Source organism: Ruegeria sp. N8 (assembly GCF_056531325.1).
The window spans coordinates 670,528-710,960 of the sequence record NZ_JBQFLQ010000002.1 but is presented as its reverse complement, the minus strand read 5'-3'; the positions used below and the strand labels follow the sequence as shown (position 1 = coordinate 710,960).

Below are 40,433 nucleotides of genomic sequence, written 5' to 3'. Positions count from 1 at the left end.
TGGGGGCATAAACGGGGGCATTTCTCAGAGGGTTTAGCCCCAAGTGCCTGTCGTCGTCCGATGTATGAATGATCTGGCTGGGGTGGTAGGATTCGAACCTACGATACACGGTACCAAAAACCGCTGCCTTACCACTTGGCTACACCCCAACGGTGAGGCGCTATCTACGATTGTTGTTTGGGGGGTTCAAGCCCTTTCCCGCAAAAATATGAACGCAGTCAAAAAAAATTTGCCAAGATATGTAACCGCTGGAAACATAGCTTTGAGTTGCTTTTCCGTGCCGGTCATTTCGCGGTTTGCCAAGAAAACGTCGGCGGCGCAGGTTGCTTGTTTCAAGTAGATGTCGTCGGTACGATTCTGCGGTAAGTTTCCCAGGGGGTATTGGCGCGCCGGGATCGCGAAGACTGGCACTCGGCCAGGCCAGTGAAATTGCAAAAGGATAGACCGGAAATGAAGTTTCTACGCACGCCGGACGAGCGGTTCCAATCTCTGGAAGGGTACGATTTCGAACCGCATTATTCGATGGTCGATGATACCGAACGCGGAGAACTTCGGGTCCACCATGTGGACGAAGGTCCAGCGGACGCCAACCCTGTTCTGATGATGCATGGCGAACCAAGCTGGTCTTTCCTCTATCGTCACATGATCAAGGGCTTTGTCGCGCGCGGATATCGGGCGGTTGCGCCGGATTTGGTCGGGTTTGGTCGGTCTGACAAACCGACCGAGCGCTCGGATTACACCTATGCGCGCCACGTGTCGTGGATGGGGGACTGGCTGCGCGGGGTGGATCTGACGAATATCACTCTGGTCTGTCAGGATTGGGGCGGGTTGATCGGATTGCGCCTTTGGGCCGAGATGCCGGACCGCTTTGCCCGTATCGTGGTTGCCAACACGGCCCTGCCTACCGGCGATCAGCCGATGGGAGAGGCATTCGAAAACTGGCGTAAATTCAGCCAGGAGGTTCCCGTGTTCCCGGCGGGGGGGATCTTGAAAGGCGGTACGCAAAAGCCGATGTCAGACGACACGATTGCCGCCTATGACGCGCCATTCCCGGACGAAAGCTATAAGGCCGGGGCGCGGCAGTTCCCGATGTTGGTGCCAGCATCGCAGGACGATCCTGAGGCTGAGCCAAACAGAAAAGCCTGGGCTCTTATCCGCACTTTGCAGACCCCGGTGTTGACGGCTTTTGGGGCGGATGACAAGGTCATGGCTGGGATAGATACGGTGTTTCAGCGGCTCTGTCCGGGGGCCAAGGGGCAGCCCCACACAATCCTGCCGGACGCCGGTCATTTTCTGCAGGAAGATGTCGGGGCGGAACTGGTCGATCTGACCTGCGATTTCATCGCCCGAACGTCCTGACGCTATTCCCGAACTTCTTCGGGGTCGACGCCCCAGAGGTTGGATTTCAGCGTCCAGCCACGGTGCCCTCCGGCCGAGACATGGCACCAGTCCAATGTGCAGCTGCCCAGGCGCGCAACTACGCCGGATTCGAATTGCGCGCTGATCTGAGCGCTGGAACTGGGGTTGGCATAGACCGGCAACATATCCGTTTCGATCAGAACGGTGCGCGCACCGGATAACAGGGCGTAGTGCACCCAGCCTCCAGCGCCGTCACGGTCCTGAACCCTGCGCCAGTTGCCATATTCGGCGGTGATTTGCAGCGGCATGCCGCGCCGCTTGAACACCCAGTCGATTCGATGAGTCAGGGAGGGCCCGCGCCGCACATTGCCCTCGGCCGCCTTCATCGAGACATAGCGTGGCAGCGGCAGATTCGTGACCGGACCGCGCTTGTCCTGCGCGCTGGCGGCCAGACCTCCGGTCGAGATCAGAAAAACGCTCAACACCGACGCTAAACGGCGCTTTAGGGGTAGAAAACCTCTCACGGACTGCCTGCTCTTGTGCCTGTTGATCTTGTTGCGAAAAAAGCTTGGTTCAATGCCATGGGGTTCTTGTGCCCCGCCTTTTCCTGCGCCACGATGACATGGCGCGCGCAGGTTTGCAAAGCAGTGGGAGTGCACAGGTGCCAAGAGAACGTCTGAGTGTTGTCGTAACGCGACGGTTGCCCGAGGCGGTGGAAACGCGGTTGAGCGAGTTGTTCGATGTAAAGCTGCGCGACGACGACGCCCCAATGACGCGGGATGAGCTGGTCGCAGCGGTCAAAACGGCGGATGTGCTGGTTCCCACCGTTACCGATACGATTGATGGCGGGGTGCTGGGGCAGGCGGGTGAAAACCTGCGGCTGATCGCGAACTATGGCGCTGGCGTCGATAATATTGATGTGGCCACCGCGCGTCAGCGGGGCATCCTTGTCTCCAACACGCCCGGTGTGCTGACCGATGACACGGCGGATATGACGATGGCGCTGATCCTCGCCGTGACCCGTCGTATCCCCGAAGGCCTGACAACCATGCAAAAGGGCGAGTGGGAAGGCTGGGCCCCGACCGCCTTGCTGGGTGGCCGGATCGGCGGACGTCGGCTGGGTATTCTTGGCATGGGCCGGATCGGTCAGGCCGTGGCGCGTCGCGCCAGCGCTTTTGGAATGCAGGTGCATTATCACAATCGCCGCAGGCTGCGCGCTGAGACGGAACAGGCGCTTGAGGCGACCTATTGGGAAAGCCTGGACCAGATGGTTGCGCGTATGGACGTGATTTCGATCAACTGTCCGTCCACGCCCTCGACTTTTCACCTGATGAACGCGCGGCGGCTGAAGTTGATGAAACCCTCGGCCGTGATCGTGAATACCTCGCGGGGCGAGGTGATAGACGAAAACGCGCTGACCCGGCAGATCCGCGCTGGTGAGATCGCAGGGGCAGGTCTGGACGTCTACGAACACGGCACCGACGTGAACCCGCGATTGCGACAGTTGCCCAACGTGGTTCTGTTGCCCCATATGGGGTCCGCCACGCTGGAGGGTCGGATCGAGATGGGCGAAAAAGTTATCATTAATATCAAAACATTCGAAGATGGGCACCGCCCACCGGATCAGGTGGTTCCTGCCATGCTTTAATCGGCACGGCCGACTGGCCGGGTATCAATTTTTCAGGAGGATACTATGAAACGACGTCTGATTTCCGGCTTGTTCCTGTCGGCTTTGGCCTTTGCGTCACCGGTTTTCGCGCAGGAGGCTGCCGACGCGGTTTCGCCCGAAGGCGGGTCCGTAGGCCAGGTTCAAGGCCTGACCGCCGAGGTCATTGCCGCGCTTGAGGCGAAGATGGAGGGCAAGCCGGTCACTGCGCAGAACTGGATGGTTGCAGCGGCCAACCCGTTGGCGGTTGAGGCCGGGGCCAAGGTGCTGCGGGCAGGGGGGTCGGCTGCGGATGCGATGGTCGCGGTTCAGGTGGTGCTAGGCCTGGTCGAGCCGCAATCCTCTGGTCTGGGCGGTGGCGCGTTTCTGGTCTGGTATGATGCCGCGACTGGCAAGATGACCACGCTGGACGGGCGCGAGACAGCCCCGCTTGAGGCCACTCACCGGCTGTTCCACGACGAAAATGGCGAACCCCTGAAATTCTTCGATGCTGTAGTCGGGGGACTGTCCGTTGGAACACCGGGAACGCCAGCCCTGTTAGAAGAGGCGCATCGCCGCTGGGGTCGAAGCCCGTGGCCCAGCCTGTTTGCGGATGGGATTGCGCTGGCCGAGGACGGATTTCTGGTTTCTCCACGACTGGCGGGGCTGGTCGAAAAGGACGCCGAACGGTTGTCGCGCTTCCCTGTGACGGCGGAATATTTCCTGCCTGATGGCAAGCCGTTAGAGCAGGGTCAGCGCCTGATGAACCCCGACTATGCGGAAACACTGCGCACTTTGGCCAGCGAAGGCGCGGCAGGGTTCTACGGTGGCGAGATCGCAGCAGGGATCGTCAGCACGGTGCGTGGGGCGGAAGGAAACCCCGGTGTGCTATCGGGCATTGACCTGGCCCTGTATCAGGTGATCGAGCGCGAGCCGGTCTGTGCCGCCTATCGTGCCTACGAGATCTGCGGCATGGGGCCGCCCTCTTCGGGCGCGCTGACAGTTGGGCAGATTTTGGGCATGCTGGATGGTTATGGTCTGGCGGCCATGGGACCGGAAGATGTTCAAAGCTGGCGGCTGATCGGCGATGCCTCGCGCTTGGCTTTTGCCGACCGGGGGCGGTACATGGCTGATCACGACTTTGTCCCGATGCCGACCAACGGGCTTGTTGACCCGTCTTATCTGTCCGAGCGTGGCGGTCTGTTGAATGAGAGCGAAGCCTTGATCGACGTGGCGCCGGGCAACCCGGCCTTCGATCATGCATCAAACTGGGCGGATGATGAATCTCTGGAATTGCCGTCGACCTCGCATATCTCGATTGTCGATCAATATGGCAACGTCCTGTCCATGACGACCACGATCGAGAACGGCTTTGGCTCTCGATTGATGTCCAACGGGTTTCTGCTGAACAACGAATTGACCGATTTCTCATTCAAGACGCATCGCGATGGCGTGCCAATTGCCAACCGGTTGGAACCCGGCAAGCGCCCGCGTTCGTCGATGAGCCCGACAATCGTGATGCAGGACGGCGCGCCTGTTCTGGCTATTGGCTCTCCGGGCGGCAGCCGGATCATTGGCTATGTGGCCAAGTCGATCATCGCGTGGGCGGATTGGGATATGGACGTGCAGCAGGCTCTGTCCCTGCCGCATCTGGTCAACCGGTTCGGGACTTATGATGTTGAGCTGGGAACAGCGGCCGAAGGGTATGCAGATCAGTTGACTGCGCTTGGGTATGAGGTCAATCCACGGGATCTGACCTCGGGCCTGCACGCGATTGAGATCGGGGATGTCCTGATCGGCGGCGCAGATCCACGTCGCGAAGGAATTGCGCTGGGCGAATAGCCCCGGCGATCAGGGGGGAGGAACAGTATGGTGCAGGCAGTCGCTTTGCCTCGGAACGAGGCTGGGATCGAAACGGTCATAGGCGTTCTAAAGCAGAAATTCGGCGACCGCCTGCAAACCGGCCAAGCCATTCGGGAACAGCATGGGCACACGACGACGTGGATTGAAAACCAGTCCCCGGATGCTGTGGTGTTTCCTCAGACCACTGCAGAAGTGTCCGAGATTGTCAAAACCTGCGCCACGCATAAAGTGCCGGTGATCGCTTTTGGCACCGGCACCTCGCTCGAGGGGCATGTCAATGCGCCAGCCGGAGGTATCTCGGTCGACCTGACCCAGATGAACAAGGTTCTGACCGTGAATGCCAGTGATCTGGACTGTGTCGTGCAGCCCGGCGTCACGCGTGAGGATCTGAACACGCATCTTCGCGATCAGGGGTTGTTCTTCCCCATCGACCCCGGCGCCAATGCCTCATTGGGGGGGATGGCGTCAACGCGGGCTTCAGGGACGAATGCAGTGCGCTATGGCACGATGAAGGACAATGTCCTCAGCCTCGAGGCGGTGATGCCGGACGGGCGGATCATTCGCACCGGGCAACGGGCCAAGAAATCCTCGGCCGGGTACGACCTAACGCGGTTGTTGATAGGGGCCGAGGGGACGCTAGGGGTCATCACGGAAATCACTTTGCGGCTGCAAGGCATCCCCGAGGCGATTTCTTCGGCGCGCTGTTCCTTTCCAACCGTGGATGCGGCTTGCCAGGCGGTGATGATGACCATCCAATACGGCGTTCCCGTGGCCCGGATCGAGTTGCTGGACGAAATGTCGGTAAAGGCGGCCAATGCCTATTCCAATCTGACATTGCCCGAAACGCCACTTCTTTTGCTCGAATTCCATGGCTCGGAAAACGGCGCGATCGAGCAGGCAGAAACCTTCGGTCAGATTGCCGAAGAATTCGGCGGTACCGATTTTGCGGCAACCTCGACCACTGAGGAACGCAGTAAGCTGTGGCAGGCGCGGCACGACATCTATTGGGCTTGTCTGCAGCTGCGTCCGGATGCACGCGGGATTTCAACCGATGTTTGCGTGCCCATTTCGCGTTTGGCCGAATGTGTCACCGCCACACAAAACAAGGCAGAGGAACTTGGGTTGATTGCGCCTATGGTCGGCCATGTCGGGGACGGGAATTTCCATACCTTGTTGCTGATCGATATGGAAAACGCCGACGAGGTGGCCAATGCCGATCAGTTTGTCGGCTGGTTGAATGAATTGGCCATTTCGATGGACGGCACCTGCACCGGCGAGCATGGAATAGGGCAGGGCAAACGCCCCTATCTGATCAAGGAGCTGGGAGACGCAACCCGCTATATGGCGGCGATCAAGGTGGCGCTCGACCCAGACAATATCATGAACCCCGGCAAGATCCTGTAGCGGCTTTCACTGTCATTTGAGCGATTGCTGACGCCAAAAGTCGGTTTTGCACTTTTTTGCGTCGGCTGGACTTGGCGCTTAGGCCTCGGGCTTGGGCATAAACCTTGCAAATTAGACTCAATCCGGAGAACGGGCGAATGAAAACCCAAGTCAAAGCACTGGTCGTTGGCGGTGGTGCCGTCGGGACCTCGATTGCATACCACCTTGCCAAGGCAGGCTGGGACGATGTGATGCTGATCGAACGTGACGAGCTGACCTCGGGCTCCACTTGGCACGCGGCTGGTCTGCTGCCACTGTTCAACATGTCCTACGCGACAACCCACATCCACAAATACTCGGTCGATTTCTACAAGACACTTGAGGAAGAGACTGGCTTAAATGCTGGCTTTGCCGTGGTTGGCAACCTGCGCATGGCGCAGACGCAAGAGCGTATGGACGAATACATGCTTTATGCATCGACCGCCGAGACCTGCGATGTGGCCTATGAGTGGCTCACACCCGAGCAGATCAAGGAACGCTGGCCGCTGATCGAAACCGGCGATCTGAAAGGTGCGATTTATCACACCGAAGATGGCTACATTAACCCGGCCGACGTGACACAAGCAATGGCCAAAGGTGCCCGTCAGCGCGGTGTTGATATTGTGCGCAAGATGCAGGCTGACGCGTTCCACTGGAACGGCACTCATTGGGAAGTCACCTGCACCAAGATGGTCGAAAAGGGCGGCAACCTTGTGCCGTCGGACGAGCAGGTTGTCATCACAGCCGAGCATGTCGTGACCGCCTCGGGCAACCACGCACAGCGCACCGCCAAAATGCTGGGTATCAAGATGCCCGCCATCCCGGTCGAGCACACCTTCATCGTCATGGACAAAGATCCCGAACTGGTCAAATGGCGCGAAGCAGGCAACCCCGAGCATCCCGTCGTCCGTGACGCCGACAACGAGTCTTATGCGCGCGAGGAACGTGGTGGCTGGATTCTGGGCATCTACGAACACGGCGCGCCCGCACAGTTCGAATATGGTGTGCCGGACAGCTTCCGCGCGGACCTGTTCCCGCTGGATATCGACCGGATTGCCGACCAGTACATGGCGATGGCCGAGCGTGTACCCTCTTGCGCCGAATCCGGCCTGAAAGACGATTTCAACGGCCCGATCTGCTATACGCCTGATGGCAACCCGCTGGTTGGCCCCGCTCCGGGCCTGCGCAACATGTGGCTGGCCGAGGGCTTCTCGTTCGGGATCACTGCTGCAGGCGGCACCGGCTATTATCTGGCGCAGATGATGGTTGACGGCGAAGCCGAGATCGACATGGCCTCGCTGGACCCCAAACGGTACTCGTCGAACTGGATGACCACCGAATTCGCGGCGCGCAAGAACGAAGAATGCTACGAGCACGTCTACATCCTGCACCACCCCGACGAAGAGCGCGAAGCCTGCCGTCCGCTGCGTACTGTTCCGGCCTATGACCGCCAGAAAGCGCGTGGCGCACAATTCGGCTGGGTGAACGGCTGGGAACGTCCGAACTATTTTGGCCCCGTCGATGCGCCGGATAACTTCGACAAGGAAAGCCGCAGCTTCCGTCGCGGTGGTTGGTGGAAACACGCTGTGGAAGAGGCCAAAGCGATCCGCGAAGGCGTTGGCCTGATCGACGCGTCGGCCTTCACCAAGCATGTCGTCAAAGGCCCCGGCGCGACCCAGTTTCTGGATTGGTTCACCTGTAACAAGCTGCCCAAGGTCGGTCGCATCAACCTGACCTACGCGCTGACCTCGCATGGGACCACCCGCACTGAATACACCATCGTCCGCAATGGCGAGAATCACTACTACATCGTCTCCGCAGGTGCCTGGACCGAGTATGACGCGGACTATCTGCGAAAAGCGGCCGAGGACAAGATGGAGGAGTTTGGGTATATCGAGATACAGGATGTGACCACTCAGTGGGGTGTCTTCGCCATCGCCGGACCCAAGTCGCGTGATGTCCTGAAAGCGGTCATCAAAGACGCCGATCCGGAAACCGCACTGTCCAACAAGCGCTTCCCATGGCTGTCGGCCCGTCAGATCGAACTGGGCATGTGCCCCGTGAACGCCATCCGTGTGGCCTATACCGGTGAGCTGGGTTGGGAACTGCACCACCCGATCGAAATGCAGAACTATTTGTTCGATCTGTTGGAAAAGGCTGGTGAGAAACACGGTATGAAGCTGGTTGGTGCCCGCGCGCAGAACTGGCTGCGTCAGGAGAAATCCTATCGCGCCTTCGGCACCGAACTGGGCCGCGACGCGACCCCCCTCGAGGCCGATCTGCCGCGCTTTGTCGACCTGTCGAAAGACTTCTACGGCAAAACCAAGCTGGAAGAGACCGGCGTGCGCGTAAAGTGCTGCACACTGCTGATCGACGGACCAGACGATGCTGACCCGTGGGGTCGCGAAGCGCTCTATACGCCGGAAGGCGCGCGCGTGGGTCGTTTGACCTCGGGCGGGTATTCGGTGGCCTTCGAGAAATCGATCGGCATGGGCTATGTGCCCCCCGAGCTGGCAGTTGAAGGCACCAAGCTACAAGTCAAAATTCAGGACAAGCTTTGGGATGCGGTTGTGACTTGTGACAGCCCCTATGATCCTAAGAACGAAACGATCCGTAAAGACGGTTGATTCTGAGCTTAGCTTTAGGCGGGGCTCCAAAATGGGCCGCCTAAGGCGGCCCATGCCTCCGGCGGAGGTATTTTCAAACAGAAGAAGCGGGGGCTGGTGACATGATCCAGCCCCCCTGCTTTTGGCTAGGGGGGCCTTCTCCTGTTACGGCCAACGGCGCCTCCGCCTGTACCGCAAAATCACTATTGCTCATCAGAGTTAACGACCCGTTACTTCTTCTGTTCAAAAATACCTCCGCCGGAGGCAAACCTGCTTAAGCAGGTTTTCGTGGCGCATCTCCGGGGAGAAATATTACGTGGTTTCCGAAGATGGATTGGATAGGGCCCATCCTTGGCAGAGAACTTATTCTCATCAAGTGCCCGAGTTTTCCGCAATGAAAGCGATATTGTTTGCGGGCATCTCTGATATTTTGAGAATCGTTAGACCTCGGGCCTGCAAATACGCGGCAATTTCGGAGTCATTCTTATAGCCGATCTCGGGGTCTTGTTGGACCAGGGCCTGGTGAAACCGTTGATCACCATCGCTGGTCAATTTGCCCGCGCGCATGAAAGGACCGTATAGGATAAATCGCCCTTTAGGCTCCAGCGCCTTTGAAACCTCAGTTAGAATCGTGCAGGTTTCAACCCAGCTGATAAGATGGGTCAGATTAATCAGGACGATAAGATCCTTGCCGCCAAATTCTCGATGCCATCCCTCCGCCGTGGCGTCCAGAGTGGCGGCGACTTTGATGTTCTCTTGCTCGACCGTGTATGTATTGATGCTGGCGCGGCGGTCGGGGTCGATCTCAGTCGGGTGCCAGGTCAGGCCGGGCAGGCGCTGGGCAAAGGCGCTCACATGCTGGCCTGTCCCGCTGGCAATTTCCAATGCGTTCCCGCTGTCAGGGGCCCATTGCGCCAGCAGATCGCAGAGCACATCTGCATTGCGGGTCGCAGCAGGCGCGACCATTCGGGCGCCCTCGACCTGAGTTGCAACGCTGGCGTTAGGAGGAAGGGTTCGTTTGCTCATTGTCGCAGCCTGTCGGGTTTAAGGGCGTTCACAATTTCCGCGTCTAGTTCGGGCGGTGCGCCGATTGCCAAGTCGGCAACTATTTTAGACGCGGCCGCCGCCGTTTGAAACCCGTAGCCACCCTGGCCAGCCGACCAGATAAAATTGGGTTCGATCGGGTCCGGTCCCAGAACCAGCGTCCCATCAGGCGCAAAACTGCGTAGCCCCGCCCAGTTTGTCTCGACCCGCGTGACGGCTTCGGTCACCATTTCTTCATAGCGCGCAAGCCCTTCCGCCAAGACCAAGTCGTCGGCATAAGCGTCTTGCGGTGGTACCAGGTCAGCCTCGGATGGCGAGACGATCAATTTCCCAGCATCGGGCTTTGCGTACCAGCTTTCCCCAGCACCCAGCAGCATTGGCCAATCTCGCAAATCATGACCGCCCGGCGCGGGAAGACGCGCCATCGATCGACGTAGTGGAGATATCCCGATCGGTTTGATCCCTGCTAATGCCGCGACCTGGTCCACCCACGGCCCGGCTGCGTTGACAATTGCGCGAGCTTCAAAGCTGCCGTTGGCCTCGACAATCCAGTTTCGATCCCGGCGCAGCGCGGTGACGCGGGATTTCGTCAGAATGTCTCCGCTATTGCGTCGGATCGCTTGTGCAAAGCTCTGCATCAGACGGTCGGTATCGATGTCGAACGCGGCGTCGCTGATCGCTGCAAAGCGAACGGCGTCAGCGTTGAGGATTGGGATTCGATTCACAGCTTCGGCAATTGATATGGGATGCATGTTCAAGGATGCGGTATCATTGGACATTTGCAGGGCTTGATCTGCTCGACCCACCAGCATCAGGCCACGCGGTGTCAGATAACCACCCTTGTCGGTCTTCAGAAAGCTGGCGCTGGCCCGGTTCAAGGCAACGACAGACTCTGGGCCGTAATTCTCTTCAAATAGTGCGGCTGAACGCCCCGACGCGTGATAGCCCAGGGCGTCTTCGGCCTCCAAAACCACAACCCGTCCATGGGCTGACAGGCGCGCGCCAGCGCTGAGCCCGGCGATACCGCCACCGATGACTAGGAAATCTATCATATCCCTCTCTTCGCAGAGTGCGGGGCGAAGTACACAAGGTTTGCTGTCGATCTACAAGCAGGGTTGAAATTGCACCTCAACCCATACAAAGAATGCCCCATTGATATAGGAGGATAGGGTGACTGGCGATAACTTACACCCGATGGCCACGGGACATATACCGTCCTACGTGACCCAGGCCGATGGCAGCGACTTTCTTTTAACGTTTATGTTCATTTTCACGGTTGGAGTGATCATTTTGATTGGGGTGGGATATTTCACCCTGCATTCGATCCCAGAAAAAATCGCACATGAATCCAACCACCCCCAGTTCCAACTGGTTGGTATTCTAGCGCTTCTTGCGCTGTTTACTCATAATGGTCTGTTTTGGATTGCTGCCATTCTGGTTGCCGGATTCCAGTTCCCTGACATTGGTGCCCCTTTGCGGGCCATCGCAGATGCGATCCGATCGTTGGGTCCGCAAGCGCAAGATCCAGCCACGCCTCCTCGGGCGGAACATCAGGAGCAATAAGGCATGCTTGAAACACTGATGTGTGCACTGATCACGGTGCTGCCTGATTTTCTGTTCCGTCGTTACGTGCAGGGCAAACGGATAGGCCATGAAATTACGCTGTTCACCATGTGGTACGAGCTGCGCTGGGGGCTGACGACCTGTGCCATTCTGGCACTGACGGTGATCACGACGCTGTTTTACTTTCACCCGGCCAGCCGGACGGCAGCGTCCTATTTCCGCACCGTGACGATCCTGCCGCAACTGGGAGGGCGCGTGTCCGAGGTCTATGTGACTAACAACCAGCAGGTGGTCGCAGGTCAGCCGATCTTCCGAATGGAGGATTTTACCCAAACGGCGATGGTCGAGGCTGCTCATGCGCAGATCGCGCAGGTTCAGGCCTCGTTGAAAGTGGCCGAGACAGACCTGGCCGAAGCAACCGCCGGGATTGCGGGTGCCAAAGCCTCATTGGATCAGGCGATTGAAGACCTTGAGCGCAACACCACGCTGCGCGACGAGGGATCCAGCGCCGTGCGTCTGGCCGAGATCGACCGGCTGGAAAACATCGTCGCCGAACGCGAAGCCAAGCTGGTGGCGGCCGAGGCGCAACGGGCTGCGGTTGTGCAACAGATCGAAGAGCTGATCCCGGCGCAGCTGGCCAGTGCAAATGCGCAACTGGACGCCGCCCTGACCGAGCTGGACAAGACAGTGGTTGCCGCGGGCGTGACGGGCCGGATCGAACAATTCGGCCTGCAAGTTGGCGATTTTGTCAGCCCTTTGCTGCGGCCTGCGGGAATTCTGGTGCCGTCGCATTCGGGTCATGACCGGTTTCAGGCGGCGTTCAACCAGATGGCGGCCCAGGTAATCAAGCCGGGCATGGTGGGCGAACTGGGCTGCATGACCAAGCCTTTTACGGTCATTCCTATGGTTGTGGTCGATGTGCAGGACGTGATCCCATCAGGGCAACTCCGCCCTTCGGATGAACTGCGCGATGTGCAGACCAATACAAATCCGGGGTCCATTCTGGTCTATATGGAGCCGTTGTATAAAGGGATGGCTGACGACATTCCTCCGGGCAGCAACTGTTTGGCGAATGTCTATACCAGCAATCATGAACGGCTGGAACATGAGGACCTCGGCTTCTGGCACGCCGCGTTTTTGCACGTGGTTGATACAATTGGGGTGGTTCATGCGGCGGGCTTGCGCCTGCGGTTGATCCTGATGCCGGTGAATACGTTGGTGCTGAGCGGGCACTGATTTCAACTTGGTCTGGCCTGGTACACGTTATCCGGCCAGACCGTTGCGGTGCAGCCCCGCAAAAACCTTGTCGTTACGTGCGTCGTCATAGGGCCGCCAGTCCCGCATCCGGTCGACATAGCCCTCGGACAGGCCTTCGCAGGCGGCCAGAGCCTCCTGTGCTTCATCCACGCGGTCCAAGGCGGCAAGGCAGATGGCGCGGCGATACAGCATGTTGGGATCGTTGGGGCGCACATTGACGGCGCGATCTGCCCAGTCCAACGCTTCGATATTTTCACCCGCAACCAAATACATCCGGGCAATTGCCCAGAAATAGAACCCCCGGTCCGGTTCCCGCGGAGACAAGGCCAAAGCCTTGCGGATTTCCTCGGCGGCCTGGGGGCCGATACTGGGATCGGCAAGTTCGGACCGGTTGAAATAGGCCAGTTTAGCGCGTGTAAAAAAGGGGTTCAGGCGGATCGCGTATTCCAATTCCTTCAGGCTTAACGCCTTCTCTCCCTGCCAGACATAGGCTGTCGACATCACATAGTGCGCAAATGGAGATTTATTGGCTAGCTCCAACCCCTTTTGCGCAGCGGCCACACCCTTGGCCAACACGTCCTTTGAACGCTCGGACGCACCAAACCCATATTCCTTTAGATAGGCCCATCCCATACCCGCCCAGGCATCACCATAGTCTTCATCCAGTGCCACGGCGGCCTGAAACTCAACCTGTGCCGCTTGCAAATCTTCCAGCCCAGGCTTTCTAAGTCCCGACATCCCCCGCAGGTACCTTTCCCACGCCCCCAGATGGTCGGGGCGTTTACGGCGAATGCGGTCGATCTCTCCCTCGACCAGCTCGGTGTCCAATGCGGTGACGACACGCAAGGTGATGTCGTCCTGAATCTCGAACACATCTTCGAACGGCCGGTCGTATTTCTCGGACCAGAGGGCAAGCCCGGTTGTTCCCTCGATATATTCCACCGTCACCCGCACCCGAGGGCCCGACCGACGCAATGTTCCGGTCACAAGATACTGTGCCCCCAAAACCCGTGCGGCGTCTTCGACGCTCAGTTCTGGGTTCAGGGACAGGCTGGACGCGCCCGAGACAACCGGCACCTGGCCCATCTGTTGCAGGCCTGAGATGATGTCTTCGGCCAGCCCTTCGGCGAAAAAGGCATGTTCAGGATCGGGGGAGTGGTTCTGGAAAGGCAAGACCGCAAGGGTCGGTGGACCTGTTCGGATTACGGGTTGGGACAGCGCGCGCGACGTCCCCTCGGCCTGCCAGCGAAACACGGTCAGAGGGCGCGAAATGTTCTTGAGCTGATGTTGGCCATCATGTGTCAGGTCTTTTGTTTTGCCCTGCGGCAGCGCATCGACAAATGCCTGCGAGGCGGCCAGCCCCCCGGCGTGGCAAAGGCCTTCCAATCGGGCGGCAATATTGACGCCGTCGCCCAGAATGTCCTGATCGTCAACGAACACATCCCCAAGATGCGCCCCAATGCGCAGCAGGATGCGCGCGTCTGGCGGCTGCTGCCGAGCCTGCGCTGCGGCCTCGGTCTGAATCCGCATCGCAGCGGTCAGCGCGGTGTCAGGCTCCGGGAATTCGGCCAGAAATCCGTCGCCCATCGTTTTGACCAATCGTCCCTGATTTTGTTCCAGCGCGGGCGAGATGATCGTGTTCCGCAGATGGCGTACAGCGCGCAGGGTTCCGACCTCATCGGTTTCGGTCAGATGGGCGTAGCCCAGCACATCCATGGCCAGAATGGCGGCACGTCGTTTGCCGTCCAGAAAATCCTCCATCGCGGTCCCTCGCAAGCCGTGCCTTGGGCAATCTTACGCGGTTTGCGCCATGAATGCATGACAAGAAAAAAGCCCGCCAAACGAGGCGGGCTTTGTCTAGTGCTATCTACGCGTGGCTTACTGCGGGATCTCGCCGTCCAGCCCTTCGACGTAGAAGTTCATGCCTGCCAGCGTACCGTCATCAGCGGTTTCGCCATCCGCCAGCCAGTCGCTGCCGTCCTGCTTCTTCAGCGGGCCAGTGAAGGGGTGGTATTCGCCTGCGGCCATCGCGGCTTTCAAGGCCAGCGCCTCTTCCTTGACGTCGGCAGGTACGGCGTCGGAAATCTCACCGATCTCAACCATGCCTTCTTTGATGCCGTCCCAAGTGCTTACGGTCTCCCACGAGCCATCCATGACGGCCTGCGTGCGGGCGATATAGTAAGGTGCCCAGTTGTCGATGATCGACGAAACACGCGGGAAGGGGGCGTATTCGCTCATGTCCGAGGCTTGGCCAAAAGTGACAACATTACCTGCCTCTTGCGCGGCCGCCTGCGGCGCGGTCGAGTCGGTGTGTTGCAGGATCACGTCGGCACCCTGTTCGATCAGAACGGTGGCGGCATCAGCCTCTTTCGCCGGGTCGAACCAAGTGTAGGCCCAGACGATCTTGAATTCGACATCCGGGTTCACCTTCTTGGCGTGGATATAGGCCGAGTTGATGCCACGGATCACTTCGGGGATTGGGTAGGACCCGATATAGCCGATGATGTTCGACTTGGTCATTTTGCCCGCGATGTGACCCTGCACCGCGCGGCCCTCATAGAACCGTGCCGAATATGCCGAGACGTTCGGGGCGGTCTTATAACCGGTCGCGTGTTCGAACTTCACGTTCGGGAATTTCTTGGCCACGTTGATGGTGGGGTCCATGTAGCCGAACGAGGTGGTAAAGATCAGATCTGCGCCTTCCAGCGCCATCTGGGTCATCACACGTTCAGCATCCGGGCCTTCGGGGACGGATTCAACGAACACGGTCTCGACCTTGTCGCCAAAGTGCTTTTCGACCGCCTGACGGCCCTTGTCATGCTCATATGTCCAGCCGCCATCGCCGACGGGGCCGACATAGACAAAGCCGACCTTGGTCTTGTCTTCGGCCATGGCCCCCGTGGCCAGACCCAGCGCCACGGCGGCGCTTGTCAGTAGAGTGGTGAATTTCATGTGTTACTCTCCAAGTTGGTTTTAGTTGGCCCCTAGTGCGAGGCATGGAAGGTTCGGCCCAATGCGGCAGGTGCGCTGCTCTTGTCGGCCGAAAGGATCACAAGCACAAGGATCGTGATGATGTAGGGCGACATTGCCAGATACTCGACCGGAATGGCAACGCCCGCTGCCTGCAAATTCAGCTGCAACACGGTGATACCGCCAAACAAATAGGCGCCCATCAAGGCGCGCCATGGCTTCCAACTGGCGAAGACCACCAGCGCAAGCGCAATCCAGCCGACACCGGCAGTCATGCCCTCGGTCCATTGCGGCACGCGGATCAGGCTGATGTAGGCTCCGCCCAGCCCGGCACAGGCCCCGCCGAACAGGATCGCCATAATGCGGATCTTGATGACTTTGTAGCCAAGCGCATGCGCCGCATCGTGGTTCTCGCCCACGGCGCGCAGAATTAGGCCGACGCGCGTGTATTTCAGCGTGGCCCAGACGGCGGCCGTGAGTGCGATGCCTACATAAAGGATCGGGTCATGCTGGAACAGGATCGGGCCGATCACCGGAATATCGCTGATCACCGGGATATGAATGTCGCCCATGCTGGGGGGCTTGATCCCCACATAGCTTTGTCCCAACAGGGCGCTGAAGCCCAGACCAAACAGCGTCAGAGCCAAGCCGCTGGCCACCTGATTGGCCAGTGCTACCTGAGTCAGCAGAACGAATAGCAGCGACAGCACCGCGCCGCCGATGGCGGATGCGATGAACCCCAGCCAAGGTGAGCCGGTCTCGACCGAGATCGCAAAGCCGCTGATCGCGCCGACGATCATCATGCCCTCGACGCCAAGGTTCAGAACACCTGCTTTTTCAACGACCAGTTCTCCGATCGCGGCCAGCAGCAGGGGGGTTGCGGCCACCATTAGCGAGGCGACCAGAAGGACGGGATTGATTTCACCAAGGTCCATATCACGCTACCTCGCTACGGGCCGCACGGATGCGGAAGTTTGTTAGAAGATCAAAGGCCAGCAGGAAGAACAAAAGCATCCCCTGAAACACCTGGATGGCAGCGGCAGGCAAGCCCAGTTGGGATTGCGCGATTTCACCACCGATATAGGTCAGTGCCATCAGGAAGCCGGCCAGCAGAATGCCCACCGGATGCAGGCGGCCAAGGAAGGCCACGATGATGGCGGTAAAGCCATAGCCCACGTTAAAGTCGATGCTGACCTGACCGGCAGGGCCGGACACCTCGAACATACCCGCCAACCCGGCCAACATGCCCGACAGACCCAGGCAGAACAGGATCAGCCGTGCCGGATTGACGCCTGCGAATTTAGCTGCACGCGGGGCCTCGCCCGTCAGGCGGATATGAAAGCCCAGCATGTGTCGGTTCAACAGAACATAGGCAAAGATCACTGCAATCAGCGCCGTCACCACGCCCCAATGCATCCCCGATCCGGCAATCAGCTCGGCATTATGGGCGCTGTCATAGGACTGCAGGTTGCGCGAGCCGGGAAAGCCGAATCCTTCGGGGTTCTTCAGCAATCCAAGCGAGACCGAGGCCAGCATCTGTTCGGCCACATAGACCAGCATCAGCGACACGAGGATTTCATTGGTGCCAAAACGTACCTTCAGAAAGGCCGGGATCATCGCCCACAGCCAGCCCCCGAACGCGCCCGCAATCACCATGATAGGAAAGATGTAGAACGCCTCCAGCGGGTAAAAGGCCAAACCCGCACCGGCGCCAAAGATGGCGCCCATGATGTACTGACCCTCGGCCCCAATGTTCCAGATCCCTGCCCGAAACCCCAGCGACAAACCGATGGCGATCAACACCAAAGGCGCGCCCTTCACCAGCAATTGCGGGCGGTAGTAGAATGCGAACTCTCCGAACAGAGGCTCCCAGAATATGGTGCCGATGGCCTCGACCGGGTTCTTGCCCAGCAGGGCGAACAGCAAACCGCCAAACACCATCGTTGCCACCACCGCGACCAGAGGGGTCGCATATGACCACGCTTTCGACGGCTGAGGCCGTTTCTCCAACACAATCATCTGCTCAAACCCCCAGGTCTTCTTCTCGTTCCAAATACGGCCGCCGGAGACGGTTCCACGGCTTACACATGCGCCACCTCCATGCCATGAGCACCGCCCATCATCAGGCCGATCTCATCGACCGTCAGACCGGTGGTTTTTCGCGGCGCACTCAGGCGGCCTTCGTTCAGCGCCGCAAAGCTGTCGGAGATCTCCATCAACTCGTCCAGATCCTGCGAAATGCAGATCACCGCTGTCCCCTTTGCCGCCAAATCCAGAATGGCCTGCCGGATGGAGGCTGCGGCGGCGGCATCCACGCCCCATGTGGGCTGGTTCACCACCAGCACATCGGGGTTTTGCAACACCTCACGCCCAATTACGAATTTCTGCAGGTTCCCACCCGACAAAGACCGCGCCGCGTTCTCGGGGCCAGGCGTGCGGACGTCAAAGGCGCTGATGATTTTCTCGGCAAAGCTTTTGGTCTCGGCCCATTTCAGGAAGCCATTATTTTCCAACCCTTCGCGGACGGATCCTGTCAGCAAGGCGTTTTCCGTCAGGCTCATATCAGGCGCTGCGGCGTGGCCCAGCCGCTCCTCGGGCGCGGTCAGCACACCGAGCTTGCGCCGCGCGGTGGGGCCCAGCTTGCCAATCGGCTGGCCGTTGAACTTGATCGCATCGGCGGCAGTCGGGATTTCGCCCGACAGCACCCCCAGCAATTCATCCTGCCCGTTGCCTGCGACGCCGCCGATGCCCAGAACCTCGCCCTTGCGGACGGTCATGTGAACATTGCGCAGCGCGGTACCGAATTCCGACGGAGACGGTACCGACAGCCCGCTGACATCCAGAGCAACTTCGCCAAAATCCCGCCCTGACCGTTCCGGTGTTTGTAGGGTCGAACCCACCATCATCTCGGCCATGTCCCGCGCCGAGGTCTCAGAGGGAACACACTCGCCCACGTTCTTGCCCAGACGCAGGATTGTCGCGTGGTCGCACAGCGTGCGGATCTCTTCCAGCTTATGCGAGATATACAGGATCGAGGTACCTTCGGCGCGTAATTTGTTCAGTGTTTCAAACAAGATATCGACCTCTTGTGGGGTCAAAACCGATGTTGGCTCGTCCATGATCAGCAGTTTGGGGTCCTGCAGCAGGCAACGGATGATCTCGACCCGCTGGCGTTCGCCTGCGGACAGGTCGCCCACCGTGCGATACGGGTCCAGCGGCAGGCCATAGGTTTCGGACACTTCGCGGATACGTGCGGCCAGATCGCCCATGGGCGGCGGGTTCTCCATTCCCAATGCGATATTCTCGGCCACGTTCAACGCGTCAAACAACGAGAAATGCTGGAACACCATCGCGATCCCATCGGCGCGGGCCGCGCGCGGTTCGGGCGGGGCGAACGGCTGGCCGCGCAGCAGCATCGTGCCGCTATCGGGTTTCACCAGCCCATAGATCATTTTTACCAGTGTGGACTTGCCTGCGCCGTTTTCGCCCAGCAGGGCGTGTACTTCGCCTTCGCCGATGTCGAAGGACACCTGATCATTGGCCACGACGCCAGGATAAGCCTTGGTCAGCCCTTGCAGACTTAATAGTGGAGTGGTCACGCGCTCAGGTCCTTCTTCAACTCGGATTGTCGGGCAGGGCGCAGAAGCTGCGCGGCGACGCCGACGGCGATCATCTGCGGGTGTTTGCCCAAGGCGGGGTCGCCGATTGGGCAAGTGATCCGACTGATCCGTTCGGGGGAATGCCCGAGGGCCGCCAGCCGCGACCGGAATCGCGCCCATTTCGTAGCGGAGCCAATCAAGCCAGCAACCCCAAAACCACGCGTCAACAGTCGATTGCACAGCTCAAGGTCCAGATTGTGCGAATATGTCAGCACAAGATGTTCAGCGTCCTGCGGGGCGTGGCGGACAAGCTCGGCAGGTTTGGCTGCTGGAACTGGTGTGACGCTCGCAGGAATATTGTCGGGAAATCGCTCAGGCCCCGTATCGACCCATGTGATCGCCAGATCGGGCAGTGGGGCCAAAACGTCGACCAGCGCCCGCCCGACATGACCCGCACCCCAAATCCAGAAGTTGCGGGTTGGTTGATGAACCGGCTCGACCATCCAGCCGTCCAGCAGTTGTGGCTCGGGCGCAATGCCCTGACCGCGCGCCTCGGCCAGCAGCCGTTTGACCGACAACGGCATGTCGCCGCCGGTCGGAGATCGCGCGATGACGGTATCGTCCAGCGCATTTACCGCTTTGTGATCATAGACTTCACTGAGCAGCGAAACCGCGCCGCCACAGCATTGACCCATGTCAGGACCCAGCGCGTGATGGGTCAGCCGCGCCGGCGCGGCCTGCGACCTTGCCGCCTGCGCAGCCTGATATTCCAACGTGCCGCCACCGATTGTGCCGCTTTGTCCGCCATCCCAGACCAGCATGGCGGCACCGACCTCACGCGGGGACGAGCCCTTGATCACGGTGATGACCACGCGGACCACGCGTCCGTGGGTATTGACCGCCTCCCTCAAAGCCTCAAGATCAAATCCCATTAGATGCCCCCTTTCATCCGCTGGACGCCGTGCCAGACCTCTTCGGCAGTGGCGGGCGCATCCAAAGCGGGGTAAGCGTCACCGCAGGCTGCCACCGCATTCGACAGGGCCAGCCAAGCCGAGATACCCAGCATGAAGGGCGGCTCTCCCACCGCTTTCGAGCGATAGATCGTGTCCTCGCGGTTCTCGCCATCCCAGAGCGCGACATTGAAGATATCGGGCCGGTCTGAGCAGGCTGGGATTTTGTAGGTCGAGGGCGCATGCGTGCGCAGGTTACCATTTCCGTCCCAGACCAGTTCCTCGGTCGTCAGCCAGCCCGCGCCCTGGACATAGCCACCTTCTACCTGCCCGATATCCAGCGCCGGGTTCAGAGAGGCCCCCGCATCATGCAGTATATCGGTACGCAGAATACGGTTTTCGCCGGTCAGCGTGTCCACCGCGACTTCAGTGACGGACGCGCCATAGGCGAAGTAGAAGAACGGCCGCCCCCGGCCTGCGATCCGGTCCCACTCGATCTTGGGCGTTTTATAGAAGCCAGTCGCCGACAGGCTTATGCGGCCCTGATAGGCCAGAGCAGCGGCTTCGGCGAAGGTATAGCGTTCCTTGCTCACACTCACGTGGCCGTCCGCGAAGGATACGGTTGTGGGATCAGCCTGGTGCCGTTCGGCCAGATAATCGGCCATGCGGTCACGGATCTTGTCGCAGGCGGCCTTTACAGCCATCCCGTTTAGATCGCTGCCCGAGGACGCAGCTGTGGCTGACGTGTTCGGCACTTTGGCCGTGTCAGTGGCGGTGATCTTGACCATCTCAAGGGGAATACCGAACCGCGACGCGGCCACCTGCGCGACTTTCTGGAACAGGCCCTGTCCCATCTCGGTGCCGCCATGGTTCAGGTGAACCGAGCCGTCCTGATACACATGCACCAGCGCTCCCGCCTGATTGAGGTGGGTCAGCGTGAAGGAAATCCCGAATTTGACCGGCGAGAAGGCGATACCCTTCTTTATCACGCCGTTCTTCGCGTTCCACTCGGCGATGGTGGCCTTACGGGCGGCATAGTCGCTGGATGTCAGAAGTGCTTCGGTCATGCCGTGCAGTTCGAAATCGCTGACCTCCATACCGTAAGGTGTGGTGTTGCCGTCGGCGGGTAGGGGGCGAACGGGGGCATTCCCGGTTTCCACAGCACCTCGGCTGGTCAGGTCTTCGTGTGGGTCGGGGTGGCCCAGCAGTTTCGCGTGCAGCGGTTGATCGGCCACCTTATGCGCAGGCTCATAATAGTTACGGCGACGCAGTTCGACCGGGTCCAGCCCAAGCACGTGCGCGGCGTGATCCATCACGCGTTCGATCCCGACCATGCCCTGAGGGCCGCCGAACCCGCGATAGGCTGTGGCGGATTGGGTGTTGGTTTTCAGTCGATGGCTTTCAATCCGGGCATTCGGCAGCAGATAGGCATTGTCGGAATGCAGCATCGCGCGGTCAGCGACGGGCAGCGACAGGTCCTGCGCCCAGCCACAGATGACGTAATGGTGGAAGGAGACACCCTGAACATGGCCGTTCTCATCAAACCCAGCCTTGTAGGCAATGCGGAAGGCGTGGCGCTTGCCGGTGATGATCATGTCATCATCGCGGTCATAACGCATCTTGCAGGCCTTGCCGGTGGCGCGGGCGGCGATGGCGCAGGCGACGGCCAGAGCGTTGCCCTGACTTTCCTTGCCGCCGAACCCTCCGCCCATGCGGCGAGTTTCAACCCGTACGGCGTGCATGGGCACACCCAAGGCATCGGCTACTTTATGCTGAATCTCGGTCGGGTGTTGGGTCGAGCTGTGGACCAGCATGTCCGCGCCTTCATTCGGCAAGGCCAGAGCGGCCTGGCCTTCCAAATAGAAATGTTCCTGCCCGCCGAGTTCAAAGGAACCTTCGATCACGTGGGGGGCCGACGCGATCGCCACGTCCGCATCGCCCTTGGCATAGATGCGGGGGCCGTCCTCGAACCGGCTGTCAGCGGCCAGAGCCTGTTCGATGGTCAGGATCGGGGTGTCTTCGGCATAGTCAATCTTGCCCAGCCGTGCAGCCTTGCGAGCGGCCAGATGGCTGGTCGCCACCACCAGAAACACGGGCTGGCCGATATAATGAACCGTGCCGTCCGACAGCAGCGGCTCATCATGGATCGAGGGCGAGACATCATTGGCAAAAGGCAGATCATCCGCCGTCATCACTTGCACCACACCCTTGGCGGCTTTTACTGCCGACAGGTCCATCGTGGTGATCGTGCCTTTGGCAATCGGGCTGAGGCCAAAGGCCAGATGCAGCGTGCCCTTGGGCGTTGGGATGTCATCCACATAGCGCGCGGCACCTGCGACATGCAGTGGGGCTGCGTCATGGGGGAGGGGTTTAGTCACGCTCATGCCGTCACCTTGAGTACGTCGGTCACTTCGCCCTGATCTTCAAGGAAATACCGCTCCAGCATCGCTTTGGCGGTTTCCAGACGATAGGTGGCCGAGGCGCGCATATCCGTGAGTGGTTGGTAATCGTCAGCAAAGGCGGGCAGCGCGGCCTGAATGGTCGCAGCGGTCCAGGGTTTGCCGATAAATGCGGCTTCGACATGGGTGGCCCGCTTCGGAGTGCCCGCCATGCCGCCAAACGCGATCCGCGCCTGGGTGACGGTGTCGTCTGTGACGGTGATGTTGAAACAGCCGCAGACGGCTGAAATGTCCTGATCGAACCGTTTGCTGAGTTTGTAGGTTTTCAGCCGGTCCGGTTGGCGGGGGAAGCTGACGGCTTCGACGAATTCTCCGGGCGCGCGGTCTTGTTTGCCGTAGTCGATGAAGAAATCTTCCAACGGGATCTGACGGCGAGTGTCGCCTTTGCGCAGATGCAGGGTTGCACCCAATGCGATCAGGGCGGGCGGGTTGTCTCCGATCGGTGAGCCATTGGCGATATTGCCGCCCACGGTTGCGGCGTGGCGGACCTGAACGCTGGCATAGCGCCGGATCATCTCGGTGTAAGAGGGATGGAGGTCTGTCAACGTGTCGCACATGCGGTTCATGTCGACCATGGCGCCTATGTGGACTTCGTCATTGGTGATGGCGATGTTTTTCAGGTCGTCGCAGCGGCTCAGGAAGATGACCGGATCCAGGTCGCGCAGTTGTTTTGTGACCCAGAGGCCCACATCGGTTGCGCCCGCGATGAGCGTGGCGTAGGGATTTTGTGCATAGATCGCGGCCAGTTCGTCGGATGAGGTGGGGAGCAAGGGGGGCTCCGCCCCCCGGCCTGCGGCCTCCCCCCGAGGTATTTTTGAACAAGAGAAGGATTGGTCGTCTTTAACCCATGCTGGGACTGGCTGGGATTCGGCGGCTTGGGCCGCGCGGATGATGGGGGCGTAGCCAGTGCAACGGCAGAGATTACCCGCAAGCTGGGTGTCGTGGTCGGTGACGCCATTGGTGTGGCCCGCGACCATCGACATGACAAAGCCGGGGGTGCAAAAGCCACATTGTGAACCGTGTAGGTCGATCATGGCCTGTTGCACGGGGTGAGCCTGCTGGTCGGGGCCGTTTGCGCCCTCGATGGTGCGGATGGCTTTGCCGTGTAGTTGTGGCAGGAATAGGATGCAGGCATTCAGTGCTTTGCTGGAACCTTCATCCGTGACCATGACGGTGCAGGCCCCGCAGTCACCTTCGTTGCAGCCTTCCTTAGTGCCGGTCAGGCCGCGATCCTCGCGCAGCCAGTCCAGCAGAGTTGCCGTCGGATTGACGTCCGCCAGCTCCACTGTCTCTCCGTTCAGAAGAAACGTGATGTTCATTCGAGAAACCCGTCGCCTTACCCGGTTGCGCCCTTCGGTGCCCTCCTTCGATGCGACGTAGAAAAAGGGGCGGGCAGAGTGCTTGCCGTCAGATGTTAGAAACAGCGCGCCTTATCTGGCAAGAAAAACTGATTATGTGATGCACCATTGGACCTGAACGATCTGCGATTTTCGCCGTTGTCTAGACATCAGTTGCCTGTAAATAAAGCGCTTTTTGCAGATCGGGTCCAATTGCGGCCGAAGCACCTTCTGAAAAATCCGAATAATAGGTGTTGATTTTTTAGGCATCTCAAAGCGGCGGTTCCTGCTTTTGCCGCGTCGCTGGCTGGGATAGCGTAGCGGGTATGAGCAGTATTCCTCGATTCATTCACCTACGTGTTCACACCGAATATTCTCTACTGGAAGGCGCTGTGCGGCTGAAGAAGCTGCCCGCTTTGTGCGAGAATATGGAGATGCCCGCTGTTGCGGTGACGGACACCAATTCTATGTTCTCGGCTTTGGAGTTTTCCGTGACTGCCAGCGGCGCTGGGGTGCAGCCGATCATGGGGTGTCAGGTTGATCTGACCTATGTGCAGCCGCAGCCAGGCGAGAAGCCCAAAGCTCCTGCGCCGCTGGTGCTGCTGGCGCAGTCCGAGGCGGGGTATGAGAACCTGATGAAGCTGAGTTCCTGCCTCTATGTGGACAAGGGCGGACAGTTGCCGCAGGTCACGTTGGACGAATTGGCCGAGCGCTCGGACGGGTTGATCTGTCTGACCGGCGGGCCGGATGGGCCCGTGGGGATGCTGTTGCAGCAAGGCCAGCGTCCGTCGGCGGAGGCTCTGGTGGATCGCCTGGCTGGGATGTTCCCGGACCGCCTGTATATCGAATTGCAGCGCCATCCGGGCGAAGGGGGCCAGCCCGAGGCAGAGCGTCTAACCGAACGTGGGCATGTCGAGATGGCCTATGCCAAGAATCTGCCTCTGGTCGCCACCAATGATGTCTATTTCCCGACCACCGACATGTATGAGGCGCATGATGCGCTGATCTGTATCGCCGAGGGCGCGTATGTCGACCAACAGGACGGTCGCCGCCGCCTGACCGCGCAGCATTATTTCAAGTCGCAGCAGGAAATGGTGACGCTGTTTGCCGACTTGCCTGAAGCGATTGAGAATACCGTCGAGATCGCGCGCCGGTGCGCTTTCATGGCGTATCGCCGAGATCCGATCCTGCCGAAATTTGCCGATGATGAGGTCGCCGAGCTGCGGCGTATCGCCAATGAGGGCTTGCAGAAACGTCTGACGGTGATCCCGCATGCGGTGACGCCCGAGGAATACCAGGAACGGCTGGATTTCGAACTCGGCATCATCGAGGGCATGGGCTTTCCCGGCTATTTCCTGATCGTTGCCGACTTTATCCAATGGGCCAAGGATCACGACATTCCGGTGGGGCCGGGGCGGGGGTCTGGTGCGGGCTCGCTCGTGGCCTATGCGCTGACGATCACCGACCTTGACCCGCTGCGCTATTCGCTGCTGTTTGAGCGGTTCCTGAACCCCGAGCGGGTCTCGATGCCGGACTTTGATATCGACTTCTGCATGGATCGTCGGGAAGAGGTGATCCGTTACGTTCAGCAGAAATACGGGCGCGACAAGGTGGGGCAGATCATCACCTTTGGTGCTCTGTTGTCGAAGGCCGCCGTGCGCGATATTGGGCGGGTGTTGCAGATGCCCTATGGGCAGGTGGACCGCCTGTCCAAGATGATCCCGGTGGAGGGGGTCAAGCCTGTCTCCATCGAAAAGGCCCTGAAAGACGAACCCCGCCTTCGCGAAGAGGCACGCAGCGAAGAGGTTGTGGACCGGCTTCTGACCTATGGCCAGCAGGTTGAGGGGCTGTTGCGGAATGCCTCGACCCACGCGGCGGGGGTGGTGATCGGTGATCGACCTCTGGATGCGCTGGTGCCGATCTATCAGGACCCTAGGTCCGATATGCCCGCGACCCAGTTCAACATGAAATGGGTGGAACAGGCCGGGCTGGTCAAGTTCGACTTTCTAGGTCTGAAGACTTTGACTGTGATCCAGAACGCGATGGATTTGATCTTCAAATCCGGGCGCGAACTTCATATCGCACCCGATGGCACCGAGTTGTATGAACCCGCCGAAGGCGCGGTGAATGAGATCAACGCCATCCCGCTGGATGATGAGGCGACGTACAAGCTTTATTCGGCGGCCAAAACGGTTGCGGTGTTTCAGGTGGAATCCTCGGGCATGATGGATGCGCTCAAGCGGATGAAGCCGGACTGTATCGAGGATATTATTGCCCTTGTGGCGCTATACCGTCCGGGTCCGATGGAGAACATTCCCAAGTTCTGCGAGGTTAAGAACGGGCTCAGTAAGCGGGACAAGCTGCACCCGTCCATCGACCACATCCTGGACGAGACGCAGGGCATCATCGTCTATCAGGAACAGGTGATGCAGATCGCGCAGGAAATGGCCGGTTACAGCCTTGGCGGCGCAGACCTGTTGCGCCGCGCGATGGGTAAGAAGATTCAGGAGGCGATGGATGCTGAGCGGCCCAAGTTCCTCAAAGGGGCTGCCGAAAATGATGTCGATGAGACCAAAGCGACCGAGGTCTGGAACCTGTTGGACAAGTTTGCCAACTACGGCTTCAACAAATCCCACGCTGCGGCTTATGCGGTGGTCAGCTACCAGACCGGCTGGCTGAAGGCGAACCACCCGGTAGAGTTCATGGCGGGTGTCATGAATTGCGATATCCACCTGACCGACAAATTAGCCGTTTACTTCGAAGAGGTCCGCAAAGGGCTTGAGTTGCCCTATGTGCCCCCTTGCGTGAACCGATCTCAAGCTACCTTCGATGTGGTGAACGGAGAGCTTGTCTATGCGCTGGGCGCCTTGAAAAACGTGGGCGTTGAGGCGATGAACCTGGTGGTCGATGGTCGCGCGGAAAAGCCCTTTGTGAACCTGTTCGATTTAGCCCGCCGGGTTGATCTGAAGAAGGTCGGTAAACGCCCGCTGGAGATGATGGCGCGGGCGGGTGCGTTTGATCAGTTGGATAAGAACCGCCGCCGCGTGTTCGAAAGCCTTGATCCGCTTGTGCAGTATTCGGCGGCTATCCACGAACAAAAGAACTCGAACCAGGTGTCGCTCTTTGGTGAGGCGGGGGATGATCTGCCTGAACCGCGCCTGTCGCCCACGCCCGATTGGTTGCCCGCCGAACGGCTGAGCGAGGAATTCAAGGCCATCGGGTTCTACCTCTCGGGCCATCCGCTGGACGACTATATGCCCGCGCTGAAACGTAAACAGGTGATGACGCTGGATGAGGTGACGGAAAAGGCGCGCTCGGGTCCGTTCATCGCCAAGATGGCCGGCGTTGTTGCCGGTCGGCAGGAACGGAAATCGGCGCGCGGCAACCGGTTTGCCTTTGCGCAGCTTTCAGACCCCAGCGGCGCGTATGAGGTCACGCTGTTTTCGGAAACGCTGGAGAAATCGCGCGAGTATCTGGAAACCGGCGCGCAGGTGGTTCTGACCGCCGAGGCAACGATGGAGGCCGACCAGTTGAAGCTGCTGGGCCGCTCGGTCGGTCCGGTAGATACAGTCGTGGCCGAAGCGGGTGCTACCGGCCTGCGCATCTTTGTGGATGAGGAACAAGCCTTGCCTACAGTCGCCAAAGTTCTGGAAGATGCTGCAGGTGCTGCCAAGAACGCCGCACGCGGGCCGATTCAATTGCTGCTGATGGCCCCCGGATTGCCGGGCGAGGTCGAGATGGACCTGGGCCAGAGTTTCCCGATCAACCCGCAGATCAAGGGTGCTATCAAATCGCTGGAAGGCGTGATGTCGGTCGAGGAGTTTTGAGCCCAACCCGATGTTGCCACACAGTTGTGTTGAACGCGCTGGGCTTCATGCGAATAGAAAGCTTTATACGACCATATCCTCTCTTGGACACGGATGGGCCGCGATCTCGGGGGTGACAATGCTGGCACCAGTTGCTGCCTAACCGCTGACAAAATTACTACGCCGGCGTAGCAGGTCTTGCGGTGAAACGAGCGCTAAGGTTTCAGCCCTTAATAATGCGGTGGGCGTTCGTCGCCGAACACAACCCCGCCGGAACCTTCCTGCGCCCGCTCAGCCTCGCGCTGCAACAGCATCTCGACGCGCCGGGTCAGGCGGTCGATCTCGCTCTGTTGGGTTGTAACGACTGTGTTCAACTCTTCGACCGTGCGGGTCAGGTGGGCGATCTGCTCTTCCAGATGCTGCATGGGGGTCTCCTTTGAGCGTGGTCATAGCGGCACGGGCGGGTCATGACCAGCGAAAGCGCGCCTTGCCCCGATGCGGGCCATGGGATAGACCGCGCGCGGAACATGAACCGCAAGGACGCCCCACATGGCCAAGCCCAAGAAACAGCCCCGCCCCAAGGCCGTCACGCCGAAAGGGTTCCGCGACTATTTCGGCCAGGAAGTCTCGCAGCGCACCGAGATGCTGCGGGCGATTGCGGATGTCTATCATCGCTACGGGTTTGATGCGCTGGAAAGCAGCGCTGTGGAAACCGTCGAGGCGCTGGGCAAGTTCCTGCCCGACGTGGATCGCCCGAATGAGGGCGTATTTGCGTGGCAGGAGTTTGACGAAGACGGCAACGGTGACTGGATGGCCCTGCGCTATGACCTGACCGCGCCGCTGGCCCGTGTTTATGCGCAGCACCGCAACGACCTGCCGACGCCCTATCGCCGCTATGCGATGGGTCCGGTCTGGCGCAATGAAAAGCCCGGGCCGGGGCGGTATCGTCAGTTTTATCAATGCGATGCGGATACGGTGGGCACGGCCTCGATGGCCGCCGACGCCGAGATTTGCGCGATGCTGTCGGATACGTTGGAAACCGTCGGTATCCCGCGCGGCGACTATCTGGTGCGGGTGAATAACCGCAAGGTCCTGAACGGAGTGCTTGAGGCGATGGGGCTGGGCGAAGACGTAGCCGCCCGCGACAATGTTCTGCGCACCATCGACAAGTTCGACAAAGTAGGTGAAGCCGGTGTGCGCGAGCTGCTGACCAAGGGCCGACTGGATGCCTCGGGCGCGTTTATCGACGGTGTGGGGCTGAGCGACGATCAGGCCGAGCCGGTAATTGCCTTCCTGACCTCGAAGGCTGCGGATACCGCAGGAACACTGGCCAACCTGCGTGCTGCCGTGGGCGACAGCAAGATCGGCGCGGACGGGATTGCCGAATTGGAACATATCGGCGCTCTGCTCGATGCGGGCGGCTATGGCTCGGACCGGATCGAGATTGACCCGTCGGTCGTACGGGGCCTCGGGTACTATACCGGACCGGTTTATGAGGCCGAGTTGACCTTTGAGATTTTCGACGAGAAAGGCCGTAAGCGGCAGTTCGGTTCGGTCTCGGGCGGTGGGCGTTATGACGACCTGGTCAAGCGGTTCACAGGGCAGGAAGTGCCTGCGACCGGCGTGTCTATCGGTGTCGACCGGCTGCTGGCCGCCCTGCGCGAAAAGGGCCGGATCGCGGCGCAAGCCACAGGCCCCGTGGTTGTGACCGTGATGGATCGCGACCGTATGGCCGACTATCAGGCGATGGTGGCCGAGCTGCGTAATGCAGGTATCCGGGCCGAGGTCTATCTGGGTAACCCCAAGAACTTTGGCAATCAGCTGAAATACGCAGACAAGCGGAACTCTCCCATCGCAGTGATCGAGGGGGGCGATGAAAAAGTAAATGGGATCGTGCAGATCAAAGACCTGATCCTTGGGGCCAAGATCGCCGAAAGCGCCACGCTTGAGGAATGGAAAGAACGCCCCAGCCAGTTCGAAGTGCCGCGTGGCGATCTGGTCGCCAAGGTGCGTGAAATTCTGGACAGTCAGGACTGACCCATGCCGAACCGTTCCCAGATAAAAGCCCGCGCTGCCATGATGCGCGTGAGGTTCGAGGCCGCAGGCGCACAGGTCGTGGACCCTCCGCTGCTGCAACCGGCCGACACGCTGCTGGACCTTTATGGCGAGGATATTCGCGCGCGCGCCTACGTGACCTCGGACGCGCTGCGGGGCGAGCAGATGCTGCGCCCGGATTTCACCCTGCCCGTGGTGCAGATGCATATGTCCGACGGGGCCGAGCCCGCGCGCTATACCTATTCCGGCGAGGTCTTCCGTCGGCAAGAACATGACCCGGATCGCTCGAATGAATACATTCAGGTCGGATACGAAGTATTCGACCGCAATGATCCCGCAGGCGCGGATGCAGAAGTCTTCTCGCTGCTCGCGTTGCAATTGCGAGGGCTGCCTTTGCGCGCGGCGACCGGGGATATCGGCATCCTGACTGCCGCTGTCGAGGGCCTTAAGACCACAGACCGGCGCAAGGCGGCGCTGATGCGGCACTTGTGGCGGCCTCGTCGATTCCGGGTGCTGCTGGACCGCTTTGCCGGTCGCAAACCGGGACCTGAAGGGCGCGACAGCCTGTTGGATGCAGAAAATCCGCTGGATACGGACATCCCGATGATCAGCAAGCGCCGTGCCTCCGAGATCGAAGCGCGGATCGCTGCCTTGCGCGAAGATCGCGACACACCGCCTATCTCCGACAACGAACTGGTTGGGCTGGAAACCCTGCTGAACGTGCGTGAGACCATGCCCTTTGCGTTGGAACAGCTGCGCGACGTGGCGGTGGATCTGCCGCAGATCACTCCGGCGCTGGACCGGCTTGAGGCGCGGATTGCCTCGCTACAGGCGCGTGGCGTGGATGTGGAACGTCTGGACTTCGAGGCCGCCTATGGCCGCACCTCGATGGAATATTATGACGGGTTTGTCTTTGGCTTCTACGCTGAGGGTCGCCCCGATCTACCCCCCATCGCCACTGGCGGGCGCTATGACGCGCTGACGCGGCAGTTGGGGAACGGGGCCGAAATTCCGGCGGTGGGCGGTGTCATCCGCCCCGACCTGATGCTGGAGATCGAGGAGGACGCGCAATGAGCCTGAAACTGGGCGTGCCCTCGAAGGGCCGTTTGATGGACAAGACCTTTGGTTGGTTCGAAAAGCGCGGCATCACCCTGTCGCGTAGCGGATCGGATCGGGAATATGCTGGCAAGGTCGAGGGCATCGACGGGGTCTCTCTGATCCTGCTGTCTGCCGGGGAAATCCCGCGCGAACTGGCCGCCGGGCGCATTCATCTGGGCGTCACCGGCATTGATCTGGTGCATGAGAAACTGCCCCGCTGGGAACAACAGGTCGAGGAGATCTCGCAGCTTGGGTTTGGCAAGGCCGACCTGATCATCGCGACACCTGCTTGCTGGGTTGATGTAGACACGCTGGATGATCTGGACGCGGCTGCAGCAGCGTTTCGCAAGACCCACGGGCATCGGCTACGGATTGCCACCAAATACCACCGGTTGGTGCGCGAGTTCCTGACCGATGCGGGAGTTGCCGATTACACTCTGGTCGATAGCCAGGGCGCGACCGAGGGCACGGTGATGAATGAGACCGCCGAGGCGATTGCCGATATCACGTCTACCGGCGAGACGCTGCGGGCGAACCACCTCAAAATCCTGACCGACGGGCTGATCCTGCAATCGCAGGCGACCCTGTGGCGTAGTCGGGTGGCGAAATGTGACCCCGAGACAAAGGCCACACTGAACGCATTGCTGGATCGCCTGCGTTAAAGCACGCCGATCTCGGCAAGCGCGCGATTCAGATCGTCGGGCAAGGCATCGTCCTGTTCTCGCCCTTCCGGCAGGTCGGCAGGGGTGTCCTCGGTTTTGAGATAGCGCCAGCCTTGGAATGGGCGTTTGAGCGCGGTCTGGGTGCGATGGACCTGCGGGTCCAGAACGATGGCGCAGCGGCGAATGCCGTCTTCGCCGCGCACCTCATCCAGACGCAGGATGCGCTGACGGCATTGGATTACGCCCTTGATCACCCAATAGATTGATCCGCCATTCAAAATCTCAGCCTCGCGCTTGGGCCACATGCGGGTGACATGGCGCGGGCAGCCGTCCGCGTAAAGCGGTCTGCGACTGTCCTGCCACGCCATCAGCGTATCAACGCTTTCCGATCCGACGGACAGTTTGATGAGGTTTACGTACTTATCCACAGCTTTCCCACAGAGTCGTCCCAAGGCCCACCTTTATATTGTAGCTCGCAATGCGACGTCATCAAGGTGTTGTGGTTTGGATGTGAATTGCGGTAATCTGGATACCTCTTTCAAAACAGGGAATCACCAATGAGCCGCTTTGCCGCCCCCATCGCCGAGCAGATCTGGGACATGAAATACCGCTTTAAAGAAGCGGATGGCACGCCCATCGACCAGACGGTCGAGGACAGCTGGCGGCGCATCGCCCGTGATCTGGCGCGGGTCGAGGATGACGCGGCCCATTGGGAAGATAAGTTCTATGAGGCGTTGGAAGACTTCAAATATCTGCCCGCTGGTCGCATCACTGCGGGTGCAGGTACGGCGCGTCAGGTGACCCTGTTCAACTGTTTCGTCATGGGCACCGTGCCCGACAGCATGGGCGGTATCTTCGACATGCTGAAAGAAGCCGCGCTGACCATGCAGCAGGGTGGCGGGATCGGGTATGATTTCTCGACCATCCGTCCACGTGGGGCCGATGTGAAAGGCGTGGCTGCGGATGCTTCTGGCCCGCTTTCCTTCATGGATGTGTGGGACGCGATGTGCCGCACGATCATGTCTGCGGGCTCGCGCCGTGGGGCGATGATGGCGACCATGCGCTGCGATCACCCTGATATCGAACAGTTCATCACCGCGAAATCTGACCCGGCCCGCCTGCGCATGTTCAACATGTCGGTCCTGGTGACGGATCCGTTCATGGAGGCCGTCAAGGCCGATGGTCCGTGGGAGTTGCAGTTCGACGGCAAGGTCTATCATACCGTTCAGGCGCGTGATCTGTGGAACAAGATCATGCAGGCCACCTATGATTACGCCGAGCCTGGAGTAATCTTCATTGACCGCATCAATGAGGCCAACAACCTCAGCTATGTGGAAACCATCGCCGCGACCAACCCCTGCGGCGAGCAACCCTTGCCACCCTATGGTGCGTGCCTTTTGGGCTCGATCAACTTGGCGCGGTTGGTGACAGATCCGTTCGAGGACGCGGCGCGCCTGGATGAGGCCGCTTTGCAAGAATTGGTCGCGACCGCTGTGCGCATGATGGACAACGTAGTAGACGCGTCGAAATTCCCGCTGGCGGAGCAGGAAGCCGAAGCACAAGACAAGCGCCGGATTGGGCTGGGCGTGACCGGGTTGGCCGATGCGCTTTTGATGTTGGGTTTGCGCTATGGGTCCGACGAAGCGGCGCGTCAAACCGAACGCTGGTTGCACGCGATCGCCCGCGCCGCCTATCTGGCCTCGGTCGATTTGGCGAAGGAGAAGGGCGCTTTCCCATTGTTTGACGCCGAGAAATACTTGGCCAGCGGCAACATGCAGCAAATGGATGATGACGTGCGTGACGCGATCCGCGAACATGGTATCCGCAACGCCCTGCTGACCTCGATCGCGCCGACTGGGACGATTTCGCTCTATGCAGGGAACGTGTCGTCGGGGATCGAGCCGGTCTTTGCCTACGCCTACACGCGCAAAGTGCTGCAGAAGGATGGCTCGCGCACCGAGGAAGAAGTCGTGGACTATGCCGTGCAGATGTGGCGCGACAAGTTCGGCGATGTTGCCTTGCCAGACTATTTCGTGAACGCGCAGACGCTTTCCCCGTCTGATCACGTCAAGATGCAGGCCGCCGCGCAGAAATGGATCGACAGTTCGATTTCCAAGACGATCAACTGTCCCGAAGATATCAGCTTTGACGCCTTCAAGGACGTTTACATGCAGGCCTGGGATCAGGGCTGCAAAGGCTGCACGACCTATCGCCCGAATGACGTGACCGGCTCGGTCCTGACAGTGTCCGAAAGCGCCGACAAAGCCCCCGGCGAAAGCGCGGATGCCCCGCATCAGGTGGATGGCGGTGAGGTTGTCTATATGTCCGAACCGCTGGACCGTCCGCAATCGCTGGAGGGGTCGACCTACAAGTTGAAATGGCCCGACAGTGAACACGCGATTTATCTGACCATCAACGATATCGTCATTGGTGGCCGCCGTCGTCCGTTCGAGGTGTTCATCAATTCAAAGAACATGGAGCACTACGCCTGGACGCTGGCGCTGACCCGCATGATTTCTGCCGTATTTCGACGGGGCGGGGATGTGTCCTTTGTCGTTGAAGAACTAAAGGCCGTGTTCGATCCGCGTGGCGGGGCCTGGGTGCAGGGGAAATACATCCCATCGATCCTGGCCGCGATTGGCGGCGTGATCGAGCAGCATATGGTCAATATCGGCTTTCTTGAAGGCGAAGGAATGGGTCTGAAATCCGACCCGCAGGCGCAGGTGGTCAATATGGACGCACCCCGCGGCAAAGCCTGCCCATCCTGTGGTCAGTTCGATATGGCGATGATCGAGGGCTGCATGACCTGCCGAAGCTGCGGTCATTCTAAGTGCGGCTGACGCAGATCGCAGACAATTGCTGTGGCGCTGGCGGGATCGTTTCCCGCCAGAAGCCAGAAGCTGAATCTCTTTAGCAACATTTTTATGAACGATATGTTAACGTCTCTTTTCTGCCAGAATTTGCCCTGATAAGAACGCCTGCGTAAGCAGTGATACGTTGAAAGGTGCGGGCGGGTATAATGAGAGCCGGGCAAAACGGTCGTATAGCCATTTTATGGAAACAGACGGAACTGGATGGGCTTGAGGCGGCGCCTCTGTCTTTTTTGAATGTTGGGGCTGCGTGGTCCTGGCGCGGGCATGCCGCATTTGTGGACGGTTCTTTGCCGCACGGCCGAGAGGTACCGCTGAATGTTCTGCATCATTTCATCTCGGAAGACGAATTGGGCAACGGTGCGCAGGGTGTTGTTATCCTGACCAACGGGGCACAGCAATTCTCGGCCCTGTTATATGTTTCGGCGACGCAGGCTGAACCTCTTTTGGTATTCGAAGAAGGATGTCCTGCACGCGAACAGGACTTTTGGGTCGATGAGTTTGTCGAAATCCGTCAGGCTGGCGGCGAATCGGCCGGCCACGCGAATACGGTGGTCTCGTTCCCGACTCGTCCACGCATGGACCCTAATCTTCACGCAGTGCCGCGCCTGCCTGCGGCGAATGCGGGACCGTTGGTGGATTGATCCGTTTCAACGGACCGGATTTTTTCAGGACCTGTTGACTCTGACGGAACTGCAGATATAAGCGCGGCTTCATTGGTGTTGGTGGCCCCCGCAAGGGGATGCCTGTCATGGGGGAAACCCCAAGAGGACAACGCCCTTCATAGTAGGCGCCTACTCTTGTAGCAGTGCAGCGCCTTCGAACATAAAGAAGGAGATCAGCCGTGACGAAACGCACGTCTGCCAAGTACAAAATCGACCGCCGGATGGGCGAAAACATCTGGGGTCGTCCGAAATCCCCGATCAACCGTCGTGAATACGGCCCAGGCCAGCACGGTCAACGCCGCAAGGGCAAACTGTCGGATTTCGGTCTGCAACTGCGCGCCAAGCAGAAGCTGAAAGGCTACTATGGCGACCTGACCGAGAAGCAGTTCCGCCGCATCTACGCCGAAGCCGAGCGTGTCAAAGGCGACACCGGTGAAAACCTGATCGGTCTGCTGGAGCGTCGTCTGGACGCTGTTGTTTACCGCGCCAAGTTCGTGCCAACCGTGTTTGCTGCACGTCAGTTCGTGAACCACGGCCACGTCAAAGTGAACGGAAAGCGAGTGAACATCCCCAGCTACCGCGTCAAAGAAGGCGACGTGATCGAAGTACGCGACAAGTCCAAGCAACTGGCCGTTGTACTGGAAGCAGTTGCGCTGGCCGAGCGTGATGTGCCTGACTATATCGACGCCGACCACTCGAAAATGACCGCAACCTTCGTGCGCGCACCGGGCCTGAGCGATGTGCCTTACCCGGTCATGATGGAGCCGAACCTGGTCGTCGAATTCTACGCGAAGAACTAATCTTCGCCGATCTGGAAAGTTTCGAAAACCGCGCCATCCGGCGCGGTTTTTTCGTTTACACAGTTCTGTTGCCATCGCGCTGAAATTCCAACATTTTGGCCCGTGACCAAGCGCATATAAGACAACACAGAGAATTTGAGACCGCTATGACAGCACGTTTTCAGAAAATCCTGACCGCAGCAGGGCTGGCCGTTCTACTTGTCGGTTGCTCCGACGCCACCAGACCGCTGACATCAAGTGGGCTGCGGTCCGAGGACCCGCTTTTGACCAGCATCCTGCAAAGTTTTCAACATGGATGTATCGAGACCGCCCCGACATTCGAAGAATCGCGGGTTCGTGCCGGGTTCAATGCCAATGAGCCGAGACTTGAGCGGGGGATGGAATTCCTTGGGGGCAGTACCAGAGATCGGTCCTGTGAGGTTATCGTGCGTGGATATGGCACGACCCGGCCGGTGCCGACGGTTGGCGATATCAACCGGTTGGCGCGTGCCTTCGCGTCGAACACACGGTTGGCCTATACCCCTGCGATCCCGGGTGAATCGACGCGGGCTTGGGTTTCGTCCGGAAATCGCAATTTCTTCGTGACCGGTTTTGTGACCGGAGACGGGGATTTGCAGCTGATTGTTGGTGAGTGATCCAGTCAGATCGGCAGCGGTCGCCCCTCGGCGATCGCTTCCATAGCGAAATAGGACGTGACGCTGTCCAGTTCGACCTTTTCGATCAGGCGTTGGTACACCTTGTCATAGGATGCCATGTCCTGCGTCACGACCTTGAGCTGATAGTCATAATCGCCCCCGATCCGGTGAAAATCCACAACCTCGGGGATGGTCAGTACATGGCGGCGAAACGCCTGCAGCCACTCGGCCGAGTGATGCCGGGTTCGTAGCATCACAAATACCACAAGGCTGAGGCCCAGTTTCTCGCGCGCGATCTTGGCGGTCGACCCGGTGACGACGCCGCTTTCGTTCAGCGCCTTCAGCCTACGCCAGCACGCATTCTGAGACAGGCCGACCCGATCCGCCAGTTCTCGCTGTGACAGGGTCGCGTCTTTTTGCAGTTCGCGCAGTATGCCTTGATCAATCTGATCTATTCTTTCGGTCATATCAGATCATATGACACAAAAAATGGAAAAACTACCCACAGAAATGTGAAGTTTATCCAAAAAATAACAATCATATTGTCAGGGTAAAACGGAGCCTGAGCCATGACCCTGAACCAATTCCGCGCGTCCATCCAATCCGCCGATTGCATAACCCCCTTTCGTGATGGGCTGATCGGAGAAGGCGTCATGATTCCGGGTCTGCGCGGGGACGTGCCGCTTGTGTATGCGGATTACGTTGCCTCGGGCCGCGCTTTGCGGCAGGTCGAGGATTTTGTGGCTGCGCATGTGTTGCCGTTTTATGCCAACAGCCACACCGAGGCTTCGTATTGCGGCGCGTATATGACGCGCCTGCGCGGAGAGGCCCGCGCAGAGATTGCCCGCATCGTTGGCGCCCAGGAAGAGGATTCGGTGATCTTCACCGGCTCTGGCGCCACTGCGGGTCTCAACCGGCTGGTCAGCCTGATGGGTGTTAACGAGGCGGACCGGCCGGTTGTTTTGTTGGGGCCGTATGAGCATCACTCGAACATTTTGCCGTGGCGCGAAAGCAAGGCGCGGGTGATCGAAATCCCCGAAGCATCGGACGGGGGTGTCGATCTGCAAGTGCTCGAACGTATATTGGTCGATCATTCTGCGTCCGATCTTATCATCGGGTCGTTTTCAGCGGCCTCGAACGTGACCGGCATCATCACCGACCCCGATCCGGTGACACGCTTGCTGAAAGCGCATGGTGCGCTGGCAGTTTGGGATTATGCCGGGGGTGGGCCTTACCTGCCGATGGATATAGGGGAAGGCGATACACGTAAGGACGCAATAGTTGTCTCTCCGCATAAATTTCCAGGCGGTCCGGGGGCTTCGGGCGTGTTGGTTGTCAACACGGAGGCCGTGCGTCGGACCTGTCCCAGTTGGCCCGGTGGCGGGACAGTCAGCTTTGTGTCGCCATGGCGGCATGACTACAGCGCTAACCTGTCCGCGCGCGAAGAAGCCGGAACACCCAACGTTATCGGCGATATCCGCGCGGCGCTGGCTTTTATCGTCAAGGATGTAGTTGGCGTAAAAGAGATCACCAAACGCGAGGTACAGTATAACCAAATGGCGTTGCAGGGATGGGGTAACAACCCGAACCTCACGTTGCTGGGCGTGGACAATCCACATCGCCTGCCGATCTTCTCTTTCCTCGTGCGCGACAATGCGGGGAATCTGGTGCATCAGCAACTGTTCACCCGTATGCTCAGCGATATCTACGGCATTCAGGCGCGGGGCGGCTGTGCCTGTGCTGGGCCCTATGCGCATCGCCTGTTGGGCATCGACAGGGACACGTCCGAGGCGTTGCACGCCGCGCTGTCTGCCGGAGAAGAGATGAAGAAGCCCGGTTGGGTGCGGTTGAACTTCTCATATTTGATGAGCGAACAGACGGTGCAGTTCGTGATCGACAGCGTCAATGACTTGTCGCGCCGCACCGCTGAATTCGCACCATTCTACACGGCCGACCCGGCGACCGCCCGCTTCAAAGCGGCGTGACGGAATTGCCGCTTTTCTCAACGCCTTGAGACAGGTATGAGAGGCTCCAATCAACGGAGCCTCTTATGACCAAGATCACCCCGCAACCCGGCATTATGGACATCGCGCTGTATCAGGGCGGCCAGTCGCATGTGGCCGGGGTTTCGCATGTGATCAAGCTGAGTTCCAACGAAAACCCGTTTGGTCCCAGCCCCAAGGCGATCGAGGCTGTGCGCAACAGTGCCGCCAACCTGCATCGCTATCCCAGCACCGACCACGCGCCCCTGCGCGACGCAATCGGTGTACGGCACGGGCTGGACCCAGCGCGGATCATCTGTGGTGTCGGCAGCGATGAGGTGCTGCAATTCGTGGCGCAAGCCTATGCCGGGCCGGGGGATGAGGTCATCTATACCGAGCACGGCTTTTCCATGTACCCGATCATCGCGCGGATGGCGGGGGCAACGCCGGTGATGGTGCCTGAAAAGGACCGCCGCGTGGATGTTGACAACATCCTTGCCGCTGTAACGGATCAGACGCGGATCGTGTTTGTGACCAATCCGGGTAACCCGACCTCGACCATGATCCCCGAAAGTGAGCTTGTGCGCCTAGCCGAGGCTCTGCCCGACAGTTGCCTGATGGTGATCGACGGGGCCTATGCCGAGTTCGTCGATGATTTTGATGGTGGGGCATCCATCGTGGGTCGGTTCGACAACGTGATCATGACCCGGACGTTCTCGAAAGTGTACGGCCTGGGTGGGATGCGCGTGGGCTGGGGCTATGCCGTGCAGTCGATCATTGATGTGCTCAACCGAGTGCGTCAGCCGTTTAACTTATCACTGACCGCTTTGGCGGCGGCCGAAGCTGCGGTTAAGGACGAAGAGTTCTTGTCTCATTGTCAGGCCGAAAACACGCGCCTGCGGGTGTGGTTGTCCGACGAACTGGCCAAGATCGGGGTGCCTTCGGATGCGTCCTGTACCAATTTCATTCTCGCCCGGTTCACCGATCAGGCCGAGGCTGAGGCTTGCGACGACTATTTGAAAACCCAAGGTTTGATCGTGCGGCGTGTGGCGGGATACAACTTGCCAAATGCGCTGCGCATCACCGTGGGCGATGAAGACGCCTGCCGCCGGGTCGTTGCGGCAATCTCCGCATTCAAAGAGGGCGCAGCATGAGCCAGATCTACGACCGTGTTGCACTGATCGGGCTGGGGCTGATCGCCTCGTCCATGTTCTGGGCCATCAAACGCGCCGGGCTAGCGGGTGAAGTGACGGGATACGCGCGGTCCAAGGCGACGCGCGACACCGCGCGCAAGATCGGTCTTTGCGACCGGGTGTGCGATACCGCCCAAGATGCGGCAGAGGGCGCCGATCTTGTCGTTCTCTGTGTTCCGGTCGGCGCGATGGGTGCGGTGGCCGCAGATATCGCACCAATGCTGAAACCGGGCGCGACGGTGTCTGACGTGGGTTCGGTCAAACGTCATGTGATCGAGGCGGTGTCGCCACATATCCCCGAGGGCGTGCATTTCATCCCCGCGCACCCGCTGGCCGGGACGGAACACTCGGGCCCAGAATCCGGTTTTGCCGAATTGTTCGACAATCGTTGGAGTCTTTTGGTGCCGGTTGAAGGCACCGACCCCGCCGCCGTCGCGCGCTTGCGTGCGCTTTGGGAGGGGATGGGATCGAACGTTGATGAGATGGACGCCGACCACCACGATCTGGTGCTAGCCGTTACTTCCCACGCACCGCATCTGATCGCTTACACGATGGTCGGTGTGGCCGATGACCTGCGCCGGGTGACGGATAGC

32 protein-coding genes and 1 tRNA gene (1 of these 33 running past the window's edge) are annotated in these 40,433 nt (G+C 59.6%); 18 read left to right on the top strand and 15 right to left on the bottom strand.

What is annotated here, in order from left to right; all coding sequences use genetic code 11:
* Window positions 1–74: 74 nt before the first annotated feature.
* Window positions 75–149: transfer RNA gene (locus ACR0C5_RS07610), tRNA-Gln, on the bottom strand.
* 301 nt (window positions 150–450) lie between these two features.
* Between ACR0C5_RS07610 and ACR0C5_RS07605 the strand changes: the two genes are divergently transcribed.
* Entirely contained in the window at window positions 451–1,359 is a 909-nt protein-coding gene (locus tag ACR0C5_RS07605) for a haloalkane dehalogenase (RefSeq protein WP_480875692.1), read from the top strand.
* A gap of 2 nt (window positions 1,360–1,361) precedes the next feature.
* Here ACR0C5_RS07605 and ACR0C5_RS07600 read toward each other — a convergent pair whose 3' ends face one another.
* The gene (locus ACR0C5_RS07600; RefSeq protein ID WP_237217116.1) at window positions 1,362–1,841 is read right to left on the bottom strand and encodes an SH3 domain-containing protein; all 480 of its coding nucleotides are present in this window, start codon (window positions 1,839–1,841) and stop codon (window positions 1,362–1,364) included.
* A 179-nt stretch (window positions 1,842–2,020) separates the two neighbouring features.
* Between ACR0C5_RS07600 and ACR0C5_RS07595 the strand changes: the two genes are divergently transcribed.
* The 4 genes from ACR0C5_RS07595 to ACR0C5_RS07580 all read left to right on the top strand — a co-directional run bounded on the left by ACR0C5_RS07595 (window position 2,021) and on the right by ACR0C5_RS07580 (window position 8,916).
* Window positions 2,021–3,007: a 2-hydroxyacid dehydrogenase gene (locus ACR0C5_RS07595; protein WP_170787414.1), complete on the top strand. Its 987-nt coding sequence runs from the start codon at window positions 2,021–2,023 to the stop codon at window positions 3,005–3,007.
* A gap of 45 nt (window positions 3,008–3,052) precedes the next feature.
* Complete coding sequence (gene ggt, locus ACR0C5_RS07590; protein ID WP_480875689.1) at window positions 3,053–4,846, top strand: gamma-glutamyltransferase; 1,794 nt, start codon at window positions 3,053–3,055, stop codon at window positions 4,844–4,846.
* Window positions 4,847–4,873: 27 nt separating this feature from the next.
* The gene (locus tag ACR0C5_RS07585) at window positions 4,874–6,271 is read left to right on the top strand and encodes an FAD-binding oxidoreductase (protein WP_170768962.1); all 1,398 of its coding nucleotides are present in this window, start codon (window positions 4,874–4,876) and stop codon (window positions 6,269–6,271) included.
* 137 nt (window positions 6,272–6,408) lie between these two features.
* Window positions 6,409–8,916, top strand: a complete 2,508-nt coding sequence (locus ACR0C5_RS07580; protein ID WP_170768963.1) for a GcvT family protein — start codon at window positions 6,409–6,411, stop codon at window positions 8,914–8,916.
* 351 nt (window positions 8,917–9,267) lie between these two features.
* On the opposite strand, the gene ACR0C5_RS07575 is transcribed toward ACR0C5_RS07580, so the two are convergent.
* Together ACR0C5_RS07575 and ACR0C5_RS07570 are read right to left on the bottom strand one after the other, a co-directional pair.
* Window positions 9,268–9,921 (bottom strand): DUF938 domain-containing protein, encoded by a 654-nt coding sequence (locus ACR0C5_RS07575; RefSeq protein ID WP_480503332.1) that lies wholly within the window; start codon window positions 9,919–9,921, stop codon window positions 9,268–9,270.
* Window positions 9,918–10,991, bottom strand: a complete 1,074-nt coding sequence (locus ACR0C5_RS07570) for an NAD(P)/FAD-dependent oxidoreductase (protein ID WP_480875685.1) — start codon at window positions 10,989–10,991, stop codon at window positions 9,918–9,920. Before ACR0C5_RS07570 ends, ACR0C5_RS07575 begins: the two co-directional genes overlap by 4 nt.
* 142 nt (window positions 10,992–11,133) lie before the next feature.
* Between ACR0C5_RS07570 and ACR0C5_RS07565 the strand changes: the two genes are divergently transcribed.
* Window positions 11,134–11,502, top strand: a complete 369-nt coding sequence (locus ACR0C5_RS07565) for a hypothetical protein (RefSeq protein WP_170769817.1) — start codon at window positions 11,134–11,136, stop codon at window positions 11,500–11,502.
* A gap of 3 nt (window positions 11,503–11,505) precedes the next feature.
* Window positions 11,506–12,738, top strand: coding sequence for an HlyD family secretion protein (locus ACR0C5_RS07560; protein ID WP_480857140.1), 1,233 nt, complete (start codon window positions 11,506–11,508; stop codon window positions 12,736–12,738).
* A 27-nt stretch (window positions 12,739–12,765) separates the two neighbouring features.
* On the opposite strand, the gene ACR0C5_RS07555 is transcribed toward ACR0C5_RS07560, so the two are convergent.
* The 8 genes from ACR0C5_RS07555 to xdhA form a co-directional block, all read right to left on the bottom strand.
* Complete coding sequence (locus ACR0C5_RS07555; protein ID WP_480875683.1) at window positions 12,766–14,520, bottom strand: adenylate/guanylate cyclase domain-containing protein; 1,755 nt, start codon at window positions 14,518–14,520, stop codon at window positions 12,766–12,768.
* Window positions 14,521–14,637: 117 nt separating this feature from the next.
* Window positions 14,638–15,711 (bottom strand): BMP family ABC transporter substrate-binding protein, encoded by a 1,074-nt coding sequence (locus tag ACR0C5_RS07550; RefSeq protein WP_170768968.1) that lies wholly within the window; start codon window positions 15,709–15,711, stop codon window positions 14,638–14,640.
* Window positions 15,712–15,743: 32 nt separating this feature from the next.
* Window positions 15,744–16,664: an ABC transporter permease gene (locus ACR0C5_RS07545; protein ID WP_170788141.1), complete on the bottom strand. Its 921-nt coding sequence runs from the start codon at window positions 16,662–16,664 to the stop codon at window positions 15,744–15,746.
* A 1-nt stretch (window position 16,665) separates the two neighbouring features.
* Window positions 16,666–17,748: an ABC transporter permease gene (locus ACR0C5_RS07540; protein ID WP_170768970.1), complete on the bottom strand. Its 1,083-nt coding sequence runs from the start codon at window positions 17,746–17,748 to the stop codon at window positions 16,666–16,668.
* 62 nt (window positions 17,749–17,810) lie between these two features.
* On the bottom strand, window positions 17,811–19,328 hold the full coding sequence (locus tag ACR0C5_RS07535) for an ABC transporter ATP-binding protein (RefSeq protein ID WP_170768971.1): 1,518 nt from the start codon (window positions 19,326–19,328) through the stop codon (window positions 17,811–17,813).
* Window positions 19,325–20,260, bottom strand: a complete 936-nt coding sequence (xdhC, locus tag ACR0C5_RS07530) for a xanthine dehydrogenase accessory protein XdhC (RefSeq protein ID WP_480875678.1) — start codon at window positions 20,258–20,260, stop codon at window positions 19,325–19,327. The genes ACR0C5_RS07535 and xdhC overlap by 4 nt, the downstream gene beginning before the upstream one ends.
* Window positions 20,260–22,662, bottom strand: a complete 2,403-nt coding sequence (xdhB, locus tag ACR0C5_RS07525) for a xanthine dehydrogenase molybdopterin binding subunit (RefSeq protein WP_480875676.1) — start codon at window positions 22,660–22,662, stop codon at window positions 20,260–20,262. The genes xdhC and xdhB overlap by 1 nt, the downstream gene beginning before the upstream one ends.
* Window positions 22,659–24,056: a xanthine dehydrogenase small subunit gene (gene xdhA, locus ACR0C5_RS07520; protein WP_480875673.1), complete on the bottom strand. Its 1,398-nt coding sequence runs from the start codon at window positions 24,054–24,056 to the stop codon at window positions 22,659–22,661. Before xdhA ends, xdhB begins: the two co-directional genes overlap by 4 nt.
* Before the next feature lie 344 nt (window positions 24,057–24,400).
* Here xdhA and dnaE point away from each other — a divergent pair, with 344 nt between their 5' ends.
* Entirely contained in the window at window positions 24,401–27,901 is a 3,501-nt protein-coding gene (gene dnaE / locus ACR0C5_RS07515) for a DNA polymerase III subunit alpha (RefSeq protein ID WP_480875671.1), read from the top strand.
* A 209-nt stretch (window positions 27,902–28,110) separates the two neighbouring features.
* Here the strand turns inward: dnaE and ACR0C5_RS07510 are convergent, their stop codons facing one another.
* Window positions 28,111–28,305 (bottom strand): SlyX family protein, encoded by a 195-nt coding sequence (locus ACR0C5_RS07510; RefSeq protein WP_170352274.1) that lies wholly within the window; start codon window positions 28,303–28,305, stop codon window positions 28,111–28,113.
* Window positions 28,306–28,429: 124 nt separating this feature from the next.
* On the opposite strand from ACR0C5_RS07510, the gene hisS reads away from it, so the two are divergent.
* Genes hisS through hisG form a run of 3 tightly spaced genes read left to right on the top strand, consistent with a single transcriptional unit; the run spans window position 28,430 to window position 31,695 of the window.
* Window positions 28,430–29,917: a histidine--tRNA ligase gene (gene hisS, locus ACR0C5_RS07505; RefSeq protein WP_480875668.1), complete on the top strand. Its 1,488-nt coding sequence runs from the start codon at window positions 28,430–28,432 to the stop codon at window positions 29,915–29,917.
* A gap of 3 nt (window positions 29,918–29,920) precedes the next feature.
* Window positions 29,921–31,009: an ATP phosphoribosyltransferase regulatory subunit gene (locus ACR0C5_RS07500; protein WP_480503320.1), complete on the top strand. Its 1,089-nt coding sequence runs from the start codon at window positions 29,921–29,923 to the stop codon at window positions 31,007–31,009.
* Window positions 31,006–31,695 (top strand): ATP phosphoribosyltransferase, encoded by a 690-nt coding sequence (gene hisG, locus ACR0C5_RS07495; protein WP_170753491.1) that lies wholly within the window; start codon window positions 31,006–31,008, stop codon window positions 31,693–31,695. Before ACR0C5_RS07500 ends, hisG begins: the two co-directional genes overlap by 4 nt.
* Here the strand turns inward: hisG and ACR0C5_RS07490 are convergent.
* The gene (locus ACR0C5_RS07490) at window positions 31,692–32,123 is read right to left on the bottom strand and encodes a DUF1489 family protein (RefSeq protein ID WP_480503317.1); all 432 of its coding nucleotides are present in this window, start codon (window positions 32,121–32,123) and stop codon (window positions 31,692–31,694) included. The two genes, hisG and ACR0C5_RS07490, sit on opposite strands and share 4 nt — an antisense overlap.
* Before the next feature lie 129 nt (window positions 32,124–32,252).
* Here ACR0C5_RS07490 and ACR0C5_RS07485 point away from each other — a divergent pair, with 129 nt between their 5' ends.
* From ACR0C5_RS07485 to ACR0C5_RS07470, 4 genes are all read left to right on the top strand, one after another.
* A complete protein-coding gene (locus tag ACR0C5_RS07485) occupies window positions 32,253–34,535 on the top strand; it encodes an adenosylcobalamin-dependent ribonucleoside-diphosphate reductase (RefSeq protein WP_480857125.1) in 2,283 nt (760 codons plus the stop codon).
* Between the two features lie 179 nt (window positions 34,536–34,714).
* Window positions 34,715–35,209, top strand: coding sequence for a hypothetical protein (locus ACR0C5_RS07480; RefSeq protein ID WP_480875663.1), 495 nt, complete (start codon window positions 34,715–34,717; stop codon window positions 35,207–35,209).
* A 200-nt stretch (window positions 35,210–35,409) separates the two neighbouring features.
* Window positions 35,410–36,030 carry a 30S ribosomal protein S4 gene (rpsD, locus tag ACR0C5_RS07475; protein ID WP_170325974.1) on the top strand — a complete coding sequence of 207 codons (621 nt, stop codon included), beginning with the start codon at window positions 35,410–35,412 and terminating at the stop codon, window positions 36,028–36,030.
* A gap of 146 nt (window positions 36,031–36,176) precedes the next feature.
* Window positions 36,177–36,665, top strand: coding sequence for a hypothetical protein (locus ACR0C5_RS07470; RefSeq protein WP_480875660.1), 489 nt, complete (start codon window positions 36,177–36,179; stop codon window positions 36,663–36,665).
* A gap of 5 nt (window positions 36,666–36,670) precedes the next feature.
* On the opposite strand, the gene ACR0C5_RS07465 is transcribed toward ACR0C5_RS07470, so the two are convergent.
* Entirely contained in the window at window positions 36,671–37,132 is a 462-nt protein-coding gene (locus ACR0C5_RS07465; RefSeq protein ID WP_170788153.1) for an Lrp/AsnC family transcriptional regulator, read from the bottom strand.
* Window positions 37,133–37,234: 102 nt separating this feature from the next.
* On the opposite strand from ACR0C5_RS07465, the gene ACR0C5_RS07460 reads away from it, so the two are divergent.
* The 3 genes from ACR0C5_RS07460 to ACR0C5_RS07450 form a co-directional block, all read left to right on the top strand.
* Window positions 37,235–38,650: an aminotransferase class V-fold PLP-dependent enzyme gene (locus ACR0C5_RS07460; protein ID WP_480875656.1), complete on the top strand. Its 1,416-nt coding sequence runs from the start codon at window positions 37,235–37,237 to the stop codon at window positions 38,648–38,650.
* 65 nt (window positions 38,651–38,715) lie between these two features.
* Window positions 38,716–39,801: a histidinol-phosphate transaminase gene (gene hisC, locus ACR0C5_RS07455; protein WP_480875654.1), complete on the top strand. Its 1,086-nt coding sequence runs from the start codon at window positions 38,716–38,718 to the stop codon at window positions 39,799–39,801.
* Window positions 39,798–40,433, top strand: partial view of a prephenate/arogenate dehydrogenase family protein gene (locus ACR0C5_RS07450; protein ID WP_170768986.1) — the 5' portion only. 279 nt of this gene lie beyond the right edge of the window; 636 of the gene's 915 nt are visible here — the first part of the coding sequence; its start codon is at window positions 39,798–39,800; the stop codon falls past the right edge of the window. The genes hisC and ACR0C5_RS07450 overlap by 4 nt, the downstream gene beginning before the upstream one ends.

Bases quoted from the DNA above. Each gene is read 5' to 3' on its own strand.
- ACR0C5_RS07510 (WP_170352274.1), bottom strand. From the start codon at position 28,305: ATGCAGCATCTGGAAGAGCAGATCGCCCACCTGACCCGCACGGTCGAA.
- xdhA (WP_480875673.1), bottom strand. From the start codon at position 24,056: ATGAACATCACGTTTCTTCTGAACGGAGAGACAGTGGAGCTGGCGGAC.
- ggt (WP_480875689.1), top strand. From the start codon at position 3,053: ATGAAACGACGTCTGATTTCCGGCTTGTTCCTGTCGGCTTTGGCCTTT.
- dnaE (WP_480875671.1), top strand. From the start codon at position 24,401: ATGAGCAGTATTCCTCGATTCATTCACCTACGTGTTCACACCGAATAT.
- hisS (WP_480875668.1), top strand. From the start codon at position 28,430: ATGGCCAAGCCCAAGAAACAGCCCCGCCCCAAGGCCGTCACGCCGAAA.
- ACR0C5_RS07605 (WP_480875692.1), top strand. From the start codon at position 451: ATGAAGTTTCTACGCACGCCGGACGAGCGGTTCCAATCTCTGGAAGGG.
- xdhC (WP_480875678.1), bottom strand. From the start codon at position 20,260: ATGGGATTTGATCTTGAGGCTTTGAGGGAGGCGGTCAATACCCACGGA.
- hisG (WP_170753491.1), top strand. From the start codon at position 31,006: ATGAGCCTGAAACTGGGCGTGCCCTCGAAGGGCCGTTTGATGGACAAG.
- ACR0C5_RS07540 (WP_170768970.1), bottom strand. From the start codon at position 17,748: ATGATTGTGTTGGAGAAACGGCCTCAGCCGTCGAAAGCGTGGTCATAT.
- ACR0C5_RS07560 (WP_480857140.1), top strand. From the start codon at position 11,506: ATGCTTGAAACACTGATGTGTGCACTGATCACGGTGCTGCCTGATTTT.
- ACR0C5_RS07460 (WP_480875656.1), top strand. From the start codon at position 37,235: ATGACCCTGAACCAATTCCGCGCGTCCATCCAATCCGCCGATTGCATA.
- hisC (WP_480875654.1), top strand. From the start codon at position 38,716: ATGACCAAGATCACCCCGCAACCCGGCATTATGGACATCGCGCTGTAT.
- ACR0C5_RS07465 (WP_170788153.1), bottom strand. From the start codon at position 37,132: ATGACCGAAAGAATAGATCAGATTGATCAAGGCATACTGCGCGAACTG.
- ACR0C5_RS07550 (WP_170768968.1), bottom strand. From the start codon at position 15,711: ATGAAATTCACCACTCTACTGACAAGCGCCGCCGTGGCGCTGGGTCTG.
- ACR0C5_RS07570 (WP_480875685.1), bottom strand. From the start codon at position 10,991: ATGATAGATTTCCTAGTCATCGGTGGCGGTATCGCCGGGCTCAGCGCT.
- ACR0C5_RS07470 (WP_480875660.1), top strand. From the start codon at position 36,177: ATGACAGCACGTTTTCAGAAAATCCTGACCGCAGCAGGGCTGGCCGTT.
- ACR0C5_RS07585 (WP_170768962.1), top strand. From the start codon at position 4,874: ATGGTGCAGGCAGTCGCTTTGCCTCGGAACGAGGCTGGGATCGAAACG.
- ACR0C5_RS07500 (WP_480503320.1), top strand. From the start codon at position 29,921: ATGCCGAACCGTTCCCAGATAAAAGCCCGCGCTGCCATGATGCGCGTG.
- ACR0C5_RS07480 (WP_480875663.1), top strand. From the start codon at position 34,715: ATGAGAGCCGGGCAAAACGGTCGTATAGCCATTTTATGGAAACAGACG.
- ACR0C5_RS07545 (WP_170788141.1), bottom strand. From the start codon at position 16,664: ATGGACCTTGGTGAAATCAATCCCGTCCTTCTGGTCGCCTCGCTAATG.
- ACR0C5_RS07565 (WP_170769817.1), top strand. From the start codon at position 11,134: ATGGCCACGGGACATATACCGTCCTACGTGACCCAGGCCGATGGCAGC.
- ACR0C5_RS07485 (WP_480857125.1), top strand. From the start codon at position 32,253: ATGAGCCGCTTTGCCGCCCCCATCGCCGAGCAGATCTGGGACATGAAA.
- ACR0C5_RS07580 (WP_170768963.1), top strand. From the start codon at position 6,409: ATGAAAACCCAAGTCAAAGCACTGGTCGTTGGCGGTGGTGCCGTCGGG.
- ACR0C5_RS07555 (WP_480875683.1), bottom strand. From the start codon at position 14,520: ATGGAGGATTTTCTGGACGGCAAACGACGTGCCGCCATTCTGGCCATG.
- xdhB (WP_480875676.1), bottom strand. From the start codon at position 22,662: ATGAGCGTGACTAAACCCCTCCCCCATGACGCAGCCCCACTGCATGTC.
- ACR0C5_RS07575 (WP_480503332.1), bottom strand. From the start codon at position 9,921: ATGAGCAAACGAACCCTTCCTCCTAACGCCAGCGTTGCAACTCAGGTC.